This is a genomic window from Hyphomonas sp. UBA3195, assembly GCF_002366485.1.
GTDB lineage: Bacteria > Pseudomonadota > Alphaproteobacteria > Caulobacterales > Hyphomonadaceae > Hyphomonas.
Map to the genome: position 1 here is coordinate 64,099 of NZ_DEXB01000005.1, position 51,665 is coordinate 115,763.

Genomic DNA, 51,665 nt, shown 5'->3' on the forward strand with positions numbered 1-51,665 from the left:
CGCGCCATCCGCGTCGCAGACCTCGCAGACCCCGCCGCCCTCGACATGAAGATCGAGCGCCTGCTGGCCCACCACAAGCCGCTGCGCATCGGCGTTGGCTTGCCAGAACCAGACGGCGCCGAGCTGAAAGCAGAACTGCTCAAGATCGCCGACCAGATCCTGGCCTATGCCAAGCCGGTCTGGAAACTGCTCGACGAACAGGTCCGCGCAGGCAGCCGCATTCTGTTCGAAGGCGCTCAAGGCGTGATGCTGGATGTTGACCACGGCACGTATCCCTTCGTCACATCGTCCAATGTGGTGGCAGGAAATGCCTCCGCTGGCTCAGGCGTTGGCCCTGGCGCAATCTCCTATGTGCTGGGCCTCGCAAAGGCTTACACGACCCGTGTTGGCTCAGGTCCCTTCCCCACCGAACAGGACAATGAGATCGGCGAACGCCTTGGCACGGTCGGCCGCGAAGTCGGCGTGAACACGGGCCGCGCCCGCCGCTGCGGCTGGTTTGACAGTGTGATGGTGCGTCAGGCCTGTGCGACCTCCGGCGTTACCGGCCTCGCCCTGACCAAGCTCGACGTGCTGGACGGCTTTGACGAGATCAAGGTCTGCGTCGCCTACAGGCTGAATGGCGAGACGATTGACCACTACCCTGCCGGCCTGACCGACCAGGCCGCTGTAGAGCCCGTCTATGAGACGCTTCAGGGCTGGAAAGGCTCAACCGCCGGTGCGCGATCCTGGGCGGACCTTCCGGCAGAAGCGGTCAAGTATGTGCGCCGCCTCGAAGAACTGGTCGGCAAACCGTGCGCGCTGGTCTCCACGTCGCCGGAGCGCGAAGACGTAATCCTGATGAAAGACCCGTTCGAGGGCTAAGCGCCTTTGATCATGTCCGTCATTTAAGGTTTTCTGTCGGGAACTCATGCCTTGTCTCCCTGTTGGTCAGGACAGACAACGAGGAGTTTCCAAATGACCGACACAATCAACAAAACCGAAATTGACGCCCTCAATGACGTCACCAAGGTACTGATCGACAGCCGCAAAGGCTATGAGAAATGCGCTGAACTCTCAGATGAGAGTTTTGCGTTTCGCACCCAGTTCCAGAAGCGCGCCAGTGATCGCGCAGCACTGATCAGCCGCTTCCAGCAGCAGGTCCGTACTCTCGGCGGCGAACCCCAAACTGAGGGTGGTACGCTTGGGTCGCTTCATCGCGCCTTGACCGAATTCTCGTCCATGTTTCAGGACGACAGAAAAGCTGCCCTTGAGGCGATTGATGACGGCGAAGAACACCTGGCCGACTCGATCAAGGATCGCCTTGAAAAGTCCGAAGTCCAGGGCCAGTCCCGCGCCCTTCTGGAAGAAGCCTATTCGAGCGCCCGCTCTGGCGAAGCCTTTGCGGACAGCTTGAGCTGAATACAGGCATAGCAGAAATTTTGAGGGGCGGTTCTGTTTTCTGGAGCCGCCCCCTTTCATTGGATTCCCTCGAAGGGGGATGAAAGCCGCATATGCGAGGAACCAATGAGCCCGTCGCGCAGTTGATTAGAACACCCTCCAACCAGCAGATGGATTTCTCTCATGTCCGACAAACCAGATCTTTCCCTCGACGAGGGCGGCGCACCTCATCAGTCAACTGAGGATGGCTACGAGACCATGACCACCCAGCAAGGCGTGCCCATTGCCGACGACCAGAACCATCTGAAAGCGGGCGCGCGCGGACCGATGCTGACCGAAGACTTCATCTTCCGTGAAAAGATTTTCCACTTCGACCATGAGCGCATTCCTGAACGCGTCGTGCATGCCCGCGGCTACGGTGCGCATGGCTATTTCGAGACACTGGATACGCTTGAGGACGTCACCACGGCAGACATTTTCCAGAGAAAAGGTGAGAAGACCAATGTCTTCGCCCGCTTCTCTACTGTGGCTGGCAATAAGGGCTCGCCCGATCTTGCGCGCGATGTGCGGGGTTTCGCCGTGAAGTTCTACACGAAAGAAGGCAACTGGGATATTGTGGGCAACAACATCCCTGTCTTCTTCATTCAGGACGCCATCAAGTTTCCAGACCTGATTCATGCGGCCAAGCCGGCACCGGACCGGGGCTTCCCGCAGGCCCAGACAGCACATGACAATTTCTGGGATTTCATCTCCCTGTCTCCGGAATCCATGAACATGGTCATGTGGATCATGTCCGACCGGACAATTCCCCGTTCCCTGCGGTTCATGGAAGGCTTCGGCGTCCACACATTCCGGTTTGTGAATGCCGAAGGCAAAGCAACCTTTGTGAAGTTCCACTGGAAACCAAAGCAGGGCCTGCAATCGGTAGCTTGGAACGAAGCCCTGAAGATCAATGGCGCCGACCCGGACTTCCACCGCCGCGACATGTGGGATGCCATCCAGATGGGCGACTATCCGGAATGGGAACTCGGTGTGCAATTGTTCGACGAGGAATTTGCCGAGAATTTTGAGTTCGACGTACTGGATGCGACCAAGATCATTCCGGAAGAACAAGTGCCCGTCCGCATTGTCGGACGCATGGTCCTGAACCGCGTCGTCGACAATTTCTTCGCTGAGACTGAACAGGTCGCCTTCTGTACACAGAATATCGTGCCCGGTGTCGACTTCACTGCGGACCCGCTGCTGCAGGGCCGTAACTTCTCCTATCTCGACACCCAGTTGAAGCGCCTTGGTGGCCCGAACTTTACACATATCCCGATCAACCGTCCGCAATGTCCGATGCGCCATTTCCAGCAGGATGGCCATATGGCGATGGAGAATCCCAAAGGCCGCGCCAATTACGAACCGAACAGCTGGGGACCGGAAGAAGGCGGACCGCGCGAAGATCCCGCCAAGGGGTATCGATCCTATGCCGAGCCGGTTGGCGGAGAAAAGACGCGCCTGCGCCCGGAATCCTTCGCCGATCATTACAGCCAGGCCCGCCAATTCTATGTGAGCCAGACCAAGGTCGAGCAAAAACACATGGCAGACGCCCTGACCTTCGAGCTCAGCAAGGTTCAGAAGATGGAAATCCGTCTTCGCATGCTGTCTCACCTGCTGAACATCGATGAAGACTTGGCGAAAAAAGTGGCGGATGGCCTCGGCGTAACCGACATGCCGCCAGCGGCTGATCCGGCCAGCCCTCCCATCACGGACTTGCCTGCTTCCGATCCCCTGAGCATCCTGAAGAACGCTCCAGACAGTTTCGCAGGCCGCAAACTGGGTATCTTTGCCACGGACGGCGCGGATGCAGACCTCCTGAACGCGCTGAAGAAGGAAGTGACCTCCGCTGGCGGCATGACGATGCTGATCAGCCCGAAAGTGGGCGGCATCACACTCAGTGACTGGTCGCACATGGAGGCCGACGAGAAAATCGATGGCGGTCCATCGGTCCTCTTCGATGCCGTCGCCCTGCTGATCTCCGAAGAGGGGGCAGACATGGTCAAGAACGACGCCCCTAGCCGGGATTTCGTGGCCGACGCGTTCGCGCATTGCAAATTCATCGGCTATGTCGAAACGGCCCAACCTCTCATGGAGAAGGCCAGCGTCTGGGATGCGAAGGATGAGGGCTGCGTCGCGCTCAGCAAGACCGAAGATGTGCCCGGTTTCGTGAAGACACTCGGCAAGCTCCGCCATTGGGATCGCGAACCGATGGTTGACCTTGACGGCTAGGACAAGGCCCCTGCCCCGGAATTGAAACGAACATGAAGGAAGGCGGCCAGTTCGCCTTCCTTTTTTAAACGTCCATCATACGGCGGACCCATTTCGTGGTGCCTTCTTCCATCCCTTTGAATTTGGGCAGGGAGTCCAAGCGACCGACGAACAGGGCGTCCGGCTGGGCTAGGCGTTTGACGTGGTGGTAGAGTCTGGACTGCGTCTCCGGCGTCGAAACAAGAAACAGACGTTCATCCAGCTTCCTAGTCATCAGAGAGATATTGGAGGCCTGCAGCATTTTCCCGCCGGTATAATAGACGACAAACATATTGGCGTCCGGCAAATCTGGATCAATCATGGAAACATCCCGTCATTTTTTAAAACAACGCGGCAGGTTTCAGGAGGTTTCGGAAGACTTCGGAATGGTGGGCGGTACAAGGTTCGAACTTGTGACCCCTACGATGTCAACGTAGTGCTCTACCACTGAGCTAACCGCCCGATCCATTCGGAAGCAGGGGTAATGGATAATTCAGCGCGCGCCGTCAAGCCGGGTTTGGCGGTGTAACGACGCAGAGCGCAATTTTCTGCAGTATTGGCTCCGGTGTCGCAGGATCTTCGGCAAAAAACCAGACTTCGCCAAACGGATCATTTGCGGAAAAGGCATGTCCCTCAAACTCGAAAGACAACCAATGTCCAAGCTCCGAGGGCGTAAGAGACACTATGTTCGCGCCATCCAGAAAATTCAGGCGCAGCATGCATTCATCCATACTCATCGCAGCCGGCGCATCAAAGAAGTGCCGGCCAGCGTCATGGGATAGGGATTTCAGCAGCTTGGGAGGCTCAATGTCGGAGCCCCGCCCCATCAGGCCGCCATCACCTTGTCGACCTCATCCACGATTTCGCGGAGATGGAAGGGTTTGGACAGCACTTTCGCGCCTGCAGGTGTCGGAGCCCCGGAGGAGAGCGCCACGGCGGCGAACCCCGTAATGAAGACGATTTTCATGGCCGGGTCGAGTTCGGCGCCCCGGCGTGCCAGTTCGATTCCATCAAGGCCGGGCATGACAATATCGGTCAGCAGTAGATCGAACACTTCGCGCTCCAACGCGGACAACGCGCTTTCGCCGTCAGCGTAATCCTGGATCTCGTGTCCGGCGCGACGCAGAGCGGCGGCCAGGAACAAGCGCATGGAATCGTCATCTTCGGCCAGCAAAATCTTGGTCACGCGGAATACCCTCTTCTCGGCAGAACCCTAAGCATAAAGACGCAGTTCGGTAAATCAGGCGTGAATATCTGCGGACTTAAAGTCGGAAATTACTGCGGGCACCGGCTGGATTCTCGTGAAAAGGCTTGACCTTCAGGCAAACAAAGAAACGATGTGCTGAATGACAGACGCCCCCCAATTTCTTGACAGACCTGAACATTTTCAGCGAACGGCCGGTTCGCAGGACAGCCCTGCGGCCACGCCTCGTTATGAAACGCCGTACCGGCTGGTAACCCCGGAAAAAATGTTGGCGCCAGTCATTTTTGCCTCGCCGCATTCGGGCAGTCTCTATCCACATGAGATGCGTGAGGCACTCTGCGTACCGGTGGACACCGTACGCCGGACGGAAGATGCGTTCGTGGACGAGTTGTTCAGTGCCGTGCCTGAGCAGGGTGGCATACTCGTGGCGGCGAAATATGCTCGCACAGTCGCTGATCTCAATCGCGACCCACGGGAACTCGACCCGAACATGTTCAGTGATGGAGTCCCTCGCCCCTGCGGCATGCCGACAGCGCGTGTGGAAGCCGGGCTCGGCTGCTTGCCGCGTGTCGCAGCCAGGGGAGAGGCGATTTATGCGCGCCGCCTTACCCGATCAGAAGGAGAAGCGCGCCTGTCTGGCATTCACGACATCTATCACCAGTGCCTGGCGACTGAGCTGGGCAGTCTGAAGGAGCGGCACGGCCGGGCCTTCCTTATTGACTGCCACTCAATGCCCAGCGTCCAGCCTGGGCGTCGCAATCTGGCAGATATTGTGTTGGGGGACCGGTTCGGCTCCAGCTGTGACCCACGTCTGACGGGGCGAATTGAGCGCGCATTCCGAGCGAACGGGTTCAGCGTTGCGCGGAATGCGCCCTATGCAGGAGGGTATACGACACGTCGTTATGGCCGCCCCAAGCGAGACTTCCATGCGGTACAGATCGAGATTAATCGCGGACTGTACATGGATGAACAAGCGGTCGAGACCAGTGCCGGCTTTGCGCAAATGCAGCAAGTCTTGTCCGCTATTGTCGTCGAAATCCTCGACGTCGCGACCCAGATCGGTCGGCGCTGATCGTCGGAATACCCTGCAATTGCAACAGATCCGCGTTACTTCCAAAAAAAAGGCCGCGCTACGAGAGCGCGGCCAAGGTCAAAGGGAGGAAACGCCAGAGGCGTCTGCACCGGAGTGCAAGACCAGATTTATGTTGCGGCGCACAAAACGCAACCGATGATTTGGCAAATTCCTGCAATTTGGAAATGCAGCCCAAATTTTAGGCAAATGTGACCACCGGCACGCCATTTGCGAGAGACCAGCCCGAACATCCCGTTTTGGGACTGAGAGCGGTCCCATCCGCAAGGAGCTGAACATGGCTGATGAAACCGACCTGCACGTAGGCAAACGCCTTCGCCGCCGCCGCCGCCTGCTGGGCATGACCCAACAGGACCTTGCGAGTCAGGTAGGCGTGCGTTTCCAGCAGATCCAGAAGTATGAATGCGGTGCCAACCGCATCACGGCATCTCGACTCTATGAACTGGCGAAAGCCATGAACGTCTCAGTGCAATACTTCTTCGACGGCATTCCCGCAGCAGACGCACCGGATGCTGCGAATGACGCCGAACGCATGGAAGGCGATATTCTTTCGCAAAAAGAGACGTTGGAACTGGTTCGCGCCTACTATCGCCTCGGCGAGCGCCCCCGCAAACGCCTCCTGGAACTGGCCAAGGCGCTGGAAGGCGACACCAGCAGCACGGGCGTCGCTTGACGCCCAGCCCGGGGCGGGGCAATCCCATGCCCGCATGACAAATTCCTACTCCCTCGAAGATGAGCTGACCTTTGCAGGTCGTCTCGCAGATGCGGCCTGGTCAGCGATCCGGCCGCATTTTCGTGCACTGGATGCCGTCGACAACAAGATCACAATACCCCACGCCGAATTTGACCCCGTGACGGCCGCCGACACGGGCGCCGAAGCGGCGATGCGCGCCCTGATCGAAGCGGAACGGCCCGATCACGGCGTCACTGGCGAGGAATTCCCCGCTAAACCTTCGAAGAACGGGTTCACTTGGTTACTGGATCCGATAGATGGCACGCGCGCTTTCGTAGCCGGCCTACCGAGTTGGACCACATTGATTGCCTTGTGCGATGAAACGGGCACGCCCGTCATCGGCATCATTGACCAGCCCGTTCTGGACGAGCGTTATCTCGGCTGGCCGGGGGGTGCAGCGGTTCAGCGCGCGGGGACACAAACACCGATCCAGGTCTCCGACTGCCGAGACCTCCGCGAAGCAGTCATCTCCACGACAGATCCCTTTATCCTGAACCCCGCCGAACAGGGCGCATGGACCCATCTGAGAGCTACAGCTCGGATCAGCCGCTATGGGCTGGACGCCTACGCTTATGCCCGGCTAGCCGCCGGCACGATCGACCTTGTGGCGGAAAGCGGTCTGAAAGCATGGGATGTGGCCGCGCTGATCCCGGTTGTGCGGGGCGCAGGTGGCCTCGCGACGGACTGGCGTGGCAACGAACCAAAGCTCGGCGGTCAGATCGTCTGCTGTGCCAGCGCAGAAATCCTCGAGCAAGCGCTGTTGGCGCTCCGCCGGTCTGCCGATACATGAGCGCCTACGGGCCCTCGACCTCGTAGCCTTTGGCTTCCAACATTTCGATAACGCTGTCTTCGCCCGCCAGATGACCGGCTCCGACAGCGATCAAGCGCGTGCCGGGCTCTTCCAGCATGGCTTCGATCTTGCCAACCCAGATCTCGTTACGAGACTTCAACAGTGCATCATAGACATCGTCTGACCCCATCATGTCCGGATTGGACATGAGCAGGCCAATCCCGTGCACATCGCCATCAACCCACTCGGACACCAGCGTATCGAGCACATCTCCCCCCTCCTCGATGGACTCGGCAGAGCTCACAAGGAAATCGACCTGCACATCTGTGGGCATATTGGCGAGACGGCCCAACTGCTCGTCTATTGTCTCCAGATAGGCGAATGACTTGCCTGCCGCGCGAGCTTCTGCGCCCAGAACGGTTTCTACGCCGGCATTCGGGTCGAAGCCTTCCTTCTTGATCTGCAGAACAGAGAGATTCACCGCCGCCCACCACGGCCGCATCGGCTCAATCGCGCCGAGTGGCAGTCCGACATGGTCAAGCGCCTTTAGAAGCTCTGCGCGCTCCAGTTCGCTGAGCAAACTCGACAATTGCTGACCGTTTTGCAGCATGCCTTGTGTGGAGATGAACTTCATCATTTCGGACGCCGCAGCCTGGCTTGTGACATCTGCCTCAAAGACGACCGTATCAGCCTCCGCGAGGGCGGCATCCATCTCATCGCTGCGCCATTCCAACTCCGGGCGGAGCAAGTGCACCGTACCAAATATGTAAAGCGTCGTGTCTTCGTCCTGCAGCGTCCACAAGGCTGGCTCCCCTGCCCCTCGGGAAGCTTCCGCTTCGCTCAACGCGGCCTCATAAGCAGCCTTCTGCGCTTCCAATTGCGCCGCTCGGTCTGCGGGCTCTTCCTGAGGCACTGCCGGGCTGGGCTCTTCCCGTGCCCCGCAGGCCGGAAGGCCCAGCAACAGCGCCATGGCTGTGACGGTCATCGCAATGGTGAAAGTCCGCATGTCTGGCTCCTGAATCTGTGTCTGTTCCAGACCTAGCCCAAAGTGATCAAGGCGCAAGCACCCAGCGCTGCGCAAACCGCACTCCGGCGTTGCACTCACTCGCCGGTTGCCGTATTCACCAGCTTCGGTTTGCACCCATAGCTCAGCTGGATAGAGCGCTGCCCTCCGAAGGCAGAGGTCAGAGGTTCGAATCCTCTTGGGTGCGCCATTCCTCATCTTCAGTCGCAGAAAAGGCGCGGCCTCGGAGCAGTCTTTGACGTGAACTCCCTGCAGGCATGCACTCCAAGAAATACCAAAACGATATTCGATGAATTATTGAATAATAATGTATGCGGCACTAACTAGCCCGGATCGGAACGCCGACAGAGTAAGATGCGGGGCATACTCATGGGACTATTCGAAAGATACCTCTCTATCTGGGTATCACTCGCCATTGCGATTGGGATTGGCCTGGGGCAGATCGTGCCTGGCGCGTTCGAAGCACTTGCTCGCTTCGGATATGCAAATGTGAATTTCGCTGTCGCCCTGCTCATCTGGGCCATGGTCTGGCCCATGATGATCGGCGTGGATTTTTCCGCCATGCGCCGCGTCGGTGAGAAACCGAAGGGGCTGATCATCACACTGGTTGTGAACTGGCTTATCAAGCCCTTCACGATGGCGGCCCTCGGCGTTCTTTTTTTCCGCCATGTCTTCGCGCCGTTCATCCCCCCCGGAGACGCGGAAGGCTATATTGCCGGCCTCATCCTTTTGGGCGCTGCCCCCTGCACGGCGATGGTATTTGTCTGGTCACATCTGACACGTGGCGACCCGAATTACACACTGGTTCAGGTCAGTGTGAATGATGCGGTCATGGTGTTTGCCTTCGCACCGATTGTCGCTTTCTTGCTGGGAGTCACGGATATCGCCGTGCCGTGGGAGACGCTGCTCCTGTCGGTTGCGCTCTATGTGGTCGTTCCCCTGATGGCGGGCATTCTGGCTCGTAATGCCCTTAAGAAGCGCGGGGGTGAGGAATCGGTGACCGCCTTTACGCGCCGTATCAAACCCCTGTCGGTGATCGGCCTTCTGGCTACCGTTACACTCCTGTTCGGATTCCAGAGCGAAACGATCCTGGCGAAGCCGATCATCATTGCGCTCATTGCCGTACCAATTCTCATTCAGTCGTATGGTATCTTTGCACTCGCCTACGCGGCCGCCTGGGCATGGAAAGTGCCACATAAGGTCGCCGCGCCCTGCGCCATGATCGGCACGTCCAACTTCTTCGAACTGGCCGTCGCGGTGGCGATCAGCCTGTTCGGGCTGAATTCCGGAGCGGCGCTCGCCACAGTTGTCGGCGTGCTGGTCGAGGTGCCGGTCATGCTGTCGCTGGTAGCCTTCGCCAATCGCACCCGCAATGCGTTCCCGGAAACTTGAGAGAGCTCTCACGCAAAGCCTCAATTCTGAACGCGAACAGGTTTGCATGACTGCATGCAATCAACTGATCTGCCCGAGAAAGACCAACACACAGATGACCTCCACGAATGACCTTCCTGCCCTTCACGAAGACAGTTTTCGCGAGACCGACCCAGACGCCCTCCTGACTCCTGCGCTCAGCACACACAAGCCACGTATCCTGCTTCTGCATGGTTCTTTACGGGAGCGGAGCTATTCCCGCCTGGCAAATGAGGAAGCCGCTCGCATTCTGGAAAAGCTCGGCTGCGAGACGCGCATGTTCGATCCCGATGGTCTCCCGCTCGCCGATGGGGCGGAGGACTCCCACCCAAAAGTACAGGAATTGCGAGACCTCGTCGTATGGTCGGAAGGAATGGTCTGGTGTTCACCGGAGCGGCACGGTGCAATGTCGGGAGTCATGAAAACCCAGATCGACTGGATTCCCCTCTCTCTCGGCGGTGTCCGTCCTACCCAGGGAAAGACACTGGCCGTCATGCAGGTCTGTGGCGGGTCGCAGAGTTTCAACGCCGTCAATCAGCTACGCATTCTGGGACGCTGGATGCGGCTCATCACCATTCCAAACCAATCGTCTGTCGCCAAAGCATTCCTGGAATTCGACGAACGCGGCCGCATGACCCACTCGCCATATTACGACCGAATTGTCGATGTGATGGAAGAACTCGTGAAGTTCACGCTCCTGACCCGGGACCGTGCAGACCATCTTGTTGACCGCTATTCAGAACGCAAGGAAAGCCCCGCCAAACTGTCCGAACGAGTCAATCAGAAGAAAATCTGATAGGGGCATTCCAACCATAGCCGAGCTCAGTCTGTTTCGGCTATATCCATGTCAGTGGGACGCAGCCGGTCAGCCAATGCGCCAATGTCGCTGGTCGTGAAATTTTCGATCAACTGTCTGGCCTCCAGCACCGCCTCTTCGTTTCCCTTGCTGCCGTCTGCCACTTCACCGGCGAGGGTCAGCAGAGGCATGTAGAGCGCTTCGGTCTCGCCCTTGATCGTGACGGCAAATGCTTCGTTCTGATTGGCAATCCTGTCCCATTCGCCGCGAACGCCAGCCCAGAAGCCTGCGGTACCGCTCCAGTAATCTGTTGCAATCTCGGTCTCGAAATCGCTGTCTCGGCGATATGTGTTCAGGCCAGTCTCACGCGCCAGCATGTGTGGCTGACTACCGCTCAGGACGAGCTTTCCATTGTCCTGCTCATGCACCCAGCCCCAAGACGTAACGACGTGCCGGTTCATCGCATGGATGGCGTGGTAATCATCGCGCGTGGTCATGTCGCGCCGCGGTAGCGGGCGCCATTCATGTGGCGGCTGCCATGTGGCAATCCCATTCTCGTGCGACCATGTCGCAACAGCCCCGTATCGCGGCGCATCATCGACCTGGTAGACCGTCTGAGACCAAGTACCGGCTCGCTCGGATGCTGGCACGTCACGCCACTCCCAGGCATTTCCGCCAATGAATATCAGCACACGCTCAGGCTCATACTGCCAGTCCTGACGCCAGTGCTTGATCGCCATCTTGTGCTCGCCGCCTACGACCAGAATATGCTGTAGGCTGATGAAGTTTCCGCGATCCTCGACAACGAGGACCACCTCATCCCCACCAGACACTTTGCGAGGCTTCAGAAAATAGTCATCGTCGAAGGCGACGGTTTCGTTGAAGTCGAACTTCACCTTGTAGTTTCCCGCCATCGCCAGGATAGCTTCACGATCTGCCTGGAACTGAGGATCCCTCAAATCGGTCGCCGCAGGACGCGATATCACATTGGAAACATCAGACCGCGCCGGCAGCGTCGTACACGCAGCAAGCAATACGCCTGCCAGTACGGAAATGGAAAGTACGATCCGATTCGTCGCAATCATAGGGTGCCCTCATTCACGTCATCTGTCCGACACGGGTAAGAGCGCGACCTAGCATTGGTGAAAATGATTTGCAATCGCAAACTTGCGTGTGACGCTTATCCCAGTTCTCCGACGTCCAAAAAGGGCGCAGCGTCGAGCTCTTCGGCATCAAGCAGGCCAGCCGCGCGCTCAAGAGCCGCTACCAGCATGGATTGTTGCCAATCAGGGAGTTTGTCGAATCCGGCAGCGAATGTTTCGTGCAGCGGGTCGGGCGCAACCGACAGAGCCTCTTTACCCGCAGGCAGTAGGTTCAGCCAAACACGCCGACGGTCGGTGTCACACCGGCGCCGCGCGATCAAGCCGCGTGCCTCCAGTTTATCGACGAGGCTGGTGATGGTGGCGTGTTTCAGCTGAGTGGCCTCTGCCACCCGGCCTGCGGAGATCTCGCCCTGCTCATCGAGCATGCGCAAGACCGTCATTTGCGACGGAGTAAGGCCCGCCGTCTGAGCCAGCCGCTTGGACGCCAGTTCTGTCATGCGCTGTATTTTACGCAGCGCGATCAAGGCATCATCGGACCGTGTGCTCACCTGACGACTCCTATTGGGGCGCGAGGTCGGGTCCCAGCGCGGCTTTCAGTGGATCAAGGTGTGCCTCATAAGGGCGCCACTGCTCAACCCCGCTTTTGTTGATCGGACGACGAACCTGCTCGGAGCTGGCCGTGCGCACGGCCCGATCAGTCTTGTGAAAATCCACACAGGCCTGATCAAACGGCAAACCACAATAATCGAGAATCCGCCGAACCTGGCCTTCCAGGTCTTCCAGGACATCCTCGTGCTGAACGCGCAGGACTCGCCCTTCCGGGAGAACACTGTCCCAATGCGCCATCAGATCGACATAGCCGCGATAGTAGTTTCCAATATCATCGAGGCTGTAGGTGAACTCCTGACCTTCCGCGAAGAGTTGCTTGAAGCCCGACCAACAACAATCCATCGGGTCGCGCCGCGCATCGATGATCTTGGCATTGGGCAGGATCAGATGAATCAGGCCGATATGCCGGAAATTGTTCGGCATCTTGTCAGTGAAGAAAGCCGCTCCCTGACGATGGATGCGTGTCGTCTCAATATATTCTTCACCGAGCGCAGACAGCTCATCGGCGGGAAGTTCATGCAGGATACGCGGGTAGCGCTCACGGTCTGTCAGTTGCTTGCGCCCCCGCAGGCGATGAGCAAGTGAAAGGATATTGGGAAGCTCAAGCGTTCCGTCCACGTCTGGGTGCGACGCGAGAATCTGTTCGATCAAGGTCGAGCCCGCCCGCGGCAGGCCAAGAATGAAGATCGGGTCTGGAGCGGCACAGCCCTTACCGGCCTGAGCTTCAAACAGGTCAGCCGTACAGATTGCTTTTTGCGCGTCGAATTCCGCATGCATCTGGTCGGTCGTATAGCGAACCGTCTGGTGCTTCAGCGCGTTGCCTTGCGCGTAGGCCAGGAATGCGGCGTCATGATCGCCGCGATCCTCATGGGCCTTGCCAAGCGCAAACGCGATGTGGATGCGGGACATATGGTCAATATCGAGTGCAGCAAACTGGGCTTGCATACGGGCGAGTTCATCATCGCCGAATGTGTAGGTCTTGAGATTTGCGAGACCGTACCAGGCATCCCCCTGCCCCGGCGCAACATCTGTTGCCGCCTTGTATGAACTGATTGCCTCTTCGGTTCGACCATAGGTTTTCAGCGCATGTCCCCGCGAGACCAGCGTAGCAGGATCACCAGGGATTTTCTGTAGCACCCGTTCAAAATGGTCCAGTGCGGTTTCATATTCACCCGCCTGCATACTCTCGATGGCGAAATGCGACTGGAATAGCGGATTGTCCGGATCACGCGCCATCAGAACTCCAGCCTGCTCCAGCGCTGCTGCAAATTTCTGCCGCTTGCGCAACACCTGAATATAGTCGAGCCGCAACTGCACATTGTCCGGATCAAGATCGACCGCGCTTTCAAGCAGGAATTCTGCATCCTCCTGAACACCGAGGCGGGACCCGATATCCGCCAGCAGGCGCATGCCTTCGACATGGGTCGGGTGCTTCTGGAGAAACGCTCTGGCGATTTCCTCCGCCCGGAAGACGCGGCCCTCATGAATATGATTTGTCACCGCTTGCAGCTCACGCGGAAGCGCGCGTACACGGTCTGCCTGCGCGCGGGCGTTGGTCGCCGCGTCCGTATTGCCCGCCTGAAGGTACAGGTCTGCTAGCGCAGACCAGCTTGCCATCAAGGCAGGATTGTAGCGGGTCGCGCGCTCAAAAGCGCCGACGGCTCCGGACAGATCTCCGAGCTTGCGCTTGAGATGCCCCTCTTCCTGATAAGCGCGGCCGAAATCCGGTGAGAGCGACTTCAACGCGTCCAGATGCGCGAGCGCGTCCGCGCTGCGACCTTCATAGCGCGCGCAAACTGCCGCCATGTAGAGCGCTTCCTTATGAGTCGGCTCGCCAGCAAGAAGCGCATCGGTGATTTGTCGGGCGGTTGCAAAATCGCCAGACTGTATGGCTTTTTGCGCGTCCCGCAGGGCGAGGTCCGGATCAGAGATTGCGGTCATCGTGGTGCCTGAAGTTCCCATCAAATAAAAGCAGCGCCCTGAACCTGTCAGGGCGCTGCTTCAGTATCAAGTAGGCGTATGTCCTAGTAGTCGTAGGAAACGCGAATACCGATTGTGCGCGGGCGCATTGGCGTGATGCGTTCGCGGTCATAAACGAAGCTGCCACTAAGCTCGGCATACTCGTTGGTCAGGTTCGAGGCGAAGATCTCCGCGCCCCAATTGTCGCCCGTGACGCCCATCGAGCCACCCAGGGTGACATAGCCATCAAGGTCCATCTTGTTGATCTCGATGACATCACTGACGGAGTCGTCGGAGAACACGATCTGCGGCATGACATGCGCGGTGAGGCGCTGGCCAGCCACTTCCTGCTCGAGATCCCACTCATACCGAACACGCAGATTGCCCTGGTAGGCTGGCGCGAAGGCAAGGTCGGAACCTTCTACAACGTCATCTGTCGGCACGAGCACTTCGGTGATCTCGGTGTCGAGAAGCGAGAACGCACCTGCAATGGTCAGGCCGTCAACCGAGGCCGGCGCCCAGGTGAAGTCGCCTTCAAGGCCCTGGATCTCGGCATTGGCTGCGTTGTCGGAGAAGAACAGGTTCACGATCGAAGGATCGAAGATTGTGGTCTGCAGACCTTCAATGTCGACGAAGAAGGCTGACCCGTTGAAACGCAGCGAATTGTCGAACAGTTCGGTTTTCCAGCCGAGCTCGTAATTCTTCACTTCGTCCGTATCGACAGCATATGGCACGGTGTAGCCGCCTGGGCCGGAAGCACCGCCCGGACGGTTCAACAAGCCGGCACGGAAGCCTTCCGAGTATGTGGCGTAGAACATCACGTCGTCCGACGGCGTCCACTCGCCCGTCAGCTTGTAGATCATACCGTCGGTTGACGCCTTGTCCGGCGTCCCTGCCGGGCCGTTCGGGCCATACAGGAGCGAAATGTTCGTACCGAACACTTGCTGGTCGGTATCTGCGAACAGGTTGAAGAAGGACGAGTTGGCACTTCCTTCAAGGTCAACTTCGACGTCATAGTATCGTGCGCCAGCCGTGATGGCGAACTGGTCAGAGATGTCGAAGGTGGTCTCGCCGAAGAGGCCCATCTGCTGATCGGTGCGCAGAATATCGTTTCGGAAGATAACGCCTTCCGGGAACGGACCGGCAACGCTGTAGTAACCGGGGGACGCACTGCCGATTTCGCCTGTTACGTCCGTTTGTGTCAGCGGATAGTTCGGGGCAAAGCCGATCGATCCATCCGTATAGGCCACCTGCGTTGAGCCCGGATAGACGAAGTCGTTACGCTCAGCCAGCTCAAGGTCGCTGTAGAAGGCGCCGAAGGTGGCGCGCCAGCGATTCTCGCTCGGCGTATTGAAGCGCAGCTCATGCGTCTGCACTTTCGTCTCACTGTGTGAGTTCACGAACAGGTTCGGCGCGTAGCAATTGCCCGTCGGCGCACCCGCCGGATAGGTGACCGAGTAGTCACAGATATAGTAAGGCAGGTACTGGCCGACGAAGAGATAGTCGGAATAATCGACCGTCTGGTCTGTCGTGCGGTCCGTATACGCACCGGTATAGAGCGCCTCAAGCGCGCCGATACGGCCTTCCAGCGTCCATGAAGTGTTGTGGAACTTGTCTTCGATATTCTCCGGTGTGAAACGGACAATATCGTAGTCATCCAGTTCGGGATCTGCGGCGAACACACCGTCGGACTCGATCTGCTGCTGAGCATGCGTGATCAGCAGGTCCCAATCTTCATTGATCTGGTACATGCCGCTCAGGCGAAAGCCCTGATAGGTGACATCATTGATGTCATTCTCGACAATGTTGCTGTTGTTTGCGTCAACGAAATTGACACCAGACAGATCAGCGCCTGCCTGGAAGCCTTCGCGCTGGGCACTCACGGGGACGCCATTGCCACGCACAGTGCCTTCGGTACGGAACCGGGCGGAGTCGCGTACAGACAATGTGCCGCCGACATTGTCGATATAGCCACCTTGAGTGTCACTATAGACGACCCCACGCAGCGCCAACTTGTCATTGACGGGCACATTGATCATGGCCTCGACACTGTTGCTCATCTCACCGCCATCGGTGAACGAGGTGGACGCATTGAACCCGGCATCAAAGCCACTGAAGGACGGCTTGTTGGTAATCATGCGGACCGTACCGGCCTGCGAGCTTGAGCCGAACAGTGTGCCCTGAGGTCCGGACAAGACCTCTACGCGCTCGATATCGGCTGCATAGACGTCCAAATTCCGGCCCGGCTGGGCCAGCGGCTGCTCGTCGAGATAAAAGCTGACATTGGGGGCGAGACCGGCGACGCCTGCAACCGTCAGGTTTGGCGTGGTGGATGCGAGACCACGAATATAGATTGTATTCTGACCGGGGCCGGAACCACCTGCCGTGACGCCAGGCAGCTGGACAAGATAGTCCGAGAAATTCTTGACGCCGAGCTCTCTGAGCTGCTGCTCGCCGAGCGCCGTAACTGCAACGGGCACGTCCTGTGCGCTTTCCGAACGCTTGGTCGCCGTGATGGTCACTGTTTGAAGCCGTTTCGCGCTCGCTGGTTCCGCTGGAGCGTCCTGCGCCAATGCAACCGGCGCGACCAGTCCAGCCATCGCAATCAGCGAGGCCCCGTACTTGAGTCTATTCATGTGTGTTCCCTTTGGGTCGTCTCCAGCCATGGCGCGCCAGAATAAGCGGCGCGGCTCGGTACACATGGCTGCTCGATGGTTCCGAAGTACATTTTTATTTCGATGATAGAAAGGTTTCGCCCAGCTATTCGTCGGGTAACTACGGGAATCTTATGCAAACTGTTGCATCAAACCCTCACTCTTCACGATGGCGCGGACAGTTTCCTCAGAACAATGCTTTGATAATCGACGTATTTGCGGCACAAGCCCGGCATGGACACACAAGCCCCCGACACGCCGTCAGACCTGATTCCCGAGGACGAAGAAGCCCTTTTTGTCTACGAAACCGATTACGAGATCGGGCAGGACAATATCGAGGTCGCCGGGCTGAATATTCACAATCCTGTTTTCTTCCTGAGCGCCGGACTGATCATCGTCTTCTCCGGCCTCACGCTGCTCTTTCCGACAGTTTCGGCGGAGTATTTGACAGCGGCCCGAACCTGGACGCTGCAAAGCGCTGACTGGCTCTTCGCACTCACCGCCGTGCTCGTATTCGGCTTCTGCATCGCGCTCACCATCAGTCCACTAGGAAAAATCCGGTTGGGCGGACCGACCGCGACGCCGGACTTCAGTATCATGTCCTGGGTGGCGATGCTGTTCGCGGCCGGCGTGGGTGTCGGATTCATGTTCTACGGCGCAGCCGAACCGCTTGCTTATTATACTGACTGGTATGGCATGCCGCTGAATGCCGAACCGCTTTCAGCCGAAGCGGAACGGCTCGCGTATAGCGCCACGATCTTCCATTGGGGGCTCGCGCCCTGGGCGATCTATGCGATTGTCGGGCTCGCACTCGGATTCTTTGCGCACAATAAGGGCCTGCCTCTCAGCATCCGTTCGGCTTTCTATCCTTTGCTCGGTGAGCGGGTCTGGGGCTGGCCGGGGCATATCATCGACCTGTTTGCGGTTGTCTCGACTGTGTTCGGCCTCGCAACGACCATCGGCATCGGCGCAACGCAGGCGACCAGTGGGCTAGCTTACTTGCTCGGCTTTGAGCCCAATGTCGGCATCCAGATCCTGCTTATTGTCGTGATGACAGGGCTTGCAGTCCTGTCCGTTCTTCGCGGTCTTGATGGCGGCGTCAAACTGCTCAGCAATATCAATATGGGCATCGCCTTTGCCCTGCTCGTCTTCGTGATCATTGCCGGACCAACCATCCTGATCTTTACCGGTATGGGCCAGAATTTGCTCGCCTATATGACCGACACGCCCGCCCTCACCAACTGGATACGGCGGCCGGACATCGCCTGGTTTCATGACTGGACCATATTCTATTGGGCCTGGTGGATTTCCTGGTCGCCCTTTGTCGGCATGTTCATCGCCCGCATTTCGAAGGGGCGGACAGTGCGCGAATATTTTGCGGTCGTTCTGTTTGCACCCGTCACAATTGGCATCATCTGGTTTACCGCGTTCGGCAAAACTGCGATCGCCCAATTCAAGACCGGCGAAGGCGAACTCGGCGAGGGCATGGGCAGCGCGTCTCTCGTCCTGTTCCAGATGCTGGCAGACCTGCCCTTCTCGGCCATCACTTCAGCCGCAGCCATCCTGCTGCTGGTCGTCTTCATCGTGACCTCGGCAGACTCCGGCGCACTGGTCGTCGACACGATCACCAGCGGCGGCAAGACAGATTCTCCCCGGCGCCAACGCGTATTCTGGGCCTGCTTGATCGGCCTGACAGCATCGGCCCTGCTCTATGGCGGAGGCACGGATGCGCTGCAGTCACTGCAGGCGGGCACAATCACGGCGGCCCTGCCCTTTACGCTGATCCTGCTGACCTGTTGTCTCAGCCTCTATATTGGCATGCGGGACGAATATCGCAGCATGAACCAGAGCGACGCGGCGGGGTTCTAACAGCCCGCCCTGCACTCAACAGTTCTTCCAGACGTCTCGGCAATAACTTGTATACACCCAGCCATTGATATTCACGACGGCCCTGTGGTCCTGCCCCGTTGCCCCTTCACCCGGAAACCAGCCAGCATGGCCGTAAACCACCTCGCCTGCATCCAGCAGCAGGGTCACGACATGGCCATCGAAATAGTATTGCCCCGCAACGGGCCCTTCTGTGCCGCCACCGGGAAGAGATGACGCGCGCACATGCCCGGCCATGAACCGTCCATCCGGCAGGAAAAGGATGTCCCGCGGCTGAAGCTCGGACAGGGGAAGGTTCCCGGTTAAAACCTCATCGAAGCGCGCCCGGCCAATACCGATCCGCAGGTCCAACAACTCCCCTTTTGCAAACTTCCGATAGGTTTCGGCCTTTCGGTAAGTGAAACGCCCCCGCTCGAAGGAAGCGCCCGTCCAGTCCGAGCTTCTTGAAAGACTCTTCATGTCCAAATCATCCGCAGATCCGCGCCAGAAATACCGCTCGCATCCGAGCATGACCTTCCACGGTGACTCGACCTCATAAGGATCAAATAGCGCCGCATCCCAGTTCATGCAGGTGATCGCGCTTGCAGCAAAATCCTGCGATCGCTTCGGGAAGAGCACCAAAGTCTGGGTTTCGTCCTTGCCCGCAAAGCTGACCGCGTCGAAGCCGCCGCTGTCGATCATGCGCACCATGCCAACCGGCTTGCGATCCGGCGATACACGCTTTCCCAGCCCCTGAGCGCTCATGGCGGCCCGCACCTGGTCGCCCGTCATGCCGGCTTCGGAAACCTGAGCGCGGCCCATCAGGTACTCTATGACCTCCTGCATGATTTTATTGGACAGCACGGAAATACTCATCGCCGATGGCCCGGACGGCACGCCACCCAGTATCTTGTACTCCTTGACGGCCTCATCAAGAATCAGCGCGCTTTGCAATCCCCCCGCTTCCCAATGCCCCATCGAGAGAAGGGTGCATCTGGCGACCGGTCCCCCGCTGCGCGCGGAGAAGCCTGCGAACGAGGTTTTTGTCTCGACATTCGCCAAGGATGGGCAATCGGCCCGCCCGGCGAAAAAGCCCTTCACATATTCAAACTTTTCCTCATGCGTCAGGTTTGGCCGCACATCGCTGACGATGCCAACATTGATTCCCGGCAGGTCCGGTCGTGTCAGATAGATACTGTTGGGGGAAACCTCGACCGTCCATCCGGCCATTGGAATGTCCTGCGCACTCGCCGTCGGCAAGGCAGTGGCGAGCACGGCCATTCCAGCCGCGACACAAAACGAACGCATAAGAGTCCCCACACTTAATTGCTTGTCGCAACAGTGTTCAACACGCGCGCGAACAGGGTCAACCCAATCCCCCGGAAAAACCGAAAGGGGCTCGTTTCAAATGTTCAAGGAAGGAAAATGGCACACCCGGAGCGATTCGAACGCCCGACCCCCAGATTCGTAGTCTGGTGCTCTATCCAGCTGAGCTACGGGTGCCTGCCGTTTGGAAGGCGGACACATACAGTGAGGAATCGGGGGATGCAAGCCTGTTTGCCACGCAACTGTCATTCCTCTGCAGTGGCGGCATCACCGGCAGGTGCAATCCCCGTTACAGCGCTGATCCAACCCGAATATGCGCTGACCCGCATATAGATTCCCGGACTGTCCGGCCGGGCACATCCCAGTCCCCAGCTCACCACGCCTATCTGGACCGGGCCATGCTCATAACTGCGCAGCATGAGTGGTCCGCCGCTATCGCCCTGACACGAATCCACGCCTCCTGCGCCCGCGCAGATCTGCGTCTGCGGATCTACCGCCACACCAGTCAGCTCGTCCTGCAACCCATACTCAGAAATGCGTGCGGCGGTTTGCTTCTGGCATGTCTGCGCATCGACCAAGGGCACATAGCCCTCCTGCAAAATCAGGCTCGGCGCGGTGACATGGCGACCCGTCCGACTGGTTCCAGCTTCGCTGCGAGCGGTTTCGCCAACCTTGCCATATCCTGCCACGAGTGTGTCGGCATATGACCCCGTCATATCAATGGCTGTCGCCGTCAATCCATCAAGCGACGCTACTTCACCTTCCCAGCGGCCTTCGATACGTAACAGCGCCAGATCATGTCCGCGCTCGGGATTGCCGGAATCATAGTCCGGATGAACAACGATCCTGGAGACCGGAAACAGTGCGCTCGATGGCACATCCATCAACGAGCCGCGACCTATGGCCAGCCCGACTGGCCCAAACCGCTCCATCGTGCGACCGGTTGCATCCGGAAAATACTGGACTGCACGTCCGTTGCTCTCAACGCGAATTCCTTCAACGCAATGTCCCGCCGTTATCGCCCATTCCGGAGAGATCATGGTTGCGCCGCATTCGTGGAACACGGACCGTCCTTGCAAGGCCTGCAGCGACGCCATGCCGGGCCAATCCGCAGGATCTGCTTCCTGACCACCCACAACACAGGCCGTGGCCAGCGCCAGCAATCCTGCTCCAATTCCGATCTTCCACCCGCGCTGCATACGCCTGTCCCTCATCAGCGATTGGCTTCATGCACCCCCCGTGCAATGGCCCGGGCGAGTGTGGAGGCGGCCAATTCTCCGATCCTCGCAATGAGTATGGCACGCTTCTCCTGTGAGGCAATCTGGCCTGACGACATTACGAACAAGGCATCTCCATCAAACGGCGCAAAGACCGGCCGGATGGCACGAGAGAAGCCGGACAGCGCCATCTGCGCCACCCGCTTCGCTTCACTCGCTGTCAGAATTACATCCGTGGCGATGCAGGCGATGGTGGTGTTCTGGCCGAGCGCCGGGTTGGACTTCGCGGCGCCCCAATCCTCTGCATCGGCAACATAATCTCCGGGTGGACGCTGGCCCCCGAATTCCCCATCAATCTCGAAGGGCCACGACCAGAACGCTTCTGTGCCGGGCATGAAGACTGATCCGAAACAGTTTACCCCGGCCAGCGCGCCGACGGTAATACCGTCATGCGTCACGATACTGGCAGAACCGGTCCCGCCCGCAAACGCCCCCGCCCGCGCACCATAGGCCGCCCCGGCCTGACCAAGCGCCAGCTCTGTGCCACGCGAACGATACGCCGCCAGGCCGAGGGCCGCATAAGGCGAAACTTCGCCCCAGTCCTTGTCACCACCATTGGAAAGATCATAGAGGATCGCCGCTGGCACAATCGGCGTTCGCGGCACGCTCGTTAACGGCACGAGCGCGAAACCGCGCCCCTCCTGCTTCAGTCCTGACGCCACGCCGTCTGCCGCTGCGAGACCGAATGCGCTGCCGCCGGAGAGACAGACCGCGTCGATGCCATCGACCAGCATGCCCGCCGATAGAAGGTCGGTTTCGCGCGTGCCGGGGCCTCCGCCGGACACTGCCACCGCCGCGATCGCAGGTGCATCCGGCACGATCACGCTGACACCTGAACGGACACTGGCATCCTCAGCCTGCCCAACCTTTATGCCCGGCACGTCCGTAATGGTATTTCTTGCGCCTGGTTTTGCCATAAGCTGCGGCCCTGTCTTTCCCTTGTGAGGCATGTTTCATAAGGTCTGCTGCAACACACGCCAAGCTGAAGGGGCACTTTATGAGCCGTTTGCCGATTCTCCTCGCCTGTATTGGACTCTCCGCCTGTGCGCCGGGCGACGATAGACCGTTCAACGCGACCGAAGAAGCGAGCCGCGCTGCTGATGCTGCCGCCCAGTCCGTAGAAGAAGGTGTCACAGCGGCTGAAGCCCCAGCCACGAACGCCTGGACGAAAGGCGCCATGGTCGCCGCAGCGGACCCTCGCGCGGTCGAGGCGGGTCTCGAAATGTTGCGTCAGGGCGGATCGGCGATTGATGCGGCCATCGCCGTGCACTCAGTGCTTGGATTGGTCGAACCTCAAAGCTCCGGCATCGGCGGTGGTGCCTTCATGGTCTACTATGATCGTGCCAAGGACGAGATAACCGTTTTTGATGGACGCGAAGTTGCCCCCGCATCCACGACACCGGACCATTTCATGAAGGATGGCAAGCCGCTTGGGTTCCTTGAAGCCTGGCAGTCCGGCAAGGCCGTTGGCGTGCCCGGCCAGATTGCGCTCTACAAGACTTCTCACGAAGCGGCTGGCAAACTCGAATGGGACGCCTTGTTCCAACCAGCCATCAAACTGGCTGAAGATGGGTTCGAAGTCTCACCACGCCTTGCCGGCCTGCTGGCCAATCCGCGCCTGCGCGGCGCAGTACGGCTCGACGATCTGCCTGCCTCATCCGAGTACTTCTATCCGGGTGGAGAGCCGCTGCCCGTCGGCTTCATCCGTACCAATCCGGACTATGCCGCGACATTGTCTGCCATCGCGGATTCCGGACCAGCCGCTTTCTACGAAGGCGACATTGCACAAGCCATCGTGGACGCGGTCAACGGGGATGCTGTTCCGGGCGATATGAGTCTCGAAGATCTTTCGACCTATTCCGTCAAAGTCAGGCCAGCCCTTTGCGGTGATCGGACAGATCACTATCGCATCTGCTCGGCACCACCCCCTTCTTCCGGCGGCGTGACGCAGAACATGATCATGGGACTCTATGATTTGCTGGAGCCAACCGACGAGACGAGCATGACCGAAGAAGGCTATCTCAAAGCCTTTGTCGACGCCCAACGCCTCGCCTATGCGGACCGCGATCATTATCTGGCCGATGCTGATTTCGTCCCGGTACCCTCAAAAGACCTGATCAATCCGGCCTATCTGCGCGTCCGCGCCAAAGAAGCCTTCGCACCGGATGCGGCCTCCTTCCCGGGTGATCCTGGCGTTGCGCTTGGACGAGACCCAATCCGCCCGCTCTGGGGAGAAGACGCCACCGAGCACGCGCCCGGCACCACGCACATCTCCATTGTGGATGCAGATGGCAACGCCGTCTCCATGACCGCCACCGTAGAAGCGGCTTTCGGCTCGTCCCTCATGGTTCACGGCTTCATGCTGAACAATGAGCTGACAGATTTCTCCCGCGAGCCGACAAAGGGCACCAAGCCCGTCGCGAACGCACCCGGCCCATTGAAACGGCCTCGCAGTTCGATGTCTCCAACAATCGTCTTCGATCCCGATGGTGACCTGTTCATGGTCACCGGATCACCGGGCGGCAATTCCATCGTGGCCTATGTCTCGAAAACGCTTGTTGGGGTTCTTGAGTGGGGCAAGACAGCTCAGGAAGCCATCGAACTGCCGAACATTATCGCGCGCGGTGATACGGTTGGCGTGGAAATCGATGTTCCAGGTGGCATGGAAGCCGCCGAAGCCTTGCGTGAAATGGGATATGATGTGGAAGAACGTGAAGGCGAAAATTCCGGCCTTCATGTCATCATTGTGAGGGAGGATGGCCTGGAAGGCGGCGCCGATCCGCGTCGGGAAGGCGCTGCGAAGCATCTGGATTAGGCTCCATGGCCAAGCTCTATTTCTCCTATGCCGCAATGAATGCGGGCAAGTCGACAATCCTGTTGCAGGCGGCCTACAACTACCGCGAACGCGGTATGGAGGTTCTTCTCCTCACATCCGCACTCTACAAGGATGATGAGGAAGGGCACATTTCATCCCGGATTGGCATCGGCGCCGACGCCGTTCTCTATACGGCGGACACGGATTTGTATGCGCTTATCGGCGATGCGATGGCCGGTCACAAGATGAGCGCGATATTCGTCGATGAGGCGCAATTCCTGACCAAGACGCAAGCTTGGCAGCTCGCGCGTGTCGCGGACCATCTGAATGTACCTGTGCTAGCCTATGGCCTACGAACAGATTTCCAGGGAGAACTGTTCGAAGGTTCCGCCGCGCTGCTGGCGATTGCCGACTCGCTGCGGGAGATCCGCACGATCTGCGAGTGCGGCCGGAAGGCCACGATGGTTGTGCGGCTTGGTCCACATGGAAAAGCGCTTACCGAAGGCGAACAGGTCAGTATCGCCAAGGCGACGTACCTCTCACTTTGCCGCCGCCATTGGGAGGAACGCATGGGACGCTTCCCACCTGCACCTTGATCAGGGAGACAGTTCAGCAGTCAGGGCATCTGCGAGAAGCCGTCCGCGCGCGGTAAGGGCGAGCCTTGGTCCGTCTTGCACCATCCAGCCTTCTTCAACAAACACATCGATCTTGGCCTGCGAGAGTGTCCGGCCTGAAATGCTTTCGATCCTTGTCCGGTCGATCCCGGATGATGGTCGCAATCCCATGGCCAGCAACTCTCTTGCATTGTCTAGCGGGTACAGCTTGGACGCCTCAGACCATCCCGACGCAAGAGCTTGCACGTTTGCGATATAGGCCGCCGGCTGACGCTCAGCCTCTGAGGCATAACGGTTTCCACCTACGCTAAGCCGACCATGCGCACCAGGACCCACACCGATCCAGTCACCGCCATTCCAGTAGATGTTGTTGTGACGAGACTGGTATTTTTCCGACATGGCATGATTGGAGATCTCGTAAGCAGGCAAGCCGGCTGCAGAAAGCACATCTTGCGTCAGCTCGTACAAATCGGCCTGGTCATCATCGTCCATCGGAGTCATCTGGCCGCGAGCCGCCGCCTTGCCGAAGGCCGTACGCTCCTCGATCGTCAGTTCGTACAGGGATATATGGGGCGCACCATACTCCAGAACATCTGAAAGCTCCGCCTGCCACTCATCCTCTGACTGGCCGGGTCGGGCATAGATCAGGTCGATTGAGACATTCGGGAATATCTTCATGGCCCGCTTCAAGGCTGCGCGCGCGACGTCGCTATCATGATCACGGCCCAAAAAAGCCAATGCATGATCCCGCAGAGATTGTATGCCGATGGAAAGCCGGTTGATACCTGCCGCCTTCAGCCCCTCAAGGTCCATGCGCATGATGTCATTCGGATTGGCTTCAATTGTAATTTCAGCATCATGTTTCAGGCCGAAACTGTCACCGGCAGCAGTGACCAGCCCGGCAATGGCGTCGGGGGCCAGCAAGGACGGCGTCCCTCCCCCAAGATAAAGACTGTCGGCCGCCCCATGCTCTGGCATGCGCGGACGATGGATCGCAATATCTTTCCGGATTGCCTTCAACAAGGGTTCCAGGTCGCGGTCCTTGGCTGCGTACACATTGAAGTCGCAGTATGGGCAGATCTTCGCACAGTACGGCCAGTGGATGTAGACTCCAAATCCATATTGTGGACCGAACTGAGAGGATTCCATCGTCACGATAGCAGCGCCGCTTTGAGCTTCTCGACCGCCCGTGCGCGGTGGCTCATCGCGTGTTTCAAAGCGGGCTCCATTTCGCCAAACGTAATTGATTCCCCTTCTGCGACAAAAACAGGATCGTATCCGAAGCCCTTGTTCCCACGTGGCGGCCAGGTCAGCTCCCCATGGACTTCGCCCTCAAACACCTCCGCATGACCGTCTGGCCAGACAATGGCCAGCGCGCAGACAAATTTCGCCGAACGGTCGGTGGCGCCAATATCATCGAGTTCGCGCTGAACTTTCTCCATCGCCTTGCCAAAGTCGCGCGGTTCGCCCGCCCATCGGGCTGAGTAAATGCCCGGCGCGCCGCCCAAAGCTGTAACAGACAGGCCAGAATCGTCGGACAGCGCCGGAGCACCCGTAGCCTCAGCCGCCGCCCGCGCCTTGAGGATTGCATTGCCGGCAAACGTCGCTTCGGTTTCTTCCGGTTCGGGCAAGTCGAGCTCAATCGCCGAGACGACCTCAAAGCCCAGAGGCGCGAACAGATCCGTCAGCTCGGATACTTTGCCCTTATTATGGGTCGCCGCGACCAGCCGTCCGGGCGAGAGCCTTCGAATCATGCTAATTTCACCCATTCTGTATTGGCCCTATTCTTGCTTTTGTCATTAAAGTATATATCGTTATTCGGTAAGCCTTGCGTCTTTAGCGATAAAGTCGAGCGGCTCCATGTCAACAACGCCGGAAGGTGAAAAGATACGCATGAGTACAAACGCGGGAAACTCCATGGCCGCCATCATGACCGTGCTGGTGACGATTGTCATGTGGATGACTGCCCTCATCGGCGCAATCGTTATCCTCGCAGCCGGGATAGAATTGATCTCCATGTTGTCAGGCAATCCAATCAATATTGGCGGCATCAAGATCGACGACCATGATATCAGCGTGCACGAACTCAGCGCCGGCCTGCTCGGCGCCGTCGTGGTGGTCGCTGCGGTCGTCTTTGTCTGTCTTGAATTGCGCAAGATCCTCGCAACCCTGTCTGCAGGTGACCCGTTCGTACCGGATAATGCTGGTCGGCTCACGCGAATCGCCATTGCCATCGCCGTGACACAACTGATGCGGTACGCGATCGCATTGGTGATCGGACTGACAGCCGAAGGGGCAAAAATACAATTGTCTTTCGACCTTATCGCATGGGCATCGGTTGCGGCGCTCTTCATCCTGTCCCAAGTCTTCCGTGAGGGCACTCGCCTTCGCGACGAAGAAAAAATGACGATTTAGGAGCACAGGATATGTCCATACGCGTAACCCTCGACCGAGTGCTTCTAGATCGCCGCATGTCTCTGACGGAGTTATCAGAACGCGTTGGCGTAACGCTGGCCAATCTTTCGATCCTGAAAACCGGCAAGGCCAAAGCAGTGCGGTTCTCCACACTTGAAGCCTTGTGCCGGGAACTGGATTGCCAGCCAGGTGATTTGCTTGTCTTCGACGACGAGGATTCGGCGGACCATGAACAAGTCGCGGCCGAATAGGTGACGCGTCTCCGCCTCCTGCCGTTCGAACCAGGCGATGTCGTTTCGGTCCGGTTTGGAGTGGTCCTGTCGCATTATGGCGTAGTGACCTCCCGCGGGACAATCATCAGCAATTCCCGCCTGCATGATGGTGTCGTCGAACAAAGCCCCGATCAGTTTTCGACCGGTCGTGAGATTCGCCTGCATCGCCGCTACAGCTCGCTGGATGGCCACCTCGTGGAAAGCCGCGCCCGTCGCCAGCTTGGCCGTGACTATGATCTGTTCGGCTCCAATTGCGGCCATCTTGTCCGCCATGCGCACCGCCGCAAGCCAACGCCGATGCAGATTGGGGCAGCGACTGTCCGCGCATTGGGCGACATGCTATCCAGCAAGCGAAATCCTTACTGACTCAGACAAGGAACGTCGAAGGCCTTTCGGCGTAGCTACAGCATGACCCACAAGATTGCCTGCGCGATGCTCGCCCTGATCCTGCCCCTTGCTGCGTGTGGCGGTGACAAGGAAGTTGGCGAATTCAAGAATGACTGGCTCGGCAACGAGATCAAGATCAAGCAGTTACAGGATCCCGATATTCAGGGTATCGTCTGCCATCTCTCTTATTTTGATCGTGGCGTCTGGGACAGGCTTGGCAAGGGCAACTGGTTTGAAAACCCGTCCAATTCCTCGATATCATGCCTTCAGTCGGGCCCGATCCGCATCGGTCGGATTGATCTGGACAAGTCCGGCGAGGAAGTGTTCGACCAGAACCAGAGCCTGGTCTTCAAACAACTTGCCGTCCGCCGGATTTACGATGCCGATTCCGACAGCCTGATGTACGTCTCCTACAGCCGCAAGATCGTCGACGGCTCTGCCAAGATGAGCCTGTCGACCGTGCCGCTGTTTGGGCGTGATGTGACCTGGCAAAATGGGAAGCCGGCTTCCGGCAATTAGTCCACCGACACATGTTTTCGGCAATTACGTATAGACGCCGGACAGTTCGGCGCCCATGTGCGGCTGCATGACAATGAGAGTCCGATCTGCTGATGATCGTCGCCGCGAGATTCAGGAAAACGCCACGCGCCTCGGCATCGACGAGGCGTTCATTTCCGATCTTGTCGAGCGGTTCTATGCCCGCGTCCGCGCCCATCCCCTTCTGGGCCTGGTTTTCGAGCAAGAGATCAGAGACCAGTGGCCATCCCACCTCGCCAAGTTGAAGGATTTCTGGTCGTCGGTGTCCATGAACACGGGTCGCTATTCCGGCAAGCCTTTCCCGGCCCATATGAAATTGACGGGCATCACGCCCGCCCATTTCAATATCTGGCTCGCCCTGTTCAGATTGACGCTGGAAGACCTGTCGGACAATCCGGAAACGGTGGACTACTTCATGGAACGCGCCAATCGCATAGCCCGCAGCTTCCAGCTCGGCATGTTCGAACTGGGCAACGGCCCCGGCATTTAGCCCAGCGCGGCCTTCTGCGCGTCGAACAGTTCCATACAGCCTTTTTCCGCGAGTCTCAGCATTTCATCGAGCTCAGGACGGGTCATCGGGCGCTCTTCGCCGGTGCCTTGCACCTCGATAAAACCACCATCGGAACTCATCACGACATTCATGTCGGCTTCACCGCGTGAATCTTCCGGATAGTCGACATCCAGAACCGGGTGGTCCTGGTAGATGCCCACAGAAATGGCGGCCGCCTGCTTTGTGATTGGATCCGCAGAAATCACGCCTTCGGCGCGCAGGTAGCGACAGGCCATGGCCAAGGCAACAAATCCGCCGGTGATCGAAGCCGTGCGCGTGCCGCCATCGGCCTGCAACACGTCACAATCTATGGTGATCTGGTTCTCGCCCAGCGCCTTCAAGTCACACACTGAACGCAGGGAGCGACCAATCAGGCGCTGAATTTCCTGCGTGCGACCGGACTGTTTGCCGGAGGCTGCTTCCCGCCGACCGCGTGTATGTGTTGCGCGCGGCAACATGCCATACTCAGCGGTGACCCAGCCCTTGCCCTGCCCTTTCATCCAAGGCGGGACGTTCTTTTCCCAACTGGCGGTGCACAGGACATGCGTGTTGCCGAACTTGGCGAGGCATGAGCCTTCAGCATAGCGCGTGACATTGGTCTCCAGCGTCACGTCGCGAAGCTGGTCAAAAGCGCGTCCGGATGGACGAATAAGCGTGCTCATTTTGAATTCCTCATTGCTGCCCTGCCTGATTGCGGGTTTTGACGCGCCTGTCTACACCGGGAGAGAGGTTCATAACCGCCGGGGGAATCATGCCGACAGATATCGAGATCGCCAGAAGCGCCAAGAAGCGCCCTATTCACGAATTGGCCGAAGCGCTCGAGATCGATCCAGAAAACATTATACCCTATGGCCATGACAAGGCGAAGATCGCAACCGGTCACCTGACGGCGATAAAATCAAAGCCCAATGGCAAGCTGATCCTGGTCACCGCGATCAACCCGACACCTGCTGGCGAAGGCAAGACCACAACCAGTGTCGGACTGACAGACGCAATGAACCGGATCGGCGAGCGCACCTTGCTCTGCCTCCGTGAACCTTCGCTCGGCCCCTGTTTCGGGATGAAGGGCGGAGCCACAGGCGGCGGCCAGGCACAAGTGGTGCCGATGGAGGACATCAACCTCCACTTCACGGGTGACTTCCACGCGATCACCTCCGCCCACAACTTGCTTGCTGCCATGATCGACAATCACGTCCATTGGGGCGGGGACAGCGGCATCGATCCCACACGGATCACATGGCGCCGCGTCATGGACATGAATGACCGCAATCTGCGCAGTGTCGTAACGGGCCTCGGCGGCAGCCCGAATGGCACACCGATGGAAACCGGCTTCGACATCACTGTCGCATCCGAAATCATGGCAATCCTCTGCCTGGCAAAGGATGCCCACGACTTGCAAGCCCGGCTGGAGCGCATGGTGATCGGCTATCGCCGGGGGCGCGTGCCTGTCACGGCGAAAGACATGAATGCGGTCGGTGCCATGATGGTCCTTCTGAAGGACGCCATGCTGCCCAATCTGGTCCAGACCCTGGAGGGCAACCCAGCACTCATTCATGGCGGCCCGTTTGCCAATATTGCGCATGGCTGCAGCTCTGTGATCGCCACGCAAGCCGCACTCAAGATGGCAGATTTCGTCGTAACAGAAGCTGGCTTCGGAGCAGATCTCGGCGCGGAGAAGTTCTTCAATATCAAATGCCGCCAGGCCGGCCTCGCGCCCAGCGCCGCGGTGCTCGTCGCGACCGTTCGCGCGCTGAAGATGCATGGCGGCATCGCCAAGGAAGACGCCGGCACCGTCAGTTACGACTCGCTCGAAAAGGGCCTTGCCAATCTTGGCCGTCATATCGAGAACATGAAACAGTTCAACGTCCCGGTCGTCGTGGCAATCAACCGGTTTACCTCGGACACCTCCGGTGAAATCGCCGCAATTGAAGCCTACTGTGCCCAACAGGACGTACCTGTCTCCGTCTGCACGCACTGGGCTGAAGGGGGGCATGGCGCCGAACACCTTGCGCACACAGTTGCCAATCTTGCGCGAAACGCACCGGCAGATTTCGAACCGCTCTATCCGCCGGAAATGCCTCTCTTTGACAAGATCGAAACCGTTGCCCGGCGCATCTATCGTGCCAGCCATGTCGAGACGACCCCTTCGGTACGCAACCAGCTGGAACGTTGGGAAAAGGCAGGCTTCGGCCATTTCCCTGTCTGTATGGCAAAGACGCCCTACAGTTTTTCAAGCGATGCCAAACTGATTGGCGCGCCCGAAGACCATGTTCTCAAGCTTCGTGACGTGCGCCTGTCTGCGGGTGCGGGGTTCGTCGTGGGAATCTGTGGTGACATTGTCACCATGCCGGGTCTTCCCCGCCAGCCTGCTGCGGAAAACATGCACCTCAACACCCTGGGTCAAATCGAAGGCCTTTCCTGATTGGTGCTCAGCAGGCGGGATGAAACCTGTTGAACGCAGCGCGGCACACGCCTAATCAATAAGGGATGATCCAGCCACTCGACACGCAATCCCTGTTGCAGCGCCTTGACCAGCGTTCTCGCGACATTTTCCGTGAGATTGTCGAAGGCTATCTGACCACAGGCGAGCCTGTCGGCTCCCGCACCTTGTCGAAAAGCGGGATAGCCCTCTCTCCTGCCTCCATCCGCAATGTGATGGCGGATCTGACTGAACTCGGCCTGCTGGAATCGCCCCACATCTCTGCCGGACGCGCGCCGACCCATACCGGCCTGCGCCTGTTCGTCGACGGCTTTCTCGAAATCGGAGAGCCCAGCCGCGCCGACCGTATGGAGATTGATGACCGCCTCAAGTCGGCGGGCACCAATATCGAAGCGGTCATGGGCGAAGCCTCGAATATCCTGTCCGGCCTGACCGGCGGTGCAGGCCTGGTCACGTCCCCAACCCGCGACGCCGTGGTCAGGCATGCCGAATTCGTACCGCTCGGCGGACGCGAAGCGCTCTGCGTCATCGTCACAGAGGATGGCGATGTCGAGAACCGTATCGTTGAAGTGCCCGAAGGGCTGCCGGCAACGACGCTGATCGAGGCGGGTAATTATCTCTCAACGCGCGTGCGCGGTCGCACCCTGACGGAAGTCGCCAGCGATATCCGTCAGGAATTGCGCTCGCATCGCGCCGCGCTGGATCAGGCCGCATCCTCGCTGGTGGAACAGGGACTGGCGCAATGGAGCGGTGATGCACCCGGACGGGGACGCTCCCTGATCGTGAGAGGCCGTGCCAATTTGCTCGAAGACGCACAGGCCGCAGAAGATCTCGACCGGGTACGCCAGCTGTTCAACGAGCTTGAACGCCAGCAAAGCTTGCTCGATATCCTCGACACAACCCGAGAAGCGGACGGTGTGCGGCTGTTCATTGGTGCGGAGAACCAGCTTTTCCCGCTATCGGGTTCAAGTGTGATTGTGGCTCCCTATATGGGAGGCGGAAAACAGGTTATTGGCGCACTGGGCGTGATCGGCCCCACCCGGCTGAACTATGCCCGCGTCATACCTATGGTCGATTATACGGCGAAAGTGGTCGGGGAACTCCTCTCCACACGCCGCAAAAAGGATACGCAAGGATGAGCGACGAAACCAAACCCGGCGAAACCGCTGAAATTGATTCCAATACTTCCAAGGCTGACCTCAAAGCGGCTGCGGACGATATCCTGAAGTCTGCGCCCAAGCAGGAAGACGCACCCGAAGCGCAAGCGGACGTGGATCCTGTGCAGCAACTTGAGATCGAGAAAGAAGAGCTGCGCGAGCAATTGCTGCGAACGCTGGCCGACCTCGACAATACGCGCAAGCGCGCCGAGCGTCAGGTGTCCGACGCGCGCGTCTACGCCATCGAGAAATTTGCCGGCGACCTGCTCAGCGTTTCGGATAACCTCTCCCGTGCCCTCGCCGCCCTGACCGATGAAGATCGCGCCGCCCTGTCAGAAGCTGGCCGGAACCTGTTCGAAGGCATCGAGATGACGGAGAAGGAGCTGCACACAGCCCTCGCCCGTCATGGCGTTACGGTGATCGCCGCCCTGCCCGGCGACACATTCGATCCGAACCTGCATCAGGCCGTTGCAAACATTCCGTCTGACCAGCCAAACGGCACCATCGCCTCCTGCTTCCAGCCCGGCTGGAAGATCGGCGAGCGCACCTTGCGCGCCGCCATGGTCGCCGTCAGCGCAGGCGCAGCGAACTGATCAACGCCCCACCTTCCACGTCGTAACGGTGTTCTGCCGCCAGTTCGGCACGATGACCGTATCGCCGATCACCGTCAGGTCATTCTGAGAGACCGGTTCATCAAACAGGGTGGCGACCGCGCCATCCTCGCCGACATAGTGGATCTGGCCGGGCCAGGACGAGACGAGATAGCCGCCGCCCGGCACGAGTCCGATCCCGTCGGCATTTTCCATGCCGGCGGCAATCTCGGTCAATTCGCCCTCTGCGGTCACGCTGAACAAGCTGCCGGTTGTCATGGTAGAGACCAGCATCCGGTCGCCATCGCCCAACAGGCCATTCACGCCCGCCAGCCGCTCATCCTGCAGCCAAAGCTCAGCCGTACCGTCTGATATCCGATAGATCGCCGCATCACCGGAATCCGACACATAGATCGCGCCGTTCCAGTCGGTCGCATCATTGAGAAATTTGGCGCCCTCAATGCGGACTGAGTCCAGTCGCTCGCCGTCTTCGACGTTGAACATCACCACGCTATCAATGTCGGCGGCATACAGAGTCCCGTCCAGCACGGCCATGCCCTTGGGCGCGTCCAGTTTCGCTGCCCAGTAGCGCGTCGTGATACTGCCGTCGGCTGCAAGATGAGAAATGTAGCCATTCCCATCCTTGTCAGTCCCCTCTCCGACCACGTTCGAAATGAAGTATCCGCCATCCGGCGCAGCAGCGACACCTTCTGGACTTTCAAAGCCTTCCGCAATCCAGACCTGCTCAATGCTCGCCACAGAGAGCGCCTTGTTGACAGGCTCTGACGTGCAGGCCGCCAATAGACAGATGGAAAAGATTGGAACGAAGGTGCGGATCATCTGGAGCCTCCCCGGCTTCTGCTTTTTTGGCACTATGCCCGGCAGGATACCCAAACGTCCAGAAGTTCCGGGATAATTCAGCCCAGCGGCTCGGGCGCGGTGCGCCCACGGCCGGGCAGGCGCTCCCACAGGCGCTCATGAAACGTGTAAGCGAGGGTCTGCACGGCCGGTTCAATCATTCCGATGGCCAGCGCCGCATGCCAGTTACGCGTCAGGGCAAACGCCACGGCAATAGCGACCGTAAAGTGCATTAGGCTGTATGTGAGTGTCTTGATGAGTTGGCGCGGCATGATATTTCCTTTCACACCAACTGACATAGTGAGACTGAGAACCATTATCAAATAAATTGCTGTTGGGGTTGCTATAGGGCCGACCTATAGCAGCAATGCACCAAAATCCTGTACAGCTACGTATTGTTCCCCCCTTGAGACGCGCTAAACCCTTCCCATATCGCAAGACGAACCGGCGCACGGATCAAAACCGTTTCCGCCGCCTCATTTGAACCCTTGGAAAGAGCCACTGGCTGTCCGGGGCTGCTGAGCAGACCGCAACAGAACACGGCCCGTGGCGGCTTGATAAAAAGAGAGATGCAACATGAGCAAAATCATTGGTATTGACCTTGGAACCACCAACTCCTGCGTCGCCGTCATGGAAGGCGGACAGGCAAAGGTCATTGAAAACGCAGAAGGCCAGCGCACAACCCCGTCCGTTGTGGCCTTCACTGAAGGCGGCGAACGCCTGATCGGCATGCCGGCCCGGCGCCAGGCTGTCACCAACCCGGATTTCACCTTCTACGCCATCAAGCGTCTGATCGGTCGCCAGTTCGACGACCCGACCGCGCAGAAGGACAAGGAAATTTCCCCGTTCGAAATCGTCAAAGGCCCGGCAGGCGACGCCTGGGTCAAAGGTCGCGACAAGGATTACGCACCACAGGAAGTGTCTGCTTTCATCCTGACCAAGATGAAGGAAACGGCTGAAGCCTATCTCGGCAGCGAAGTGACCCAGGCGGTCATCACCGTGCCTGCCTACTTCAATGATGCGCAACGCCAGGCAACCAAAGACGCCGGCAAGATCGCGGGTCTTGAAGTCCTGCGGATCATCAACGAGCCAACCGCTGCGGCCCTCGCCTACGGCCTCGACAAGGACGAACAGTCCAAGACGATCGCAGTCTACGACCTTGGCGGTGGTACGTTCGACGTCTCCCTGCTCGAAATCGGCGACGGTGTGTTCGAAGTGCTGTCCACCAATGGTGACACGTTCCTCGGCGGTGAAGACTTCGACCTCCGGATCGTCGACTTCCTCGCAGAAGAGTTCAAGAAGGATCAGGGCATCGACCTGAAAGCCGACAAGCTTGCGCTCCAGCGCCTCAAGGAAGAAGCCGAGAAGGCCAAGAAGGAACTGTCGTCTGCCAGCCAGTATGAAGTGAACCTTCCCTTCATCACGGCAGATGCGACCGGCCCCAAGCACCTCAATATCAAGCTGACGCGCGCCAAGTTCGAAAGCCTTGTCGAAGACCTCGTCAAGCGCACCATCGAACCGTGCAAGAAAGCGCTCGCAGATGCTGGCAAGTCTCCTTCCGACATCGACGAAGTCGTTCTCGTGGGCGGCATGACCCGTATGCCGGCGGTTCAGGAAGCCGTGAAGAAATTCTTCGGCCGCGAACCGCACAAGGGTGTGAACCCGGATGAAGTCGTTGCCATCGGCGCAGCGATCCAGGGCGGCGTGCTGCAAGGCGACGTGAAAGACGTGGTCCTGCTTGACGTGACCCCGCTCTCGCTCGGTATTGAAACACTGGGCGGCGTGTTCACACGCCTGATCGACCGCAACACGACGATCCCGACCAAGAAGTCCCAGGTGTTCTCGACGGCTGACGACAATCAGCCTGCCGTGACGATCAAGGTCTTCCAGGGCGAGCGCGAAATGGCCGTCGACAACAAGATGCTCGGCCAGTTCAATCTCGAAGGCATCCCGCCAGCACCGCGCGGCTTGCCTCAGATCGAAGTGACCTTTGACATCGACGCCAACGGCATCGTGTCCGTGTCCGCCAAGGACAAGGCCACGGGCAAAGAGCAGCAGATCACCATCCAGGCGGACGGTGGCCTGACGGACGAGGACATCAAGAACATGATGGCCGACGCCGAAGCCAATGCGGGCGAGGACAAGGCACGCCGCGAACTCGTCGAAGCCAAGAACCAGGCCGAAGCGCTGGTGCACCAGACCGAAAAGCAGGTCGAGGAGCATGGCGACAAGGTGTCTGACGAGGTGAAAGCCGAGATCAAGACGGCGTCCGACGAGCTGAAAGAGGCCCGTGAGGGCGACAACATCGCTGACATCCAGGCCAAGCATCAGGCCCTGATGACGGCCGCCATGAAGCTCGGCGAGGCAATCTATGCCAGCCAGCAGGATGAGGCGGCCACTGCGGACGCAGCCGCCGATGCGGCAGCCGACGGCGACGATGTGGTGGATGCCGACTTCGAGGAAGTCGATGGCGACCAGAAGTCTGCCTAAGGCGGCTGACTACACCTAAAAGAAAAACCCGCCGGATCGTTCCGGCGGGTTTTTTCGTCCCGGTTCCCAAAAGGCTAAGGGCGTGGCGGGCGCACGAACTTTGCTCCGACCAGAATACCGCTCTGCCAACGCTTCTCGCATGGCACAACCAGCTCCATTGAGCCGTCAGGCTTCAGTATCTGGAGTTCAAACGTCTCCGGCACCGCCCAGATTTCGGTCAATTTGAGTTTGGCTCCTGTCGATGACAGGTCTCGGATCCCCACATCGAACGAACTGTGGCGGTGGTTTACGACAATTCTCCCACGCCGCAACATCCGCATGCGCGGATCGTCACGTCCATTCGCAGGAGGTGCGTTTGCCTGTGTTTGGCTTTTATCTGACATGACAGAACTATGCGCGACACAGGCTTTGGTTCAGGCGTTAACTGTCATTCGCACGGCGAATGACAGTTGGAATCAGATCACGACCACCACCTTGCCCTGCGCTTTCCGGTCCATCAGCTCCTGAATGGCATCGGCTGACTTTTCCAGCGGATATGTATTCGAGATGTGCGGACGGATCTTGCCTTCACCATACAGCTTGAACAGTTCAGCGACATTCTGCTGGTGAGCCTTCGGGTCACGCGCCACCGCTGCGCCCCAGAACACGCCGCGAACGTCGCAACTTTTCAGCAGGGTCAGGTTGAGCGGCAGCTTTGGGATACCGGCAGGAAAGCCGATCACGAGAAAACGCCCTTCCCAGTTCATGGCCCGCACCGAGGGCTCGGCATAATTGCCGCCGACACCGTCATAAATAATGTCCACACCGCCGCCGGACACTTCCTTGATGTCGTTGGAGAACGCTTTCTGACCGTCCCGATCAAGCTCACGCGCATAGACGAGGCCTTTGTCGGCGCCTTTTGAGAGGCAGAAATCCACCTTTTCCTGTGTCGAGCAGGCCGCGATCACTTCAAGGCCCATCGCCTTGCCAAGCTCAACGGCTGCAATGCCAACGCCGCCAGCCGCACCCAGAACGAGCAGTTTTTCACCCGGCTTCGGGTCAGCGCGGTCCTTGAGAGCATAATAGCTGGTGCCATACGTCATCAGGAACGCGGCCGCTTCTTCAAACGGCATGCCTTCCGGGATTGGCATTACGGCATGCTGGGCCGCGACGGCATATTCCGCCATACCGCCATTCCCGATCGAGGCCAGAACGCGGTCACCCACTTTCACATGGGAAACGCCTTCGCCCACCTCCTTGACGAACCCGGCGATCTCGCCACCCGGCGAGAATGGGCGCGGTGGCTTGAACTGGTACATGTCCTGAATGATCAGCGAATCCGGGAAATTCACTCCGCACGCCTTTACTTCTATCAGCACCTGACCTTTGCCGCATTCCGGCATCGGGGCATCTTCAATGACCAGACTGTCCGGTCCGCCTACTTCTTTGGAGAGCACTGCTTTCATGGCTGCGACTTCCTTCCCATCTTGTTGTTTCTGCTGTCAGACGGTAGCGGTGTGCCCGATAAAAGTCCAAGCCTGACGTAGCGGAGAGGTAGCAGTCAAATGGCAAAGAAATGGGCCCTGGCCCTGCATGGTGGCGCCGGGCCGATCCCGGGGAATGACTATTCCCTGCAGGAAGCCCATTTGGCGACCCTGCTGAAGAATGGTGCCGAACGCTTGCGGGACGGCGAAGCCGCTCTGGATGTGGTCGAAGTGATGGTTCAGGGGCTTGAAGAGTCCGGCCTGTATCTTGCCGGAAAGGGCGCTGCACCAAACCTCGACGGCGCGTATGAGCTGGACGCCGCCATTATGGACGGTCGCAACCGCACAGCCGGAGCGGTCGGCGCTCTGCAGGGATACCGCAATCCGGTCTCCTGCGCGCGCGCGGTCATGGAACAGACCCCCAATGTTTTGCTGATTGCAGACGGCGCCCGAAAACTGCTGGCCAAATCGGGCCTGGTCATGATCGACGATCCGGACGCTTACTATGACCCCGTCGATGAACTGACGACACAGGACATGATCAACTCAACCGGAACCGTGGGGGCAGTTGCGCTCGACATTTATGGTGACCTGTCAGCTGCAACCTCTACGGCCGGCATTCGTGGTAAAACGCCCGGCCGGCTGGGCGATACTCCCCTGCCCGGCGCGGGCACATGGGCAGATGAACGTTGCGCCGTGTCGTGCACCGGACTGGGTGAATATTTCATTCGCGCAGCTGCAGCCGCAGACGTCTCGGCGCGCATCCGCTATGCCGGAGCCGGACTGGAAGCCGCCGTCCAAGGCGCATTGGATGATGTGCGCATGCTGGGAGGACAAGGCGGCATGATCGCCGTATCCGCCGAAGGAGACATATCCGCGCTCTGGAATTCGTCTGGCCTGAAACGCGCCATGGCGGATTCAAATGGACGATTTGAAGTGGGCACGTTCGGCTGATGAATATTCTTCTTTTCATAGTGTTGGGTTTGGCCGTGTTCGCCCTGATGCTCGCCCTGCAGATGCGTTGGATGATTTCGGTAGCGTTGCGCCGTGCTCTGACGGAAAAATTTGGCGGACTCCCCTCAGACATTGAGTACCGCGAAGGCGTCGCTGATGCCGGACGGCGTGTCTCGCATACGGATATCGCAACTCATCTCAACCAAACCTATCCGAACCAGCTCGGACACCTGCGCCTTGCGCGGCGCGTTTCGGTTTACACACTGCCTGTGATTATCGGCCTGCTCGTGATCCTCAGGTTTGGACTGGAGGCTTTCTGATATGCGCGGCTATTTTGCGATCGGCTCTGAACGTATCTCGAAACCCATGAATCTTGGCGCGCTGATGCGTACAGCGAATGCCTTCGGGGCAAGCTTTGTGTTTTCCATCAATGCCGAGCATCGCCTGCGGGCAGCCTACCAGGCCGACACGTCAAAAACAGCCGGACAAGTGCCTTACTATCAGTGGGACAATGTTGACGAAATGCAGTTGCCCCGCGGGTGTCAGATGGTCGGCATCGAGCTGACGGATGATGCTGTAATGCTGCCCACCTTCCGGCATCCTCCGCAGGCGGCCTATATGCTGGGCCCTGAAAAAGGGGACTTGTCACCCGACATCCTCGCGCGCTGCGATCATGTCGTGAAAATTCCGACCAAATTTTGTATCAATGTCAGCCTTGCTGGCGCGCTCGTCATGTATGATCGACATCTATCAATGGGCGGCTATGCTCCGCGCCCGATCATGCCTGGCGGCACTGGCGGAGATGGCCTCAGCGGAACATATGTTCCCGGTCGCGACCGCAAATAGTCAGCGCCCCAGCACACGCTGGATCACACCCATGATCCCCGTGAACTGTAGTCCCGCATCCCGCACTGCAAGGGCGAAACAAACTTCGCCCGGATCACCGACGGGCTGGTGCGTGTCGTCCGGCCCCTTGACCGCCAAGTCGCCGGGACCGTAACTGCCGGTCTCATCCGAAAATCCGCCTGCCACCACGAGCGTGAACTCCGTACCGCCGTGCGAATGCCGGGGCACTTTGGCATTGGACTGTATACGGTAAAGCTCGATCTCGAGGTCGCTGCCAACATCGAGTTTCATGCGTCGGATGCCCGGCGCGTTCGCCTGCCATCCGGCAGCATCAAATGCCTCCAACGCCTTGTCGCGCAAGGGCATGGGCAGGCACGCCAATTCGGCGTCTCCAGTGAAATCCGTAGCGGTCACGCTATCTCCGCTTTCGAGCGCATCAATCAGCTCAAGTGCGCGAGCCCCTGCTCCGGCTGACATCTGAACGGGCTCTGCTGTTTCCAGCATGAAACCGGACACCGCTTCACTTGCGGCAAGCGCGCCACGCACATCACGCCGTAACATGCTCTGGGTCTCGAGTAGCAACGCAAATGCCGGATCAAGCTGACCCGCCGCATAGGCCGAATAGAGCTCGCTATAGGATGAAGTAGCTGGCTGCTGCATCATGTCATGTTCCATTCACTACGTGTCGGCATCTCCGCCCTCCGGTTCCAATTGGCCACGCAGGCGGCCGAAAGCCAGCCGGATTCGTGACTTCACCGTTCCCAGGGGCAGGTTGAATTTTGTGGCGATTTCGGAATGCGACAAGCCCTCATAGAAGGCGGCCTGCAGCAATTCGAGCTGTTCGGGGGGCAGCTTCACCAACTCGGCCCGAACCGCCTCCTCGATCTGAACCCGATCCAGCGCCGCATCCGGCTGCTCTATATCCGGTGGCCGAAGCATGGGTTCATCCGCATCGAGGTCGGGCCGACTGGTCCGGCGGAATTTGTCGATGCGCCGATTGCGTGCGACGCGGAAAATCCAGGTCGAGACCGACGCCTGCTTGCGGTCGTACATGCCCGCCTTGCGCCAGACCGTCACCATGACGTCTTGCGCCAGATCCTCGGCCTCCAGCGCGCTTGCGCCCAACCGCAACATGTAACTCTTCACCCGCGGGGCGTAGAAGTCGAACAGTTCCGAAAAAGAGGCCCGACACTTATCGGAGGCAATCAGGGCCATGCAGTCTGCATGACGCTGTCGCACATCCGGGGAAATCGTCGTTGTTACAGTGTCGTTCACACAAGAACTCTCAGTTTACATGTTCCAGACACTATCGTGGCGGCTCACATGGAACGCAACCGCCTGAACGAACAAGCTGGCGTGATCTGCAGAGGCAGCTGACATGCCGTAGTTTAGCCTTAACCCTGTTGTCTTTATGATGCTGGGAATGCTCCGCGCAAATGGGAATGTATAGAATATGCAAACACTGAGATTGAGCCGGAAAACTCTGACCGTGCTGACCCTTGTGGCTGCGCTTGCCGTGCCCATGGCCTCTGCCAGCCCTTCAGCGATCGGTCGATACAAGGATTGGTCGGTCTTTACCGACACCGCGAATGGAGAAACCATCTGCTACGCGGCCACACAGGCCACCGACAAGGCCCCCCGCGCGGCCGATCATGGCGATGTGTGGTTCTATGTCACCAATTGGAAATCCGGCCGCGCGCGCAACCAACCGAGCTTGAAAGTCGGCTTTGACTTGCGGGAAGACCTGGCGCCGAAGGCCAGCGTCGGACGGTCGTCCTGGGCCATGTTTGGCGTCGGGCGTGAAGCGTTCGCAGATGATTCCGACGATTCCCGGATTGTTTCGGCCCTTCGCAAGGGATCAGAACTCCGGATTGAAGCCGTTTCCCAGCGCAACACGCAAGTGGCCTATCATTTCTCGCTGAGCGGCTCGGCAGCGGCCATCGACAAGGCCTCCGCAATCTGCCGCTAAGACGCCTGACCCGGTAGACAGAAGCGCTCAGGATGGCGGCCTTTCGCATCGCGATAGTGCGAAATGATCACGTCCATATCGGTCTCGAAATCCCCGCCAGGCATGATCGGTCCCTCCAGCCGCATTTCCCTGGTTCCAAAATCAAGCACGGCGCTGAACAAGGGCACATTGGCGGATTGGGCGATATGCCAGAACCCAGTTTTCCAGACCGGATTGGCATTGCGCGTCCCTTCAGGCGCGATCGCGAGGTGGAGCGTATCCGCCGCGTCGAACGCCTCCTTCATCAGCGACACGACATCCTTCGATTTTGACCGCTCAACCGGCACGCAGCCTGCTCGCCGGAGCAAGCCGCCAAACGGCCCTTGCACGAGGGAAGCCTTGCCCATCCAACTGAGCTTTTGTCGGTACCAGCCCGCAATGGCGAGCATGACCAACCCGTCATAATTGGAGGTGTGAGGCGCGGCTATGATCACGGATTTGGAGACGTCCGGCCAGTCTGTGGCGACATGCCAGCCCGTCGCTTTCAGAAACATCCAGGAGAGCCCGCGAATGCCTTCGGAGAAGAGGCCCCGATAAGGCGCTGACTGACCGAAACGGCCTCGCGGATTATGGGTCGGAACGGAGTCCTGCATGTTCCGATCCTCTTCGCGTTCGGTGTTGAACGCTTGTATAGGTGCTGCGATCAGGAAAGTCGTGCAAATATCGACCGGCACCATGCCGCCGGACTCGCTACGACGTGTGGCGACTGCTATCAATACCGCACCGGCAATCTGGGGCTGGAATCGGAGTGCATCATGAATATCGGCTTTGTCCTTTTCCCGAATGTGACTCAACTCGATTTCACCGGCCCTCTCCAGATACTCCACCGTATGCCCGGCGCGGAAACCCATATTCTCGCAAAATCCCCTGATCCTGTGCCGAGCGATTGCGGCCTAGGCCTCGTGCCGACCGGCACATTCGCAGATGCGCCCGATCTCGACATGATCCTCGTGCCGGGCGGGTTTGGTGTGGTCGATGCGCTCGCTGACGGGGAAACGATGGATTTCGTTCGCAAGGCCGGCGCAGCAGCAACCTATGTGACGTCCGTCTGCACGGGCGCTTTCATACTCGGTGCAGCAGGCCTGCTAAACGGCAAAAAGGCGACCACCCATTGGGCCTATCACCATCTGTTGCCGCTGGTCGGCGCTGTGCCCACCGAAGCGCGCTGCGTTCGGGACGGCACCACCTATACCGGTGGGGGCGTTACCGCCGGCATCGATTTCGCGCTTCAGATTGTCATGGAAATTTCGGGCCAGAACGTGGCCGAAGGAATTCAGCTGGCAGTGGAATATGATCCTGCACCGCCTGCCAATTCGGGCCATCCTTCCACGGCAAACGCGCAATTGCTCGCCGCCATGGAAAAACGGTATGCAGACCCCATCGAGGCGATGAGGTCTGCAATTTCAGCTTAGTAGCTTTCCTGCGTGATCGGCGTCAGGATGATTTCCACGCGGCGGTTGGCGGCGCGGCCCTCAGCAGTCGCATTGTCCGCGATTGGCTGGGTCTCACCCATACCAACAGCCGCAAGGCGAACAGGCGTGACACCCTGGTTCACGAGATAGGAACGGACCGATTCTGCACGGCGACGGGACAGGTCCATATTGTAGTCGTCCGGGCCGTCAGAGCTGGCATGACCAATGATATCCACGGCGGTCGATGGATAGTCGACCAGCGTCAGGCTGACATCGTTCAGCGCGCTATAGAAGTTCGGCTGGATCGTGGCACTGTTCACGGAGAAAGTGATGTTGGACGGCATGGTCAACGCGATCTGATCGCCCTGGCGCTCAACACCAATGCCCGTGCCAGCGGTTTGCTCGCGCAGGCGGCGCTCCTGTTTGTCCATATAGTCACCGGCTGCGGCGCCAGCAATTGCGCCCACGGCTGCGCCAATTGCAGCGTTGCGGCCATCGTCGCCACCTGCAAGCGTACCTGCACCAGCGCCAAGAATGGCCCCGACGCCAGCGCCGGTCAGAACCCGTTGACTCGGCCCGGTTTCACAGGCTGGAAGGGCAATCAGGGGAAGCGCAAGCAGCGCATAGGAAAGGCGTTTCATGTCATCAGCTCCTTTGGAAAGGACAGCCCGGAATTGGGCACGCTTATTAACGCGTGGGTCAGTCTTTCCGTTCCATCGATGACAAAACAATGGCGATCCTCATTAACTCCCCGTAATGTGAGGCCTGCAGCCAGCAATTCCTTCAACCGCTTCAGCGTGTTATAGGCGCCGCATCATGAAAATCGAACTTGACCTCACCCGGCGCGGCGACGCTGCATCCCCTGCCCCCCGCTCATTGGCGGGCCTGTCCCTTCCTGCTCTGAAAGCAGAGATGGAAGCGCTCGGCCTGGAGCCGAAGAAAGCTGGCATGCGCGCAAAACAGTTGCGCCGCTGGATGCACCATTTCGGTGTTCAGGAATTTGACGGCATGACCGATGTCGCCAAGGACCTGCGCGCGGAGCTGGGCGAGAAATTCATCCTCACCCGACCCGAGATCGCAGATCACCAGGTCTCTCGCGATGGCACGCAGAAATGGCTGGCCCGCTTCGGCCCCGGCATCGAAGGTGAGAGCGTCTATATTCCCGATGTCGGCAAGGCAGGTGCTCTCTGCGTGTCCAGCCAGGTCGGCTGCACTCTGAACTGCACCTTCTGCCATACCGGCACACAAAAGCTCGTCCGCAATCTGACCGCACAGGAAATCGTCTCACAGGTATTGATCGCGCGGGATGCGCTGGATGGCTGGCCGAGTGACGAAGAAGACCGACGCCTGACGAATATAGTTTTCATGGGCATGGGCGAACCGCTCTACAATCTGGACAATGTCGCCGAAGCGATCGACACGATCAGTGACGGCGATGGCATAGCAATTGGCCGGCGCCGCATCACCGTATCCACGGCGGGTGTCGCGCCGAAGATCGTAGAGCTCGGCGAACGCACAAATGCCATGCTCGCCATCTCGCTGCACGCGACGAATGATGACCTGCGCAATGAGATTGTTCCGATTAATCGCAAGTACAATCTGAAGGAACTGTTCGAGGCGATCCGCGCCTATCCCGGCCTGGGCAATTCCCGCCGGGTGACGTTTGAATATGTCATGCTGAAGGGCGTCAATGACAGCCTTGCTGAAGCGCGCGACCTCGTCCGCCTTCTGAGAGGTGTGCCGGCAAAGATCAACCTCATACCGTTCAACCCATGGCCGGGCAGCCCTTATGAATGCTCCGACTGGGACACAATCGAGGAATTCGCCGAAGTGCTGAATCAGGCGGGCTATGCGTCCCCGATCCGCACACCGCGCGGACGCGACATTCTCGCCGCCTGCGGACAATTGCGCTCCGAGAGCGTCAAGAAGTCCGCCGCTGAAAAGCGCCGCGAAGCGCTGGAAGCCGCTGCCGAATAGAAAAGGAGAGGCATCGCCTCCCCTTCTCCGCTGTGAATCCGGTCAAACCGGCTAGGCGCCTTTCAGCGCGGCGATCCGCTCTTGGGCATCCGTCAGGATATCCGCGATCGCCTTGCGCGTCTCGCCATCATTCGACGCCGACCGGGCCGCATCTCGCACGGCGTGGCGTAGTCGATGCATGGCCCCGCGCACATCCTGCGGATCTTCAGGTCGATCGCTCTCCTGAAGGTCGGCGAGACGGGCCTCGATCGCCTCGATTGTCGCGGCTGAATCTTCGCGCTCTTTGCTGCCGTCTTTCGTCAGGCGAAACGTCCGGCGCTGACCATCCATTTCCGCCTCGACCAGGCCGAGGTCCAGGAGGGCCTCCAGCGCAGGATAGATCACGCCGGGACTGGGGACATATGCCCCGCCCGTCCGGCTCTCGATCTCACGGATCAAGTCATAGCCGTGGCGGGCTTCCTCCGAGACAAGCTCGAGGATCAACAGGCGCAGATCGCCATGATTCAGGGGCCGACGGCGTCCGCCGCGATGACCATCCGCTCTACCATGTCTCATACCGCGTCGACCTCCATGCATGGGTCCATTTTCTCGTGTGCCGCAACCTGCGCCACGACGATGTTTCATGTTTCTATTTCGATACGTCATTTGAGCTCCTTTCGATATATCTAAACCTCAGATAATTTCGATATATCTAAATTTCAAGGTTCGATATATCGAAAATCTACCGATCCCCAGTCTCGTGGAATTTGTGCATGGCGCTTGATCCAGCCAGCCGCTAATTTGTCGGCATGCGTCTCTGGTTTGCCATTCTCGTCTGCACGGTTCTGATGCAAGCTTGCGCTCAGGCGGAAACCCCGTCGCCATGTGCCCCGGTAAAGCATCTCGGCCAACCTTATACGGTGTGCTCCTTTGAGGCGCCCACATCGGTAAACCTCTGGCTCACTCACCCCGATGGCGCGCCCTTCGGTCAGTTCGACCGGCTGGCCGCCCATCTCGCCGATCACGGCCAGACGCTTGAGTTTGCCATGAACGCCGGCATGTATCATCAGGACCGCCGCCCGGTCGGGCTTTATGTCGAGCAGGGCGAAAAAGTCGCCTCGCTCGTGACGCGTGAGGGGCCGGGCAATTTCGGCCTGCTTCCCAACGGGGTATTCTGGGTGGATCAAGACGGCACCCCCCATGTCACAGAAAGTCTCGCCTTTGAGGCCGAGGCACCGGACGCGCGCTTTGCGACACAGTCCGGCCCCATGCTGGTGATCGACGGTGCATTGCATCCGAGATTCAACGCGGACGGCCCCAGCCGGAAACGTCGCAATGGCGTGGGCGTCACCGCTGATGGCGCAACGCTCTATTTCGCCATCAGTGATGTGCCCGTGAACTTCCACAGTTTTGCCAGCCTGTTTCGCGACAAGCTGAACACGCCCAACGCCCTCTTTCTGGATGGATATGTCTCAAAGCTCTACGCGCCGGAGATCGGCCGCAACGAGACCGGTCTCGATATGGGCCCGATTGTCGGCGTGGTCCGCCCCTCCGATACGGACTGACCAACCCCGCCCGGCATGATATGCTGATCAGCGTATCCAGAGGAGCCTGTCATGCTCGCCCATACAATCCTGCTCGTCTTCGGCCTCTACTTCATGGCGTGTGGAGCCGGCCTGTTGGCCAACCCTGACCGCATGGCCCGCCTGATCGACGAATTGGAAGACAGCCCGGCGATCGGCTTTCTGTGCGGCGCGGTCATGATCTTTGCGGCGGGGGGAACCTTGTCAGTCCAGAACAGTTTCTCCACCGCAACCGATGGCATCGCAACCCTGATCATCGCAGGGGCGCTCGTCGAAGGTCTCCTCCTGGTGGCATGGCCGAAACCACTCTGGGCATTGGCACACTGGATGATGCCGGATGATGATCATTTGCGCGGATTTGGCATTGTTGCGCTCGCGCTTGGCCTGGTTGTGTTTGCCATCGGTGCGTTCTAGCCCTTTGAGGCACCACACTTAGAGGAGACCCCCATGTCGGCTGGCCCGGTTACGCTGTACGGATTGAAGAATTGCGATTCCTGCAAGAAAGCCCTGAAAGAACTTGATGCCTCGGACCGGGAGACCGCTTTTGTCGACATTCGCGAAGACGCCGACCTTGACCGGCTCTTGCCAGCCTGGCTGAAGGCCGTCGGCGCGGAAAGACTCGTCAATCGCCGTTCGACCACATGGCGCACCTTGTCAGAGGCTGAGAAGTCAGGCGCGCTGGGCGAAGGCGCCGCGGGCCTGCTGAAGGCGAATCCCACGCTGATCAAACGTCCGGTCATCGATACCGGTGCGGAAATCCTCGTGGGCTGGGACAGCGGCACGCAGCAGGCGCTCGCGCGGTGACACTGGAAGATTACAATTCCTATTGCGCAGGCCTCGGCCAGACAACGCATGTGGTCCAATGGGGTGGCTCCCATGTCTGGAAGATTGGCGGCAAGGTCTTCGCCATGGGAACACCGGACGGCGACCAGCTCGCCGCGTGCACGTTCAAGGTCCGCCCGATCAGCTTTCATATCCTGAAAGACCAGCCCGGCTGCCAGGGCGCGCCTTACCTTGCTTCACGTGGCATGAAATGGATCCAGCGTTTCTCGGACGAAACCCTGTCGGATGACGACCTCAAGGACTATGTCGCAGAATCCTTTTGCCTGATCGCCACTGCCCTCAGCAAGAAAAAGCAACGCGAACTCGGTCTGCTCGATTAGCGCGCATCCTGCCTGCATGTCGCATTGACCTCACTCGCCGCTATCGGCATGCGCGCAGGACAGGAGTTGCCCATGTCCACACCGATCACCATCCTCGTGCCCGCCATGTTCAACGGCCCCCCGGGCTCGGCCAATGGAGGCATCTCGGCAGGTCTCGCCGCAAGCCAGATTGATGGTCCGGCAGAAGTTTCCCTGCGCGCGCCACCGCCGCTCGACATCGCGATGGAGGTTGTCCCAACAGGTGACGGATACGAAGTCCGGCATGGGGACCAGTTGGTCATGACCGCGCAACCTGCCGCGCGGCTTGCCCCTCCTCCCGCTGCGCCAAGTTTCGAGACAGCACAGACAGGCCCGGACAGCTTCCCCCCTGTCGAGACCCACGCGTTTCCCCGCTGCTATGTCTGTGGACCAGAGCGCACCGACGATGGCCTCTGCCTCTTCACCGGCAAGCCGAATGGCTATGACGGGGTGACAGATGTCTGGACACCGGATGAAAGCCTTGCAGGCGAAGACGGCCTGGTGCGCCCGGAAATACTATGGGCCGCGCTCGACTGTCCGGGCGCCTTTGCGATTGGCTTTCAGGACAATCCGATGGTGCTGGCCCGCATCACCGCGCAGGTGCATGCACGCCCCGCCCCCGGCGACGATCTGATTGTTGCCGGCTGGTCTCTCTATGATGACGGTCGCAAGCATGGCGCTGCCACCGCACTGTTCACGCGCGACGGCCAGCTGCTGGCTCAGTCGGAGCAATTGTGGATCGAACTGAAGCGGCCTGCAGCCTGACCAATCAGCGCCGACGGCGCGGGTTCAGGTAGAGATTGCGCTCCTGCGTGTCGAGTTGGCGCACGGCCCGCCCAAGATGCAGCTGTTCGACTTCTTTCGCCACATGCCGACGGGCGGCGCCGTTGAATTTCAGCAGGGCACAGAACATCTGCAACACGGCCTCCAGCTTGGCATAGCTTTCCGCCGCATCCACTTTAACGATCCATGATCCGCCCAGATTGATGATCCGATGATCCAGCTTGCCGATCTTGCGACCCCGATCATCATACAGACTATAGTCTGCACCGATGCCTATGACGTTGCGGCGCAGGCGATAGAAGCGCGGGCCTTTCGTCGTGTCGATAAAAAAGGAAAATTTCTCCGGGAAAAGCGGCCACTTCTGCGCCGACCGTTCCAACTGGATAATCTGGTCATGACGGCTGATATTGACTGAATAGGACGGCACCGGTGTGCCCTTCGCCCCAATGCTCAGTTGCAATGACCGGCCCATCAACAATTCTGCCGTCCCGCGCCAGTGCATGCCTTCGGAAAACAATTTCAGCACCAGCCGGCGCTTCATGCCTTCCCCGGTTTTCCACATTTCCTTGCGATAGGCGAGAATGCCCGTCCGCTCGCGACCATCCTTGATCTGGCCAAAGATCTCCATGTCCTTGGTGAACTGGTCAGACGCGGCCTCATGCTGGGTCTGTTTCATGATCCCGATTTCGGTCGGGTTCAGATCGGTCGCCCAGAGGTCCACCTTGAAGGTCTTGTATTTCGGTTTTGCCTTGGTCTCTTCGGCGCCGCCGAATGTTGCAGTAAAGGCCATGAAGCACATCTCCGGGGTCGGGGTTTGCGCCCATCATCGCGATTCGGAGTCGCCATAAGGTTAACAAAATGCCGTCTGGGATTAATCAGCTGCTATTTCTGCAACTGAGTACAGCCCCAACCCGGATCAGCCTGCCTGCAACAATTCCTCCAGCCGGATCAGCGCGCTGCCCCAGCCCGCCTGCGCCTCCTCCAGCAGGGCCGATCCGTCCAGTGCCACGGTCTGCAGCGTCATGACCATACGCGTGCCTTCCCCTTCCGGCAGGAATTCCGCCGAGACGAGGCAGGCCCCTTCGGTTGCCTCCATGGAGGCGATGATCTCGGTATAGACGATGCGCTTGTCCGGCACGATGTCATGATAGCGGCCGCGCACCACGGCCACGGCCTCGCCGCCCGCCAGACAGGTCGTGACATCTTCTCCGCCCACGGAAAAGTCGGCCGCATCGATGCGCATATCGATCTCGTCAGAGGGCGAGCCCCAGACCTTGCGCTGCTCCGGATCGGCCCAGGCCGCAAAGACGCGGGCCGGCGAGGCCGAAAGCCCCTTCTCCATTGTGGCGGTGCCATGCTGTACGGTATGATGAGTCATGTCAGGTGTCCTTTTCGGGGTCGTCTGCGTTCAGGAAAGCATCCAGCCGGTCGAGGCGCGCCGCCCAGGCCTGCTGATATTGCGTGATCCAGGATTTCAACTCTGCCAGCCGCGCCGCTTCCAGTCGGCAGTGCCGGACCCGGCCTTCCTTGCGGCTGGATACGAGCCCGGCTTTTTCCAGCACGCGGACATGCTGCAGGAAGCTCGGCAGCGCCATGTCATAGGGCTCCGCCAGCTCGGCAATGCTCGCCTCGCCGAGGCTCAGCTGCGCGATCACGCCGCGCCGGGTCGCATCGCCGAGGGCGTGGAAAGCCCGGTCGAGAGCGGCTGGATCGGAAGAAGAATAGTTAGGCATCCACCTATCTATTGCGATGGACTGACGCCTGTCAAGACACTTAGGTAATCACCTATCTTTTCTCGCCAGCTACCCCCTTTCCTTCCTCCCACAACGCGCCTATTCTCCCGGCCATCCGAGGGGCGCGTCTGGTAAGCGCTGAGATGGAGCTGAGGTCAGCGAGGAAAAGTGGGAACCGGTTTTCCGCCCGCGCTGACCGTTCGAAAGAACACCGCTCCAGCACCCTTTGAACCTGATCCGGCTAATACCGGCGCAAGGGACGGGAGTGAGCGCGTGGAATATATACGACTTCAGTATCAGGACTCCGCCTCCGCAATGCCGGAAGAGCGGTGGTTCGAGCTGAATCAAAACGCTGCAGTGAAACGCACGATCCACATTTGCGATACACGCGCCGTCAACAGCAGTATTGCCATCCAGTCCCATCGTCAGGCAGCTTTCGCCGATTGGGCTTATACCTCCGACGATCCCTGCCTGTTCGCCAACGCCTATGCGGCTTCTGCGGATCTTGTGCAGGAGTGGACCCGGAAAGGCTTCATCCAGCTGCCCGCCACAGCCGCCGACTTCAACAAGACATTCATGTCCGCCACACCGGCCATCTAAGGAATAGCCCCATGAACAAGCCCACAGACCAAAGCCAGTTCGAGACCCCAAAAGTCACCACCGGCGCCCTGCCCGCCAGCCGCAAGGTCTATTCCCACCCCGCCGACGCGCCGGACATTGCCGTGCCGCATCGCGAGATCGACCTCCACCCCAGCGCCAATGAGCCCGCCGTGCCCGTCTATGACACGTCCGGCCCCTATACCGATCCGTCGGTCACCATCGACGTGGAAAAGGGCCTCGCCCGCGACCGGCGCGCCTGGGTGCTGGAGCGCGGCGGCGTCGAGGAATATGACGGGCGCCATGTGAAGCCCGAAGACAATGGCGGCGCACAAGGCAAATACCTTGCCCGCGAATTCCCGGTCACGCACAAGCCGCTGCGCGGCCTGCCGGGCCACAAGGTCACGCAATACGAATTCGCCAAGGCCGGCATCATCACGAAAGAGATGATCTATGTCGCCACCCGCGAAAACATTGGCCGCGCCAAGGCCGTCGACGGCGCTGCGGAACAGATCGC

General features: G+C 59.1%; 58 protein-coding genes, 3 tRNA genes, 1 pseudogene and 1 riboswitch. Of the genes and pseudogenes, 34 read left to right on the plus strand and 28 right to left on the minus strand.

Features of this window, described 5'->3' with window-relative positions:
* The 3 genes from B2344_RS02430 to B2344_RS02440 form a co-directional block, all read left to right on the plus strand.
* Positions 1–861 (plus strand): adenylosuccinate synthetase (locus tag B2344_RS02430; RefSeq protein WP_290484597.1); only part of this gene is annotated, 861 nt, incomplete at its 5' end.
* A 93-nt stretch (positions 862–954) separates the two neighbouring features.
* Positions 955–1,398: a PA2169 family four-helix-bundle protein gene (locus tag B2344_RS02435; RefSeq protein ID WP_206992073.1), complete on the plus strand. Its 444-nt coding sequence runs from the start codon at positions 955–957 to the stop codon at positions 1,396–1,398.
* 162 nt (positions 1,399–1,560) lie between these two features.
* The gene (locus tag B2344_RS02440; protein ID WP_290484598.1) at positions 1,561–3,648 is read left to right on the plus strand and encodes a catalase; all 2,088 of its coding nucleotides are present in this window, start codon (positions 1,561–1,563) and stop codon (positions 3,646–3,648) included.
* Between the two features lie 64 nt (positions 3,649–3,712).
* Here B2344_RS02440 and B2344_RS02445 read toward each other — a convergent pair whose 3' ends face one another.
* From B2344_RS02445 to cpdR, 4 genes are all read right to left on the minus strand, one after another.
* Positions 3,713–3,988, minus strand: a complete 276-nt coding sequence (locus B2344_RS02445; protein ID WP_290480550.1) for a hypothetical protein — start codon at positions 3,986–3,988, stop codon at positions 3,713–3,715.
* 65 nt (positions 3,989–4,053) lie between these two features.
* Positions 4,054–4,128 (minus strand) — tRNA-Val (locus tag B2344_RS02450).
* Between the two features lie 44 nt (positions 4,129–4,172).
* The gene (locus B2344_RS02455; RefSeq protein ID WP_034816980.1) at positions 4,173–4,493 is read right to left on the minus strand and encodes a hypothetical protein; all 321 of its coding nucleotides are present in this window, start codon (positions 4,491–4,493) and stop codon (positions 4,173–4,175) included.
* Positions 4,493–4,852 (minus strand): cell cycle two-component system response regulator CpdR, encoded by a 360-nt coding sequence (gene cpdR, locus B2344_RS02460; RefSeq protein ID WP_034816978.1) that lies wholly within the window; start codon positions 4,850–4,852, stop codon positions 4,493–4,495. The genes B2344_RS02455 and cpdR overlap by 1 nt, the downstream gene beginning before the upstream one ends.
* A 283-nt stretch (positions 4,853–5,135) precedes the next feature.
* On the opposite strand from cpdR, the gene B2344_RS02465 reads away from it, so the two are divergent.
* The 3 genes from B2344_RS02465 to B2344_RS02475 all read left to right on the plus strand — a co-directional run bounded on the left by B2344_RS02465 (position 5,136) and on the right by B2344_RS02475 (position 7,483).
* Positions 5,136–5,942 (plus strand): N-formylglutamate amidohydrolase, encoded by an 807-nt coding sequence (locus tag B2344_RS02465; RefSeq protein ID WP_256434986.1) that lies wholly within the window; start codon positions 5,136–5,138, stop codon positions 5,940–5,942.
* A 295-nt stretch (positions 5,943–6,237) separates the two neighbouring features.
* Positions 6,238–6,633 carry a helix-turn-helix domain-containing protein gene (locus tag B2344_RS02470; RefSeq protein ID WP_034816976.1) on the plus strand — a complete coding sequence of 132 codons (396 nt, stop codon included), beginning with the start codon at positions 6,238–6,240 and terminating at the stop codon, positions 6,631–6,633.
* 34 nt (positions 6,634–6,667) lie between these two features.
* On the plus strand, positions 6,668–7,483 hold the full coding sequence (locus B2344_RS02475) for an inositol monophosphatase family protein (protein WP_206992070.1): 816 nt from the start codon (positions 6,668–6,670) through the stop codon (positions 7,481–7,483).
* A 4-nt stretch (positions 7,484–7,487) separates the two neighbouring features.
* Here B2344_RS02475 and B2344_RS02480 read toward each other — a convergent pair whose 3' ends face one another.
* Positions 7,488–8,489 carry a TraB/GumN family protein gene (locus tag B2344_RS02480; protein WP_290484599.1) on the minus strand — a complete coding sequence of 334 codons (1,002 nt, stop codon included), beginning with the start codon at positions 8,487–8,489 and terminating at the stop codon, positions 7,488–7,490.
* 131 nt (positions 8,490–8,620) lie between these two features.
* Here B2344_RS02480 and B2344_RS02485 point away from each other — a divergent pair.
* The 3 genes from B2344_RS02485 to arsH all read left to right on the plus strand — a co-directional run bounded on the left by B2344_RS02485 (position 8,621) and on the right by arsH (position 10,713).
* Positions 8,621–8,697: transfer RNA gene (locus B2344_RS02485), tRNA-Arg, on the plus strand.
* 179 nt (positions 8,698–8,876) lie between these two features.
* A complete protein-coding gene (gene arsB, locus B2344_RS02490) occupies positions 8,877–9,899 on the plus strand; it encodes an ACR3 family arsenite efflux transporter (protein ID WP_206992015.1) in 1,023 nt (340 codons plus the stop codon).
* Between the two features lie 94 nt (positions 9,900–9,993).
* Positions 9,994–10,713, plus strand: a complete 720-nt coding sequence (gene arsH / locus B2344_RS02495; RefSeq protein WP_290482710.1) for an arsenical resistance protein ArsH — start codon at positions 9,994–9,996, stop codon at positions 10,711–10,713.
* Between the two features lie 26 nt (positions 10,714–10,739).
* Here the strand turns inward: arsH and B2344_RS02500 are convergent, their stop codons facing one another.
* The 4 genes from B2344_RS02500 to B2344_RS02515 all read right to left on the minus strand — a co-directional run bounded on the left by B2344_RS02500 (position 10,740) and on the right by B2344_RS02515 (position 17,020).
* Positions 10,740–11,798, minus strand: a complete 1,059-nt coding sequence (locus B2344_RS02500) for a DUF6607 family protein (protein ID WP_290484600.1) — start codon at positions 11,796–11,798, stop codon at positions 10,740–10,742.
* A gap of 95 nt (positions 11,799–11,893) precedes the next feature.
* On the minus strand, positions 11,894–12,364 hold the full coding sequence (locus B2344_RS02505) for a MarR family winged helix-turn-helix transcriptional regulator (RefSeq protein ID WP_206992013.1): 471 nt from the start codon (positions 12,362–12,364) through the stop codon (positions 11,894–11,896).
* A 10-nt stretch (positions 12,365–12,374) separates the two neighbouring features.
* The gene (locus B2344_RS02510; protein ID WP_290484601.1) at positions 12,375–14,387 is read right to left on the minus strand and encodes a tetratricopeptide repeat-containing sulfotransferase family protein; all 2,013 of its coding nucleotides are present in this window, start codon (positions 14,385–14,387) and stop codon (positions 12,375–12,377) included.
* A 62-nt stretch (positions 14,388–14,449) separates the two neighbouring features.
* Positions 14,450–17,020, minus strand: coding sequence for a TonB-dependent receptor (locus B2344_RS02515; RefSeq protein WP_290484602.1), 2,571 nt, complete (start codon positions 17,018–17,020; stop codon positions 14,450–14,452).
* A gap of 252 nt (positions 17,021–17,272) precedes the next feature.
* Between B2344_RS02515 and B2344_RS02520 the strand changes: the two genes are divergently transcribed.
* Positions 17,273–18,907 carry a BCCT family transporter gene (locus B2344_RS02520; protein WP_290480565.1) on the plus strand — a complete coding sequence of 545 codons (1,635 nt, stop codon included), beginning with the start codon at positions 17,273–17,275 and terminating at the stop codon, positions 18,905–18,907.
* A gap of 15 nt (positions 18,908–18,922) precedes the next feature.
* On the opposite strand, the gene B2344_RS02525 is transcribed toward B2344_RS02520, so the two are convergent.
* The 4 genes from B2344_RS02525 to B2344_RS02540 all read right to left on the minus strand — a co-directional run bounded on the left by B2344_RS02525 (position 18,923) and on the right by B2344_RS02540 (position 22,457).
* A complete protein-coding gene (locus B2344_RS02525; RefSeq protein WP_290484603.1) occupies positions 18,923–20,212 on the minus strand; it encodes a hypothetical protein in 1,290 nt (429 codons plus the stop codon).
* 118 nt (positions 20,213–20,330) lie between these two features.
* Positions 20,331–20,407: transfer RNA gene (locus tag B2344_RS02530), tRNA-Arg, on the minus strand.
* 68 nt (positions 20,408–20,475) lie between these two features.
* Positions 20,476–21,444, minus strand: coding sequence for a serine protease (locus B2344_RS02535; protein ID WP_084333497.1), 969 nt, complete (start codon positions 21,442–21,444; stop codon positions 20,476–20,478).
* Positions 21,444–22,457, minus strand: coding sequence for a P1 family peptidase (locus B2344_RS02540; RefSeq protein ID WP_349678102.1), 1,014 nt, complete (start codon positions 22,455–22,457; stop codon positions 21,444–21,446). Before B2344_RS02540 ends, B2344_RS02535 begins: the two co-directional genes overlap by 1 nt.
* 47 nt (positions 22,458–22,504) lie before the next feature.
* Here B2344_RS02540 and ggt point away from each other — a divergent pair, with 47 nt between their 5' ends.
* Both ggt and B2344_RS02550 read left to right on the plus strand, forming a co-directional pair.
* The gene (gene ggt, locus B2344_RS02545) at positions 22,505–24,322 is read left to right on the plus strand and encodes a gamma-glutamyltransferase (RefSeq protein WP_290484604.1); all 1,818 of its coding nucleotides are present in this window, start codon (positions 22,505–22,507) and stop codon (positions 24,320–24,322) included.
* 5 nt (positions 24,323–24,327) lie between these two features.
* Positions 24,328–24,918 carry a thymidine kinase gene (locus B2344_RS02550; protein ID WP_290484605.1) on the plus strand — a complete coding sequence of 197 codons (591 nt, stop codon included), beginning with the start codon at positions 24,328–24,330 and terminating at the stop codon, positions 24,916–24,918.
* Here the strand turns inward: B2344_RS02550 and hemW are convergent, their stop codons facing one another.
* Positions 24,919–26,085: a radical SAM family heme chaperone HemW gene (gene hemW, locus B2344_RS02555; protein ID WP_290484613.1), complete on the minus strand. Its 1,167-nt coding sequence runs from the start codon at positions 26,083–26,085 to the stop codon at positions 24,919–24,921. It abuts the gene before it with no gap.
* Between the two features lie 2 nt (positions 26,086–26,087).
* Complete coding sequence (rdgB, locus tag B2344_RS02560) at positions 26,088–26,696, minus strand: RdgB/HAM1 family non-canonical purine NTP pyrophosphatase (protein WP_349679773.1); 609 nt, start codon at positions 26,694–26,696, stop codon at positions 26,088–26,090.
* A 133-nt stretch (positions 26,697–26,829) separates the two neighbouring features.
* Between rdgB and B2344_RS02565 the strand changes: the two genes are divergently transcribed.
* From B2344_RS02565 to B2344_RS02585, 5 genes are all read left to right on the plus strand, one after another.
* Entirely contained in the window at positions 26,830–27,351 is a 522-nt protein-coding gene (locus B2344_RS02565) for a DUF2975 domain-containing protein (protein ID WP_242517450.1), read from the plus strand.
* A gap of 11 nt (positions 27,352–27,362) precedes the next feature.
* Positions 27,363–27,602, plus strand: a complete 240-nt coding sequence (locus B2344_RS02570; RefSeq protein ID WP_027839066.1) for a helix-turn-helix domain-containing protein — start codon at positions 27,363–27,365, stop codon at positions 27,600–27,602.
* Complete coding sequence (locus B2344_RS02575) at positions 27,603–27,989, plus strand: hypothetical protein (protein WP_206992002.1); 387 nt, start codon at positions 27,603–27,605, stop codon at positions 27,987–27,989.
* Between the two features lie 42 nt (positions 27,990–28,031).
* A complete protein-coding gene (locus B2344_RS02580; protein WP_206992001.1) occupies positions 28,032–28,529 on the plus strand; it encodes a CreA family protein in 498 nt (165 codons plus the stop codon).
* A gap of 73 nt (positions 28,530–28,602) precedes the next feature.
* The gene (locus tag B2344_RS02585) at positions 28,603–29,037 is read left to right on the plus strand and encodes a group III truncated hemoglobin (protein WP_290481441.1); all 435 of its coding nucleotides are present in this window, start codon (positions 28,603–28,605) and stop codon (positions 29,035–29,037) included.
* Here B2344_RS02585 and rph read toward each other — a convergent pair.
* The gene (gene rph / locus B2344_RS02590; protein WP_256434947.1) at positions 29,034–29,759 is read right to left on the minus strand and encodes a ribonuclease PH; all 726 of its coding nucleotides are present in this window, start codon (positions 29,757–29,759) and stop codon (positions 29,034–29,036) included. The genes B2344_RS02585 and rph overlap by 4 nt on opposite strands.
* Positions 29,760–29,848: 89 nt before the next feature.
* Between rph and B2344_RS02595 the strand changes: the two genes are divergently transcribed.
* The 3 genes from B2344_RS02595 to B2344_RS02605 all read left to right on the plus strand — a co-directional run bounded on the left by B2344_RS02595 (position 29,849) and on the right by B2344_RS02605 (position 33,287).
* Positions 29,849–31,519, plus strand: a complete 1,671-nt coding sequence (locus B2344_RS02595) for a formate--tetrahydrofolate ligase (RefSeq protein ID WP_290482885.1) — start codon at positions 29,849–29,851, stop codon at positions 31,517–31,519.
* 65 nt (positions 31,520–31,584) lie between these two features.
* A complete protein-coding gene (hrcA, locus tag B2344_RS02600) occupies positions 31,585–32,676 on the plus strand; it encodes a heat-inducible transcriptional repressor HrcA (protein WP_206991998.1) in 1,092 nt (363 codons plus the stop codon).
* Positions 32,673–33,287 carry a nucleotide exchange factor GrpE gene (locus B2344_RS02605; protein ID WP_034816921.1) on the plus strand — a complete coding sequence of 205 codons (615 nt, stop codon included), beginning with the start codon at positions 32,673–32,675 and terminating at the stop codon, positions 33,285–33,287. Before hrcA ends, B2344_RS02605 begins: the two co-directional genes overlap by 4 nt.
* Here the strand turns inward: B2344_RS02605 and B2344_RS02610 are convergent, their stop codons facing one another.
* Both B2344_RS02610 and B2344_RS02615 read right to left on the minus strand, forming a co-directional pair.
* Complete coding sequence (locus tag B2344_RS02610) at positions 33,288–34,124, minus strand: SMP-30/gluconolactonase/LRE family protein (protein WP_290482884.1); 837 nt, start codon at positions 34,122–34,124, stop codon at positions 33,288–33,290.
* A 77-nt stretch (positions 34,125–34,201) separates the two neighbouring features.
* Positions 34,202–34,414 carry a DUF2061 domain-containing protein gene (locus tag B2344_RS02615; protein WP_051608005.1) on the minus strand — a complete coding sequence of 71 codons (213 nt, stop codon included), beginning with the start codon at positions 34,412–34,414 and terminating at the stop codon, positions 34,202–34,204.
* Between the two features lie 304 nt (positions 34,415–34,718).
* On the opposite strand from B2344_RS02615, the gene dnaK reads away from it, so the two are divergent.
* The gene (gene dnaK / locus B2344_RS02620) at positions 34,719–36,632 is read left to right on the plus strand and encodes a molecular chaperone DnaK (protein ID WP_034816917.1); all 1,914 of its coding nucleotides are present in this window, start codon (positions 34,719–34,721) and stop codon (positions 36,630–36,632) included.
* A 74-nt stretch (positions 36,633–36,706) separates the two neighbouring features.
* Here the strand turns inward: dnaK and B2344_RS02625 are convergent, their stop codons facing one another.
* Together B2344_RS02625 and B2344_RS02630 are read right to left on the minus strand one after the other, a co-directional pair.
* Positions 36,707–37,015: a PilZ domain-containing protein gene (locus B2344_RS02625; protein WP_206991995.1), complete on the minus strand. Its 309-nt coding sequence runs from the start codon at positions 37,013–37,015 to the stop codon at positions 36,707–36,709.
* A 72-nt stretch (positions 37,016–37,087) separates the two neighbouring features.
* Positions 37,088–38,077, minus strand: coding sequence for an NADPH:quinone oxidoreductase family protein (locus tag B2344_RS02630; protein ID WP_290483211.1), 990 nt, complete (start codon positions 38,075–38,077; stop codon positions 37,088–37,090).
* 99 nt (positions 38,078–38,176) lie between these two features.
* Here B2344_RS02630 and B2344_RS02635 point away from each other — a divergent pair, with 99 nt between their 5' ends.
* Genes B2344_RS02635 through B2344_RS02645 form a run of 3 tightly spaced genes read left to right on the plus strand, consistent with a single transcriptional unit; the run spans position 38,177 to position 39,895 of the window.
* A complete protein-coding gene (locus tag B2344_RS02635; RefSeq protein ID WP_206991993.1) occupies positions 38,177–39,049 on the plus strand; it encodes an isoaspartyl peptidase/L-asparaginase family protein in 873 nt (290 codons plus the stop codon).
* Positions 39,049–39,369 (plus strand): hypothetical protein, encoded by a 321-nt coding sequence (locus tag B2344_RS02640; RefSeq protein ID WP_206991992.1) that lies wholly within the window; start codon positions 39,049–39,051, stop codon positions 39,367–39,369. Before B2344_RS02635 ends, B2344_RS02640 begins: the two co-directional genes overlap by 1 nt.
* A gap of 1 nt (position 39,370) precedes the next feature.
* A complete protein-coding gene (locus B2344_RS02645; protein WP_034816907.1) occupies positions 39,371–39,895 on the plus strand; it encodes an RNA methyltransferase in 525 nt (174 codons plus the stop codon).
* Here the strand turns inward: B2344_RS02645 and B2344_RS02650 are convergent, their stop codons facing one another.
* Entirely contained in the window at positions 39,896–40,570 is a 675-nt protein-coding gene (locus tag B2344_RS02650) for a cupin domain-containing protein (protein WP_290484607.1), read from the minus strand.
* Between the two features lie 3 nt (positions 40,571–40,573).
* Entirely contained in the window at positions 40,574–41,170 is a 597-nt protein-coding gene (locus B2344_RS02655; protein WP_290483209.1) for a sigma-70 family RNA polymerase sigma factor, read from the minus strand.
* Positions 41,171–41,363: 193 nt separating this feature from the next.
* Here B2344_RS02655 and B2344_RS02660 point away from each other — a divergent pair, with 193 nt between their 5' ends.
* A complete protein-coding gene (locus B2344_RS02660) occupies positions 41,364–41,864 on the plus strand; it encodes an invasion associated locus B family protein (RefSeq protein WP_242517449.1) in 501 nt (166 codons plus the stop codon).
* Here B2344_RS02660 and B2344_RS02665 read toward each other — a convergent pair.
* Positions 41,861–42,754 carry a 1-acyl-sn-glycerol-3-phosphate acyltransferase gene (locus B2344_RS02665; RefSeq protein WP_290484608.1) on the minus strand — a complete coding sequence of 298 codons (894 nt, stop codon included), beginning with the start codon at positions 42,752–42,754 and terminating at the stop codon, positions 41,861–41,863. The two genes, B2344_RS02660 and B2344_RS02665, sit on opposite strands and share 4 nt — an antisense overlap.
* On the opposite strand from B2344_RS02665, the gene B2344_RS02670 reads away from it, so the two are divergent.
* Positions 42,659–43,315, plus strand: coding sequence for a DJ-1/PfpI family protein (locus B2344_RS02670; protein ID WP_290483207.1), 657 nt, complete (start codon positions 42,659–42,661; stop codon positions 43,313–43,315). The genes B2344_RS02665 and B2344_RS02670 overlap by 96 nt on opposite strands.
* On the opposite strand, the gene B2344_RS02675 is transcribed toward B2344_RS02670, so the two are convergent.
* The gene (locus B2344_RS02675) at positions 43,312–43,956 is read right to left on the minus strand and encodes an OmpA family protein (RefSeq protein WP_034816901.1); all 645 of its coding nucleotides are present in this window, start codon (positions 43,954–43,956) and stop codon (positions 43,312–43,314) included. The two genes, B2344_RS02670 and B2344_RS02675, sit on opposite strands and share 4 nt — an antisense overlap.
* Before the next feature lie 175 nt (positions 43,957–44,131).
* On the opposite strand from B2344_RS02675, the gene rlmN reads away from it, so the two are divergent.
* Complete coding sequence (rlmN, locus tag B2344_RS02680) at positions 44,132–45,292, plus strand: 23S rRNA (adenine(2503)-C(2))-methyltransferase RlmN (RefSeq protein ID WP_206991986.1); 1,161 nt, start codon at positions 44,132–44,134, stop codon at positions 45,290–45,292.
* A 51-nt stretch (positions 45,293–45,343) separates the two neighbouring features.
* Here rlmN and B2344_RS02685 read toward each other — a convergent pair whose 3' ends face one another.
* Complete coding sequence (locus B2344_RS02685; RefSeq protein ID WP_290484609.1) at positions 45,344–45,847, minus strand: PadR family transcriptional regulator; 504 nt, start codon at positions 45,845–45,847, stop codon at positions 45,344–45,346.
* 233 nt (positions 45,848–46,080) lie between these two features.
* Here B2344_RS02685 and B2344_RS02690 point away from each other — a divergent pair, with 233 nt between their 5' ends.
* The 5 genes from B2344_RS02690 (at position 46,081) to B2344_RS02710 (ending at position 48,800) form a co-directional block, all read left to right on the plus strand.
* A complete protein-coding gene (locus B2344_RS02690) occupies positions 46,081–46,836 on the plus strand; it encodes a phosphodiester glycosidase family protein (RefSeq protein WP_206991984.1) in 756 nt (251 codons plus the stop codon).
* Between the two features lie 51 nt (positions 46,837–46,887).
* Entirely contained in the window at positions 46,888–47,268 is a 381-nt protein-coding gene (locus B2344_RS02695; protein ID WP_290480578.1) for a hypothetical protein, read from the plus strand.
* A 33-nt stretch (positions 47,269–47,301) separates the two neighbouring features.
* Positions 47,302–47,658, plus strand: a complete 357-nt coding sequence (locus B2344_RS02700; RefSeq protein WP_206991982.1) for an ArsC/Spx/MgsR family protein — start codon at positions 47,302–47,304, stop codon at positions 47,656–47,658.
* On the plus strand, positions 47,655–48,017 hold the full coding sequence (locus B2344_RS02705; protein ID WP_290483205.1) for an MmcQ/YjbR family DNA-binding protein: 363 nt from the start codon (positions 47,655–47,657) through the stop codon (positions 48,015–48,017). The genes B2344_RS02700 and B2344_RS02705 overlap by 4 nt, the downstream gene beginning before the upstream one ends.
* 72 nt (positions 48,018–48,089) lie before the next feature.
* Positions 48,090–48,800 (plus strand): hypothetical protein, encoded by a 711-nt coding sequence (locus B2344_RS02710; protein ID WP_290481449.1) that lies wholly within the window; start codon positions 48,090–48,092, stop codon positions 48,798–48,800.
* Between the two features lie 4 nt (positions 48,801–48,804).
* On the opposite strand, the gene B2344_RS02715 is transcribed toward B2344_RS02710, so the two are convergent.
* From B2344_RS02715 to B2344_RS02725, 3 genes are all read right to left on the minus strand, one after another.
* The gene (locus B2344_RS02715) at positions 48,805–49,608 is read right to left on the minus strand and encodes a hypothetical protein (RefSeq protein WP_206991979.1); all 804 of its coding nucleotides are present in this window, start codon (positions 49,606–49,608) and stop codon (positions 48,805–48,807) included.
* 126 nt (positions 49,609–49,734) lie between these two features.
* Positions 49,735–50,196, minus strand: a complete 462-nt coding sequence (locus B2344_RS02720) for an SRPBCC domain-containing protein (protein WP_206991978.1) — start codon at positions 50,194–50,196, stop codon at positions 49,735–49,737.
* Position 50,197: 1 nt separating this feature from the next.
* Positions 50,198–50,551: an ArsR/SmtB family transcription factor gene (locus B2344_RS02725; protein WP_206991977.1), complete on the minus strand. Its 354-nt coding sequence runs from the start codon at positions 50,549–50,551 to the stop codon at positions 50,198–50,200.
* A 108-nt stretch (positions 50,552–50,659) separates the two neighbouring features.
* A riboswitch (TPP riboswitch) is annotated at positions 50,660–50,828 on the plus strand.
* Here B2344_RS02725 and B2344_RS02730 point away from each other — a divergent pair.
* Together B2344_RS02730 and B2344_RS02735 are read left to right on the plus strand one after the other, a co-directional pair.
* Positions 50,825–51,151, plus strand: a complete 327-nt coding sequence (locus B2344_RS02730; RefSeq protein WP_290484610.1) for a hypothetical protein — start codon at positions 50,825–50,827, stop codon at positions 51,149–51,151. (Overlaps the previous riboswitch by 4 nt.)
* 11 nt (positions 51,152–51,162) lie before the next feature.
* Positions 51,163–51,665: pseudogene (locus tag B2344_RS02735) on the plus strand (phosphomethylpyrimidine synthase); the annotation flags it as partial.

Excerpts from the sequence above, each read along its gene's own strand:
- B2344_RS02650 (WP_290484607.1), bottom strand. The coding sequence starts at position 40,570 with ATGGAACATGACATGATGCAGCAGCCAGCTACTTCATCCTATAGCGAG.
- arsB (WP_206992015.1), top strand. The coding sequence starts at position 8,877 with ATGGGACTATTCGAAAGATACCTCTCTATCTGGGTATCACTCGCCATT.
- B2344_RS02580 (WP_206992001.1), top strand. The coding sequence starts at position 28,032 with ATGACCCACAAGATTGCCTGCGCGATGCTCGCCCTGATCCTGCCCCTT.
- hrcA (WP_206991998.1), top strand. The coding sequence starts at position 31,585 with ATGATCCAGCCACTCGACACGCAATCCCTGTTGCAGCGCCTTGACCAG.
- B2344_RS02670 (WP_290483207.1), top strand. The coding sequence starts at position 42,659 with ATGAATATCGGCTTTGTCCTTTTCCCGAATGTGACTCAACTCGATTTC.
- B2344_RS02480 (WP_290484599.1), bottom strand. The coding sequence starts at position 8,489 with ATGCGGACTTTCACCATTGCGATGACCGTCACAGCCATGGCGCTGTTG.
- B2344_RS02585 (WP_290481441.1), top strand. The coding sequence starts at position 28,603 with ATGAGAGTCCGATCTGCTGATGATCGTCGCCGCGAGATTCAGGAAAAC.
- B2344_RS02700 (WP_206991982.1), top strand. The coding sequence starts at position 47,302 with ATGTCGGCTGGCCCGGTTACGCTGTACGGATTGAAGAATTGCGATTCC.
- B2344_RS02645 (WP_034816907.1), top strand. The coding sequence starts at position 39,371 with ATGCGCGGCTATTTTGCGATCGGCTCTGAACGTATCTCGAAACCCATG.
- dnaK (WP_034816917.1), top strand. The coding sequence starts at position 34,719 with ATGAGCAAAATCATTGGTATTGACCTTGGAACCACCAACTCCTGCGTC.
- B2344_RS02570 (WP_027839066.1), top strand. The coding sequence starts at position 27,363 with ATGTCCATACGCGTAACCCTCGACCGAGTGCTTCTAGATCGCCGCATG.
- B2344_RS02710 (WP_290481449.1), top strand. The coding sequence starts at position 48,090 with ATGTCCACACCGATCACCATCCTCGTGCCCGCCATGTTCAACGGCCCC.
- B2344_RS02630 (WP_290483211.1), bottom strand. The coding sequence starts at position 38,077 with ATGAAAGCAGTGCTCTCCAAAGAAGTAGGCGGACCGGACAGTCTGGTC.
- B2344_RS02640 (WP_206991992.1), top strand. The coding sequence starts at position 39,049 with ATGAATATTCTTCTTTTCATAGTGTTGGGTTTGGCCGTGTTCGCCCTG.
- B2344_RS02715 (WP_206991979.1), bottom strand. The coding sequence starts at position 49,608 with ATGGCCTTTACTGCAACATTCGGCGGCGCCGAAGAGACCAAGGCAAAA.
- ggt (WP_290484604.1), top strand. The coding sequence starts at position 22,505 with ATGAGCCGTTTGCCGATTCTCCTCGCCTGTATTGGACTCTCCGCCTGT.
- B2344_RS02500 (WP_290484600.1), bottom strand. The coding sequence starts at position 11,798 with ATGATTGCGACGAATCGGATCGTACTTTCCATTTCCGTACTGGCAGGC.
- B2344_RS02690 (WP_206991984.1), top strand. The coding sequence starts at position 46,081 with ATGCGTCTCTGGTTTGCCATTCTCGTCTGCACGGTTCTGATGCAAGCT.
- B2344_RS02445 (WP_290480550.1), bottom strand. The coding sequence starts at position 3,988 with ATGATTGATCCAGATTTGCCGGACGCCAATATGTTTGTCGTCTATTAT.
- B2344_RS02625 (WP_206991995.1), bottom strand. The coding sequence starts at position 37,015 with ATGTCAGATAAAAGCCAAACACAGGCAAACGCACCTCCTGCGAATGGA.
- B2344_RS02720 (WP_206991978.1), bottom strand. The coding sequence starts at position 50,196 with ATGACTCATCATACCGTACAGCATGGCACCGCCACAATGGAGAAGGGG.
- B2344_RS02635 (WP_206991993.1), top strand. The coding sequence starts at position 38,177 with ATGGCAAAGAAATGGGCCCTGGCCCTGCATGGTGGCGCCGGGCCGATC.
- B2344_RS02615 (WP_051608005.1), bottom strand. The coding sequence starts at position 34,414 with ATGCCGCGCCAACTCATCAAGACACTCACATACAGCCTAATGCACTTT.
- B2344_RS02535 (WP_084333497.1), bottom strand. The coding sequence starts at position 21,444 with ATGAGGGACAGGCGTATGCAGCGCGGGTGGAAGATCGGAATTGGAGCA.
- B2344_RS02610 (WP_290482884.1), bottom strand. The coding sequence starts at position 34,124 with ATGATCCGCACCTTCGTTCCAATCTTTTCCATCTGTCTATTGGCGGCC.
- B2344_RS02515 (WP_290484602.1), bottom strand. The coding sequence starts at position 17,020 with ATGAATAGACTCAAGTACGGGGCCTCGCTGATTGCGATGGCTGGACTG.
- B2344_RS02595 (WP_290482885.1), top strand. The coding sequence starts at position 29,849 with ATGCCGACAGATATCGAGATCGCCAGAAGCGCCAAGAAGCGCCCTATT.
- B2344_RS02525 (WP_290484603.1), bottom strand. The coding sequence starts at position 20,212 with ATGCGTTCGTTTTGTGTCGCGGCTGGAATGGCCGTGCTCGCCACTGCC.
- B2344_RS02510 (WP_290484601.1), bottom strand. The coding sequence starts at position 14,387 with ATGGGAACTTCAGGCACCACGATGACCGCAATCTCTGATCCGGACCTC.
- B2344_RS02465 (WP_256434986.1), top strand. The coding sequence starts at position 5,136 with ATGTTGGCGCCAGTCATTTTTGCCTCGCCGCATTCGGGCAGTCTCTAT.
- B2344_RS02665 (WP_290484608.1), bottom strand. The coding sequence starts at position 42,754 with ATGGGTTTCCGCGCCGGGCATACGGTGGAGTATCTGGAGAGGGCCGGT.
- B2344_RS02565 (WP_242517450.1), top strand. The coding sequence starts at position 26,830 with ATGAGTACAAACGCGGGAAACTCCATGGCCGCCATCATGACCGTGCTG.
- B2344_RS02470 (WP_034816976.1), top strand. The coding sequence starts at position 6,238 with ATGGCTGATGAAACCGACCTGCACGTAGGCAAACGCCTTCGCCGCCGC.
- B2344_RS02605 (WP_034816921.1), top strand. The coding sequence starts at position 32,673 with ATGAGCGACGAAACCAAACCCGGCGAAACCGCTGAAATTGATTCCAAT.
- hemW (WP_290484613.1), bottom strand. The coding sequence starts at position 26,085 with ATGGAATCCTCTCAGTTCGGTCCACAATATGGATTTGGAGTCTACATC.
- B2344_RS02540 (WP_349678102.1), bottom strand. The coding sequence starts at position 22,457 with ATGCCTCACAAGGGAAAGACAGGGCCGCAGCTTATGGCAAAACCAGGC.
- arsH (WP_290482710.1), top strand. The coding sequence starts at position 9,994 with ATGACCTCCACGAATGACCTTCCTGCCCTTCACGAAGACAGTTTTCGC.
- B2344_RS02675 (WP_034816901.1), bottom strand. The coding sequence starts at position 43,956 with ATGAAACGCCTTTCCTATGCGCTGCTTGCGCTTCCCCTGATTGCCCTT.
- B2344_RS02685 (WP_290484609.1), bottom strand. The coding sequence starts at position 45,847 with ATGAGACATGGTAGAGCGGATGGTCATCGCGGCGGACGCCGTCGGCCC.
- B2344_RS02725 (WP_206991977.1), bottom strand. The coding sequence starts at position 50,551 with ATGCCTAACTATTCTTCTTCCGATCCAGCCGCTCTCGACCGGGCTTTC.
- B2344_RS02520 (WP_290480565.1), top strand. The coding sequence starts at position 17,273 with ATGGACACACAAGCCCCCGACACGCCGTCAGACCTGATTCCCGAGGAC.
- B2344_RS02475 (WP_206992070.1), top strand. The coding sequence starts at position 6,668 with ATGACAAATTCCTACTCCCTCGAAGATGAGCTGACCTTTGCAGGTCGT.
- B2344_RS02440 (WP_290484598.1), top strand. The coding sequence starts at position 1,561 with ATGTCCGACAAACCAGATCTTTCCCTCGACGAGGGCGGCGCACCTCAT.
- B2344_RS02435 (WP_206992073.1), top strand. The coding sequence starts at position 955 with ATGACCGACACAATCAACAAAACCGAAATTGACGCCCTCAATGACGTC.
- B2344_RS02455 (WP_034816980.1), bottom strand. The coding sequence starts at position 4,493 with ATGGGGCGGGGCTCCGACATTGAGCCTCCCAAGCTGCTGAAATCCCTA.
- B2344_RS02695 (WP_290480578.1), top strand. The coding sequence starts at position 46,888 with ATGCTCGCCCATACAATCCTGCTCGTCTTCGGCCTCTACTTCATGGCG.
- rlmN (WP_206991986.1), top strand. The coding sequence starts at position 44,132 with ATGAAAATCGAACTTGACCTCACCCGGCGCGGCGACGCTGCATCCCCT.
- rph (WP_256434947.1), bottom strand. The coding sequence starts at position 29,759 with ATGAGCACGCTTATTCGTCCATCCGGACGCGCTTTTGACCAGCTTCGC.
- B2344_RS02550 (WP_290484605.1), top strand. The coding sequence starts at position 24,328 with ATGGCCAAGCTCTATTTCTCCTATGCCGCAATGAATGCGGGCAAGTCG.